The sequence below is a fragment of the Kytococcus sedentarius DSM 20547 genome (genome assembly GCF_000023925.1).
In the GTDB taxonomy this organism is placed as follows: domain Bacteria; phylum Actinomycetota; class Actinomycetes; order Actinomycetales; family Dermatophilaceae; genus Kytococcus; species Kytococcus sedentarius.
This window is the reverse complement of sequence record NC_013169.1, coordinates 2,101,364-2,153,624: the sequence shown is the minus strand read 5'-3', so window position 1 is coordinate 2,153,624 and position 52,261 is coordinate 2,101,364. Positions and strand designations below refer to the sequence as shown.

Sequence of the window (52,261 nt, the reverse complement as noted above, 5' to 3'; positions counted from 1 at the left end):
GCGTTCTGGGCACGAAGCTCGGCATGACCCAGGTCTGGGACGAGGACAACCGTCTCGTGCCCGTGACCGTCGTGCAGGTCGCCCCGAACGTGGTGACGCAGATTCGCACCCAGGACACCGACGGCTACGGCGCCGTCCAGATCGCCACCGGCGACATCGACCCCCGCAAGGTCAGCAACCCCCTGCGCGGTCACTTCGAGAAGGCCGGCGTCACGCCGCGTCGTCACGTGACCGAGCTGCGCACTGCTGACTCGGGTTCCTACGAGCTGGGCCAGGAGCTCACCGTGGAGACCTTCGAGAACGGTGCGACGGTCGACGTCACCGGCACCACCAAGGGCAAGGGTTTCGCCGGTGTCATGAAGCGCCACGGGTTCGCTGGTGTCAGCGCCTCCCACGGTGCGCACCGCAACCACCGCAAGCCCGGTTCCATCGGTGGCTGCGCCACCCCCGGTCGCGTCTTCCGCGGCACCCGCATGGCGGGTCGCATGGGCGGCGAGCGTCAGACCACCCAGAACCTCACGATCCACGCCGTGGACGCCGACAAGGGCCTCCTGCTGATCAAGGGTGCCGTCCCCGGCGCCCGTGGCGGCCTGGTCCTCGTGCGCTCCGCCGCGAAGGGAGCCTGACATGCCGACGATCGACATCATCAGCCCCGCTGGCAAGGCCACCGGTTCGGTTGAGCTGCCCGCCGAGATCTTCGACGTGGCTGCCAACGTGCCGCTGATCCACCAGGTCGTCGTGGCCCAGCTGGCCGCTGCACGCCAGGGCACGCACTCCACCAAGACCCGCGCCGAGGTGCGGGGCGGTGGCCGCAAGCCCTACCGCCAGAAGGGCACTGGTCGCGCCCGCCAGGGTTCGACGCGCGCACCGCAGTTCGCAGGCGGTGGCATCGTCCACGGCCCGCAGCCCCGCGACTACGCCCAGCGGACCCCCAAGAAGATGAAGGCCGCCGCGCTGCGTGGCGCGCTGTCCGACCGTGCCCGTCACGGCCGCATCCACGTGCTGAGCGCCGTCCTCGAGGGCGACGCGCCCTCGAGCAAGGCGGTCAACGCCCTGCTGCGTGGTCAGACCGAGCGTCGCAACCTGCTGGTCGTGCTGGAGCGTGGTGACGAGCTGTCGCTGATGAGCCTGCGCAACCTGCAGAACGTGCACGCCCTGTTCGCCGACCAGCTGAACACCTACGACGTCATGTGCGCCGATGACGTGTTCTTCACGGCCGGTGCGCTGGACGCCTTCATCGCCGGTGGCCAGAAGGCCGCTGCCGACACGAACGCTGCGACGCAGGAGGTTGCCCAGTGAGCACCCCGAACACCGAGTCGAGCACCCAGGTCAACAAGGACCCGCGCGACATCCTCTTCGCGCCGGTCGTCTCCGAGAAGTCCTATGCCCTGCTGGACGAGGGCAAGTACACCTTCCTGGTTGACCCGCGTGCCAACAAGACCGAGATCAAGCTGGCCGTCGAGAAGGTCTTCGACGTCAAGGTCGACTCGGTCCACACGATGAATCGCCAGGGCAAGGCCCGCCGTACTCGCTTCGGCATGGGCCGTCGCAAGGACACCAAGCGCGCCATCGTCACGCTCAAGGAAGGCTCGATCGACATCTTCGGCGCCGGCAACTGAGCCGCCCGAAACGTCGATACGAGACACGAGTACGGAGCTAGGACCTAAATCATGGCAATCCGCAAGCACAAGCCCACGACCCCGGGCCGCCGCGGCTCGAGCGCCGCGGACTTCGTCGAGGTCACGCGCAGCACCCCCGAGAAGTCGCTGGTGCGTCCGCTGACCAAGTCCGGTGGCCGCAACGCCTCCGGCCGCATCACCACCCGGCACATCGGTGGTGGTCACAAGCGCGCTTACCGTCTGATCGACTTTCGTCGGGCAGACAAGGACGGCGTGCCGGCGAAGGTCGCCCACATCGAGTACGACCCCAACCGCACGGCGCGCATCGCGCTGCTGCACTACGCAGACGGCGAGAAGCGCTACATCATCGCGCCGCGCAACCTCGCGCAGGGCGCCCAGGTGGAGTCCGGCCCTACGGCCGACATCAAGCCGGGCAACAACCTGCCGCTGCGCAACATCCCCGTCGGCACGGTGATCCACGCGATCGAGCTCCGCCCCGGTGGCGGCGCCAAGATCGCCCGGTCGGCCGGTACCCGCGTGCAGCTCGTCGCCAAGGACGGCCCCTACGCCCAGCTGCGTATGCCGTCCGGCGAGATCCGCAACGTGGACGCCCGCTGCCGCGCCAGCATCGGCGAGGTCGGCAACGCCGAGCAGTCGAACATCAACTGGGGCAAGGCCGGCCGCATGCGCTGGAAGGGCAAGCGCCCGTCCGTGCGTGGTGTCGTGATGAACCCGGTCGACCACCCGCACGGTGGTGGCGAGGGTCGTACCTCGGGTGGCCGTCACCCGGTGAGCCCCTGGGGCAAGCCGGAGGGCCGCACCCGCAAGAAGGGCAAGGGCAGCGACAAGATGATCGTTCGCCGCCGCCGCACCGGCAAGAAGCGCTGATAGGAGCACCTGAGATGCCTCGTAGCCTCAAGAAGGGCCCCTTCGTCGACGACCACCTTGCCAAGAAGGTGGACGCCCAGAACGAAGCCGGCACCAAGAACGTGATCAAGACCTGGTCCCGCCGGTCGATGATCACCCCGGACATGCTCGGCCACACCCTGGCCGTGCACGACGGCCGCAAGCACGTCCCGGTCTTCGTGACCGAGTCGATGGTTGGCCACAAGCTCGGCGAGTTCGCCCCGACGAAGACCTTCCGTGGTCACGTCAAGGACGACCGCAAGGGCCGTCGCTGATCTCAGCACCGTGATCGCATCCGCGATCACATTCACTCACCACCAGAACGATTGAAGAGGGACTGACATGGAAGCCAAGGCGCAGGCGCGGTACGTCCGCGTGACGCCCATGAAGGCTCGCCGCGTCGTGGACCTGATCCGTGGCAAGCAGGCCTCTGAGGCCCTGGCCGTGCTGCAGTTCGCCCCGCAGGGTGCGAGCGAGCCGGTGATGAAGGTGCTGCAGAGCGCTATTGCGAACGCCCGGTTCATGGCCGACCGTGACGCCACGGCCTTCGACGAGAGCTCGCTGGTCATCAGCGAGGCCTACGTCGACGAGGGCCCGAGCATGAAGCGGTTCCGCCCCCGTGCGCAGGGGCGGGCCAGCAAGATCCTGAAGCGCACGAGCCACATCACCGTGCTCGTGTCGCAGGAGACCGACGAGAATGCCAAGGGAGGGACCCGCTGATGGGTCAGAAGATCAACCCGCACGGCTTCCGTCTGGGCATCACCACCGACCACAAGAGCCGCTGGTTCGCCGACTCCTCTGCCGAGGGTCAGCGTTACGCCGACTTCGTGGGCGAGGACGTCGCCATCCGCAAGCTGCTGTCCAGCGGCATGGAGCGCGCCGGCATCGCCAAGGTCGAGATCGAGCGCACCCGTGACCGCGTGCGTGTGGACATCCACACCGCTCGCCCGGGCATCGTCATCGGTCGCCGTGGCGCCGAGGCGGACCGTCTGCGTGGCCAGCTCGAGAAGCTGACCGGCAAGCAGGTCCAGCTCAACATCCTCGAGGTGAAGAACCCCGAGGCCGTCGCCCAGCTCGTGGCCCAGGGCATCGCCGAGCAGCTGTCTGCTCGTGTGTCGACCCGTCGCGCCATGAAGAAGGGCATCCAGTCCGCGCAGCGCGCCGGTGCCAAGGGCATCCGGGTGCAGTGCTCGGGTCGCCTCGGTGGCGCCGAGATGAGCCGCACGGAGTTCTACCGCGAGGGTCGTGTGCCGCTGCACACCCTGCGCGCCAACATCGACTACGGCTTCTACGAGGCACGTACGACGTTCGGCCGCATCGGTGTCAAGGTCTGGATCTACCAGGGCGACATGACCGACAAGGAGCTCGCTCGCGAGCAGGCGAACGCGCCGCAGCAGCGTCGTGGCCGGGGCGACCGTCCCGGTGGCGGTCCCCGTGGCCGCGGTGGCGACGCCCCGCGTGGCCGCGGTCGTGGCCCGCGTCGTGACGCTCCGGACGCCGCACCGGCCGGTGCCGGTGAGGCCAAGGCCGCCGAGGGAGGCGAGAACTGATGCTGATCCCGCGTCGTGTGAAGCACCGCAAGCAGCACCACCCCAAGCGTGGTGGCGCCTCGAAGGGCGGCACGCAGCTGGCCTTCGGTGACTACGGCATCCAGGCCCTGGGCCCCGCCTACGTCACCAACCGTCAGATCGAGTCCGCTCGTATCGCGATGACCCGCTACATCAAGCGAGGCGGAAAGGTGTGGATCAACATCTACCCCGACCGTCCGCTGACCAAGAAGCCTGCCGAGGTCCGCATGGGTTCCGGTAAGGGTTCGCCGGAGTGGTGGGTCGCCAACGTCAAGCCGGGCCGCATCATGTTCGAGCTCTCGGGTGTGACCGACGACGTCGCCCGCGAGGCGCTCCGACTGGCCATGCACAAGCTTCCGATGAAGTGCCGCATCGTGGCACGTGAGGGTGGTGACGCCTGATGGCGCTCGGCTCCGACGACAAGACGATGACCGACCTGCGCGGCCTGGACGACCAGGGCCTGCGTGACGCCCTGGCCGAGGCGAAGCAGGAGCTGTTCAACCTGCGTTTCCAGTCCGCCACGGGCCAGCTGTCCAACAGCAGCCGCCTCCGCGCGGTCCGCAAGGACATCGCCCGTATCTACACCGAGATGCGCGAGCGCGAGCTCAACATCGGCCGCGCCGCCCAGGAGGCCTGATGTCCGAGCAGACCACGCCCGAGGTGTCCGAGTCCGGCAAGCTGCTGGCTCCCGGTGGCCGTCAGTTCCGCAAGGAGCGCCGCGGCTACGTCGTGTCCGACAAGATGGAGAAGACCATCACCGTCGCACTCGAGGAGCACGTGAAGCACGCTCTGTACGGCAAGGTCATCCGCAAGACCAAGAAGGTCAAGGCGCACGACGAGGAGAACACCGCCGGTGTCGGCGACCTCGTCCGCATCGCCGAGACCCGCCCGACCTCTGCGACCAAGCGCTGGCGCCTGGTCGAGGTCGTGGAGAAGGCCAAGTAAGACCCATCGATGGTGGGGGCCCGCACTGTGGTCCCGCCCGGCCCCGCGCCCGCGGGACCCCGGTGCCCGCCCCCACCTTCAGCCCATCCGGTTCGGCAAGGCTCACCCCCGTACGGCGGGGTGAGAACCTGCTCGACGACAGGAGTTTGCAGTGATCCAGCAGGAGTCGCGACTGCGCGTCGCCGACAACACCGGTGCCAAGGAGATCCTTTGCATCCGTGTTCTCGGTGGTTCGGGCCGTCGTTACGCCGGCATCGGCGACACGATCGTCGCGTCGGTGAAGGACGCCATCCCCGGCGGCAACGTGAAGAAGGGTGACGTCGTCAAGGCGGTCATCGTTCGCACGACGAAGGAGCGGCGCCGTCCCGACGGCAGCTACATCCGCTTCGACGAGAACGCCGCCGTCATCCTCAAGGCCGACGGGGAGCCCCGTGGCACCCGCATCTTCGGCCCGGTCGGCCGCGAGCTGCGTGACAACCAGTTCATGCGCATCGTGTCGCTGGCCCCGGAGGTGATCTGAGCCATGGCGAAGATGAAGATCAAGAAGAACGACCTGGTCCAGGTGGTGACCGGCCGCAAGCAGGAGAACGGCGGTGACCGCGGCAAGACCGGTCGTGTGATCGAGGTCTACCCCGAGCGCAACCGCGTGCTCGTGGAGGGCATCAACCGCGTGACCAAGCACACCAAGGCTGGTGTGGGCGGTGGCGCCGGCGGCATCCAGACCGTCGAGGCCCCCATCCACGTGTCCAACGTGGCGCTGGTGGACCCGGAGACCAACACGCCGACCCGCGTTCGCACGCGTGTCGAGAACGTCGAGCGCAACGGCCGCACCAAGGCCACCCGGACCCGCGTGTCCGTGCGCTCGGGCAAGGACCTGGCATGAGTGAGACCACTGAGATGACCGAGCAGACCGCTGCTCCGGCCGAGCGTCCGGTGCCGCGTCTGAAGGAGCGTTACCGCTCTGAGATCCGCGAGGCGCTGAAGTCCGAGTTCGGCTACGCCAACGTGATGCAGATCCCCGGCGTCACCAAGGTCGTCGTGAACATGGGTGTGGGCGACGCCGCCCGCGACTCCAAGCTCATCGACGGCGCGATCCGCGACCTGACCACCATCACCGGCCAGAAGCCGCGGGTGAACCGGGCCACGAAGTCCATCGCGCAGTTCAAGCTGCGTGAGGGCATGCCCATCGGTGCGAACGTCACCCTGCGTGGCGACCGCATGTGGGAGTTCCTGGACCGCCTGGTGTCGGTGGCGCTGCCCCGTATCCGCGACTTCCGCGGCCTGTCGCCGAAGCAGTTCGACGGCAAGGGCAACTACACCTTCGGTCTCACGGAGCAGTCCATGTTCCACGAGATCGACCAGGACAAGATCGACCGCGTCCGCGGGATGGACATCACGGTCGTGACCACCGCCGAGACCGACGACGAGGGCCGTGCGCTGCTTCGCGCGCTGGGCTTCCCGTTCAAGGAGAACTGATCGTGGCGAAGACCGCTCTGAAGAACAAGGCTGCCAAGAAGCAGAAGTTCGCCGTGCGCGCCTACACGCGGTGCCAGCGGTGCGGACGCCCGCACTCGGTGTACCGCAAGTTCGGCCTGTGCCGCATCTGCCTGCGCGAGATGGCCCACGCCGGCCAGCTCCCGGGCGTCACCAAGTCCTCTTGGTGACCCACGTTCTCCATCCACTCCACTCCATCACAGGTCCCCGGGTGCGCTGCGGCGCGAGGGGAGCGGACCACCGCTCCACCCGGCGAAACCAGGATGAGGAAGGGCGCGACTGCCCATGACCATGACTGATCCGATCGCGGACATGCTGACCCGCGTGCGCAACGCCAACTCGGCGCAGCACGACGAGGTCCGCATGCCGTTCTCGAAGCTGAAGGCCCACATCGCTGACATCCTCAAGGCCGAGGGTTACATCGGTGAGTGGACCGAGGAGGAGGCGGAGGTCGGCAAGACCCTCGTCATCTCCCTGAAGTACGGCCCGAACCGGGAGCGTTCCATCGCAGGTGTTCGTCGGGTGTCCAAGCCCGGCCTGCGTGTGTACGCGAAGTCGACCAACCTGCCCAAGGTCCTTGGTGGCCTGGGTATCGCGATCCTGTCGACCTCGTCGGGCCTTCTGACCGACAAGCAGGCTGCAGCCAAGGGCGTGGGTGGGGAAGTCCTCGCCTACGTCTGGTGAGCCCAGGACGAGGAAGGAACTAGAGAATGTCTCGTATTGGACGTCTTCCCGTCACTGTGCCCAGTGGTGTCGACGTGACCATCGATGGCCAGGACGTGAAGGTCAAGGGCCCCAAGGGTGAGCTCTCCGTCACGATCCCCGGACCGATCACGGCCGCGAAGAACGACGAGGGTGCCGTGGAGCTGTCCCGCCCGGACGACGAGCGCGACTCCCGCGCCCGTCACGGTCTGAGCCGCAGTCTGGTGCAGAACATGGTGGTCGGTGTGACCGAGGGGTACTCCAAGACCCTCGAGATCAACGGCACCGGTTACCGCGTGGTGGCCAAGGGCTCGGACCTCGAGTTCGCCCTGGGCTACTCGCACCCGATCCTGGTGAAGGCCCCCGAGGGCATCACCTTCGCCGTCGAGAGCCCGACCCGGTTCTCCGTGAGCGGCATCGACAAGCAGCTCGTGGGCGAGGTCGCGGCCAACATCCGCAAGCTGCGCAAGCCCGACCCGTACAAGGCCAAGGGTGTGCGCTACGAAGGCGAGCACATCCGCCGCAAGGTCGGAAAGGCTGGTAAGTAAGCCATGGCAAAGATCGTGAAGCGCGCCAAGGGCAACGTCGCCGCGCGCGACCGTCGCCACGCCCGTCTGCGCAAGAAGGTCTCCGGCACGGCCGAGCGTCCCCGTCTGGCCGTGCACCGGTCGAGCCGTCACATGTTCGTCCAGGTGATCGACGACGTGCAGGGCAAGACCCTCGCGTCGGCGTCCACCATGGAGACCGAGCTGCGTGGCGCCGAGGGTGACAAGTCCGCCAAGGCCCGCAAGGTCGGCGAGCTCGTCGCCGAGCGCGCCAAGGCCGCTGGTGTCGAGGCCGTCGTCCTGGACCGTGGGGGCAACCGGTACGCCGGTCGCGTCGCCGCGGTGGCCGACGGTGCCCGTGAGGGCGGTCTGGCGCTGTGATGACTGACATGACCCATGCAACTCAGGGAAAGGACCTCTGATGGCTGAGACTCAGCAGGGAGGCGAGCTCACCGGCGCAGAGGCTCAGAAGACCAGCGCTGGTGACCGCACCAACGAGCGGTCCGGCAACGACCGCAACGACCGCGGTGGCCGCGGCGGCAACGACCGTGGTGGCCGTGGTGGCCGCGGTGGCCGTGACGGCGGTCGCGACGAGGGCAACCAGTACCTCGAGCGCGTCGTCACCATCAACCGCGTCGCCAAGGTCGTGAAGGGTGGTCGTCGCTTCAGCTTCACCGCCCTGGTCGTGGTGGGCGACGGTGACGGCAACGTCGGCGTCGGCTACGGCAAGGCCAAGGAGGTGCCGCTGGCGATCTCCAAGGGTGTCGAGGAGGCGAAGAAGAACTTCTTCCGCGTCGCCCGCATCGGCGGCACCATCCCGCACCCCACTCAGGGTGAGGATGCTGCCGGCATCGTCATGCTCCGTCCGGCCTCGCCGGGTACCGGTGTGATCGCCGGTGGTCCGGTCCGCGCCGTCCTGGAGTGCGCCGGCATCCACGACGTGCTCACCAAGTCGTTGGGTTCGGACAACCAGATCAACATCGTGCACGCCACGGTGAAGGCACTGAAGCAGCTCGAGCAGCCGGAGGCCGTGGCCGCGCGCCGTGGTCTGCCGCTCGAGGACGTGGCCCCGGCCGCGATGCTGCGCGCCCGTGCCGCGGCTGCCGGAGAGGGGGCCTGATGGCCACGCTCAAGGTGACCCAGGTCCGTTCCGCGATCGGCTCGAAGCCGCAGCACCGTGAGACGCTGCGCAGCCTCGGCCTGAAGCGGATCGGCCACACGGTCGAGAAGCCGGACCGCCCGGAGATCCGGGGCATGGTCAAGAGCGTCACCCACCTGGTGACGATGGAGGAGGTGAACTGAGGATGGCAACCAAGGAGACGAACGCGGCTCAGGCCGCGGCGGCCGAGTCGCCGCTGAAGGTCCACGACCTCCGTCCCGCCCCCGGTGCCAAGAAAGCCAAGACCCGTGTGGGTCGTGGTGAGGCGTCGAAGGGCAAGACCGCCGGTCGCGGTACCAAGGGAACGAAGGCTCGTTACCAGGTGCCCGAGCGGTTCGAGGGTGGCCAGACGCCGCTGCACATGCGTCTGCCGAAGCTGCGTGGCTTCAAGAACCCGTTCAAGGTGACCTACCAGGTCGTGAACGTGGACCAGATCGCCACGCACTTCCCGCAGGGCGGCGAGGTGAACGCCGCGACCCTGGTCGAGGCCGGCCTCATCCGCAAGAACCAGCCCGTCAAGGTGCTGGGTTCCGGTGAGATCTCGGTCGCGGTCAACGTGACCGCCGACAAGTTCTCGGCTTCGGCCGAGCAGAAGATCTCCGCTGCGGGTGGCTCCACCACCACCACGCTCTGAGGTCCTCGGACCACAACCTTGCAGGGTCCCACCCGTCACTGACGGAGTGGGGCCCTGCTGGTGTTAGGGTCACCTAGCGCCACATGCGCCATCGTGGGTCGACCGGTAGAGGTCGCACCGCCCACCCACCCGTAGGACGTGCCCCCCGGCACGATCGACTGGACGGCCGCCGCAGGTCGGTCCACATGGAGGTTTCGTGCTCAGCTCATTCGGTCGGGCGTTCCTGACTCCCGACCTGCGTGGCAAGTTGCTGTTCACGCTCGCGATCATGGCGCTCTTCCGCCTCGGGTCGCACGTGCCCACACCCGGCATCGACTACAGCCTCGTGCAGACCTGCCAGGCCAACGGCGCGGGGACGAACTCCCTGCTGGGCCTGACGAACATGTTCTCCGGGGGAGCGCTGCTCCAGCTGTCGATCTTCGCGCTGGGGATCATGCCCTACATCACCGCGAGCATCATCGTGCAGCTGCTCACCGTGGTGATCCCGCACTTCGAGCGCCTCAAGCAGGAGGGCTCCGCGGGCCAGGCGAAGATGACGCAGTACACGCGCTACCTGACCATCGGTCTGGCCGTGCTGCAGTCGACCACGCTCATCAGCTTCGCGCGCAACCCCCACCAGCTCTTCGGTGGCACCCCTGCCCAGTGCCCGACGGTCATGACCAGCGAGTCGCTGGGCACCGTGGCCCTGATGGTGCTGACCCTCACCGCCGGCACCGGCCTGGTGATGTGGCTCGGTGAGACCATCACCGAGAAGGGCATCGGCAACGGCATGTCGCTGCTGATCTTCACGGCCATCGCCGCCGGCTTCCCCGGCTCGTTGTGGGCCATCAAGGACCGTGGCTGGGACAAGTTCGCGATGGTGCTGCTGCTCGGCCTGGTGATCCTCACCATCGTCGTGTTCGTGGAGCAGTGCCAGCGCCGGGTCCCGGTGCAGTACGCAAAGCGCATGGTCGGTCGCCGCATGTACGGCGGCACCTCGACCTACATCCCGCTCAAGCTCAACATGGCGAACGTGATCCCGATCATCTTCGCCAGTTCCATCCTGATGCTGCCGATGATGGTGGCGCAGTTCCAGACGCCCAACGACGGCTCGCGTCCGCCGGCCTGGGTGGAGTGGGTCTCGCGGCACCTGCAGATGAGCACCGACCCGGTCTACGTGATCGTGTACTTCGCGCTCATCGTCTTCTTCGCCTTCTTCTACACGTCGATCACCTTCGACCCGGACGACGTCGCGGACTCCATGAAACGCTATGGCGGTTTCGTGCCGGGCGTGCGTGCCGGCCGCCCGACGGCCCAGTACCTGCGCTACGTCCTGAACCGCATCACGGCCCCCGGTGCCCTGTACCTGGGCATCCTGGCCCTGATCCCGCTCTACGCGTTCGACCGCCTCGGCGCGATCGGTGACTTCCCCTTCGGCGGTGCCTCGCTGCTCATCGTCGTGGGTGTCGGACTGCAGACCGTGAAGCAGATCGAGTCCAAGTTGCAGCAGCACGAGTACGAAGGATTCCTCCGATGACCCGCATGATCATCCTCGGCCCCCCCGGGGCCGGCAAGGGCACCCAGGCCGCGCTCATCGCCGAGCGCTACGGCATTCCGGCCATCTCCACCGGCGACATCTTCCGCGCCAACATCAAGGCGGAGACCGAGCTGGGCAAGCAGGTCAAGGAGATCACCGCATCGGGTGCCCTGGTGCCCGACGAGCTGACCAACCGCATCGTGGAGGACCGGCTCGCGCAGACCGACGCCCAGGAGGGCTTCCTGCTGGACGGCTACCCGCGCAATCTCGGCCAGGTCGAGGCGCTGGACACGATGCTGCGGGCCACCGGTCAGTCGCTCGACGTCGTGATCGAGCTCGTGGTGGACACCGAGGAGGTCGTCCAGCGCCTGCTCAAGCGCGCCGAGGTCGAGGGCCGCGAGGACGACACCGAGGAGGTCGTCCGTCACCGCATGGACGTCTACACCGAGCAGACCGCGCCGCTCAGCGAGGCCTACGACAAGCGCGGCCTGCTCGAGCGCGTGGACGGGCTGGGCGAGGTCGATGAGGTGACCGCCCGCATCACCGAGGTGCTCGACCCCATCGCCGGCCCGGCCTGACGTGCTGGGGTGCGGCAAGCGGCTCACGGGGAAGAGCGACCAGCAGCTGGGGGCGATGCGGGTCGCCGGCCTGGTCGTCGCCCGCACCCTGGAGTTGGTGCGGGAGTCGCTCGAGCCGGGTCGCACCACCGGTGAGCTCGACGCCATCGCGGAGGGCTCCATCCGCGGCGACGGCGCGGTCCCGAGCTTCAAGGGCTACCACGGCTTCCCGGGCTCCCTCTGCGTGAGCGTCAACGACGAGGTCGTCCACGGCATCCCGGGGGAGCGGCGCCTGGCCGCCGGTGACCTGGTGAGCGTGGACTGCGGCGCGATCGTGGACGGGTGGCACGGCGACGCGGCGCGCTCCTGGGTGGTGCCCGGAGCCCCTGCCGACGAGGCGACCGACGCCCTGGTGGAGGACACGCGCCTCTCGATGTGGCACGGCATCGCGGCCCTGCGTACCGGGGGGCGGCTCTTCGCCATCGGGGACGCCATCCAGGAGCTGCTCGAGGAGCGCGAGGCACAGCGCGGCCTGACCTACGGCATCGTCGAGGAGTACGGCGGCCACGGGATCGGCCGGGAGATGCACATGGAGCCGTGGATCCCGAACTACGCGGCGCGGGGTTCCGGTGGCACGGTGCCGAAGGGGTTGACCGTCGCCATCGAGCCGATGGTGACCCTGGGGAGCCCCGACAACCGCACCCTCGCCGACGACTGGACGGTCGTCACGCAGGACGGGTCGCGCGCCTGCCACTGGGAGAACACGGTGGCCGTGACCGAGGGCGGGCTCTGGGTGCTCACCGAGCTGGATGGGGGAGCGGCCGGCCTGGCCGAGGTGGGTGCGACCTTCGCTCCGCTGGGCGACTGACCCGGATTCGTGCCCGGCGGCCTTCTGCGATAGGCTGACCAGTCGGGTATTCGTGTGTCCACCTCGCGCCCTCGGGCTGGAGGGGCGCCGAGCCCGCAGTCTATGGCCGAACCCATCCGGGGGGAGGCCGACCAAGTGAGTAGCGGAGGACATGGCCAAGAAGGACGGCGTCATTGAGGTCGAGGGCACGATCGTCGAGGCTCTGCCGAACGCAATGTTCCGCGTGGAGCTGACCAACGGCCACGTGGTTCTCGCCCACATCTCGGGCAAGATGCGACAGCACTACATCCGGATCCTCCCCGAGGACCGCGTGGTGGTGGAGCTCAGCCCGTACGACCTGTCCCGCGGTCGCATCGTCTTCCGCCACCGCTGAGGAGCCCCGCGCTCCCCAGCCTCACCCACCATCCGCACCGTTCACGCCTGTGGGGTCCGCCCCGCGGGCGTGTGCGCACGATCCGAAGGCACTGGCACATGAAGGTTCAGCCGAGCGTCAAGAAGATCTGTGACAAGTGCAAGGTGATTCGCCGCAACGGCCGAGTCATGGTGATCTGCGACAACCTGCGCCACAAGCAGCGCCAGGGCTGACGCACTCGCCGCACGCGACACGGATCGCACGTCCCCGCACCGTCGGGGGCGACTGCTTGACAACAGCATGATGACAATGCATCACCCGACCCCCGCAGAGCTGCGGGACGTCACCCCCGGCGTGGAGGCCGGGGACCGGACCCACTGGATCATCCAGAGGCAGTGGAACCCCGGGTTGGTGGTGCACCAGACCTCCACGACCACAGACAAGGAACACGATGGCACGTCTCATCGGTGTCGACCTCCCGCGTGACAAGCGCGTGGAGATCGGCCTCACGTACATCTTCGGTGTGGGTCGTACCCGCGCCCTGCAGGCCGTCGAGGCCTGCGGTATCGACCGCTCCACCCGGGTGAAGGACCTGAACGACGAGCAGCTCGTCGCTCTGCGTGACTTCCTCGAGGGCAACTTCCAGCTCGAGGGTGACCTCCGCCGTGAGGTGGCCGCCGACATCCGCCGCAAGGTCGAGATCGGTAGCTACCAGGGCCTGCGCCACCGCCGTGGCCTCCCGGTGCGCGGCCAGCGCACCAAGACCAACGCGCGTACGCGCAAGGGCCCCAAGAAGACGGTTTCCGGCAAGAAGAAGGCCTGAGCCCCCGCTCAGCCTCCTCACCCCCCAGCTCTAGTCAGGAGTAAGCATGCCCCCCAAGACTCGCGCCGCGGCCTCGCGCACGCGCCGTCGTGTCAAGAAGAACGTCGCGGCAGGCCACGCGCACATTCGCTCGACGTTCAACAACACCATCATCTCCATCACGGACCCCAGTGGCGCCGTGATCGCGTGGGCCTCCGCCGGCCAGGTCGGCTTCAAGGGCTCCCGCAAGTCGACCCCCTACGCCGCGCAGATGGCCGCCGAGGCCGCTGCCCGTCGTGCCATGGAGCACGGCATGAAGAAGGTCGACGTGTTCGTCAAGGGCCCGGGCCCCGGTCGTGAGACCGCCATCCGTTCCCTCACCGCCACCGGCCTGGAGGTCGGCTCCATCTCTGATGTGACGCCGGTCGCCCACAACGGTGTTCGTCCGCCCAAGCGTCGTCGGTTCTGAGAGGAAAGGACTGAATCATGGCTCGTTACACCGGCCCCATCACCAAGAAGTCCCGCCGTCTCAAGGTCGACCTCGTCGGCAGCGACAAGAGCTTCGACGCCCGCCCGTACCCGCCCGGCATGCACGGGCGTCGTCGGACGCAGGAGAAGGAGTACCTGGCCCAGCTGCAGGAGAAGCAGAAGGCCCGCTTCATGTACGGCGTCATGGAGAAGCAGTTCCGTCGCTACTACGCGGAGGCCGCTCGTCGTCCCGGCAAGACCGGTGACAACCTGCTGACCATCCTCGAGTCGCGTCTGGACAACGTCATCTACCGCGCCGGCATCGCGCCGACCCGCCGGGCCGCCCGTCAGTTGGTGACCCACGGTCACTTCCTGCTGAACGGCCAGCGCGTCGACGTGCCGTCGATCCAGGTGTCGAAGTTCGACATCATCGACGTCCGTCCGAAGTCGGCCGAGACCCAGCCGTTCGAGATCGCTCGCGAGACCTTTGGTGAGCGCCCGGTCCCGGCTTGGATGAAGGTCGTGCCCGGTTCGCTGCGCGTCCTCATCTTCGACCGCCCGGTGCGGGAGCAGATCGACACCGTTCTGGCCGAGCAGCTCATCGTGGAGCTCTACTCCAAGAACTGATCAGCGACTCCGGTCGCCACCGCACCCGGCCCACTGCCAGGTGCACCGGCTCCGGTGGTCGACAGATGCCACCGGAGCCCCTGGCCCGACGCGCGCGTCGGGTGTCACTGCCAGCAGCGTCATATAGCGGTCGCTGCGCGGAAAGGAAACGCACGTGCTGATTGCCCAGCGCCCCACCCTCTCCGAGGAGAAGGTCTCCGAGGCCCGTTCCCGGTTCACCATCGAGCCGCTGGAGCCCGGCTTCGGCTACACCCTCGGCAACTCGCTCCGCCGCACCCTGCTCTCGAGCATCCCGGGTGCCGCGGTCACCAGCATCCGCATCGACGGTGTGCTGCACGAGTTCTCCACCGTTCCCGGTGTGAAGGAGGACGTCACCGAGCTCATCCTCAACATCAAGTCCCTCGTCTTCTCCTCGGAGCACGACGAGCCCGTGGTGGCCTACCTGCGCAAGCAGGGTTCGGGTGAGATGACCGGTGCCGACATCAGCTGCCCGGCAGGTGTCGAGGTGCACAACCCCGACCTCTACCTGGGTGCGCTGAACGACGAGGGTGCGATCGACCTCGAGCTCACCATCGAGCGTGGCCGCGGCTACGTCTCGGCGCAGCAGAACAAGGGCGGCGAGCAGGAGATCGGCCGGATCCCGGTCGACTCCATCTACTCGCCGGTGCTGTCGGTCACCTACAAGGTGGAGGCCACCCGTGTCGAGCAGCGCACCGACTTCGACAAGCTGATCGTCGACGTCGAGACCAAGAACTCCATGTCCCCGGCCGATGCCATGGCCTCGGCCGGCAAGACGCTGGTGGAGCTCTTCGGTCTGGCGCGCGATCTCAACGTCGAGGCCGAGGGCATCGAGATGGGCACCGTGCAGACGGACGCCTCGCTGGCCGCCGACCTGGCGTTGCCGGTGGAGGAGCTCAACCTGTCCGTGCGTTCCTACAACTGCCTGAAGCGCGAGGGCATCCACACCGTGGGTGAGCTCGTGGCACGCAGCCAGGCGGACCTGCTGGACATCCGCAACTTCGGCAACAAGTCCATCGACGAGGTGCAGGTCGAGCTCCACAAGCTCGGTCTGGCCCTCAAGGACACGCCGGCCGACTTCGACCCGTCCACCATCGTGCTCGACCGCGACGAGGACGAGGCCGCCGACGACGAGGTCCTCGAGGACGAGCAGTACTGAGGGTCCGCCCGCAGTGACATCCGACGACCGCGCAGCGGGCGTCGCTGACACTTGGAAAGCACAGGAGAAATCACATGCCTACCCCGAAGAAGGGCCCGCGCCTGGGCAGTGGCCCGGCGCACGAGCGGCTGCTGCTGGCCAACCTGGCCACCTCGCTGTTCGAGCACGACCGCATCACGACCACGGAGGCCAAGGCCAAGCGCCTGCGCCCCCTGGCCGAGCGGATGATCACCTTCGCCAAGAAGGGTGACCTGCACAACCGTCGCAAGGTCATGACCGTGATCCGCGACAAGTCCGTCGTGCACAAGCTGTTCACCGAGATCGCCCCCGACGTGGCCGACCGCGAGGGTGGCTACACCCGCGTCGTGAAGATCGCGCCGCGCAACGGTGACAACGCGCCGATGGCCGTCATCGAGCTCGTCCGCGAGCCGGTGGCCCGCAAGGCCGTCGTGACCGAGGCCGAGCGCGCGAACCAGAACGCCGCCCGCGCCGCGGCTGCCCCCGCCGCGGAGGAGACCGCTGAGGTCGACGCCGCATCGGCCGCCGTGCCGGTGGAGGACACCGCTGCCGAGACCCCGGCCGACGCGACCACGGACACCGTGGACGCTGCCGACGCCGCTGTGGCTGCTGACGCCGCGGTCGCCGAGGGCGACGCGATCGAGGCCGGCAAGACCAAGTCCGGCAAGGACCTGCCGACCGGGGCCGCCAACGCCCTGGCCGACGGTGCCGCTCCCTCCGAGGAGTACACGGTCAAGGGCAACATGGACTCCGGCAAGTACCACCAGCCCGGTGGCCGCTGGTTCGAGTCGACCGTTGCCGAGGTCTGGTTCAAGAGCGAGGCCGACGCCGAGGCCGCTGGCTTCACGAAGGCCGGCAGCTGACCGCAGGCAGAACCACACGACGCAGCCCCCCACCTCCTGCGAGGTGGGGGGCTGCGTCGTGTTCGCAACCGTCCGGGCCGGGGCGGGCTCAGGTGGTGGTCGCGGCGCCCTCCTCGGGGGTGCTGGCCGTGATGACGGTCCCGTCGGCGCGGGCCCGGCCGACCTGGCACCCGGGCGAGAGCACCGCATCGAGACGCTCTCCCTGTCCGTCCAGGGCGACCGTGGTGGTCTCCGGGCCGACGGACACCGGCTCACCCCGCACGATGAGGGTGACCGGCTCCGCGCCGCTGGCCGGGCCGGTCTCGGCGGTGAGCTCCATGGACTCCTGCGCCACGCGGATGCGCAACCGGCTGCCCCGCCACTGCACCCGGAAGGTGATCTCGTCCCAGTCCTCGGGGAGGCGCGGGTCGAAGGTGAGCTGGCCAGCGACGGCGCGCATGCCGCCGAAGCCGGAGACCAGGGCGCTCCACACGCCGCCCGAGTTGGCGATGTGCATGCCGTCCTCGGTGTTGGAGTGGGCGTCGGCCAGGTCCACGTAGAGCGCCCGCAGGAAGTAGTCCAGCGCCATGCGGTGGTACCCGACCTCGGCGGCCATGATCGACTGCACGACGGCCGAGAGGGTGGAGTCCCCGGTGGTGATGGGGTCGTAGTACTCGAAGTTCGCCCGCTTCTGCTCGAGGGTGAACCGGTCGCCCTGCAGGAACAGTGCCAGCACCACGTCGGCCTGCTTGAGCACCTGGTAGCGGTAGATCACCAACGGGTGGTAGTGCAGCAGCAGCGGGTGCTTCTCCGGTGGGGTGGCCGCCAGGTCCCAGATCTCCCGGTCCAGGAAGTGCTCGTCCTGGGGGTGGATGCCGAGGGCCTCGTCGTAGGGGATGTGCACGGCAGCGGCGAGGCGCTCCCAGGTCTGTGCCTCGTCCTCGCGGAGGTCCAGCCGCTCGACGGCCTCGGAGTGGGCCTGCGGGTCCTCCTCCGCGAGCCGGGCGAGGGCGCTGGCGGCGCGCTCCAGGTTGTACCGGGCCATGACGTTGGTGAAGAGGTTGTTGTTCACCACCGCGGTGTACTCGTCCGGTCCGGTGACGCTGTGGATGTGGAAGCTCGGCTCGTCGCCGTGCCGCCAGAACCCGAGGTCGGCCCACATCCGTGCGGTGCCCACGAGGATGTCGACGGCGTCGCGCCGGGCGAGGTGCTCGTCACCGGTGGCGTCGAGGTACTTGGTCAGGGCGTAGGCCACGTCGGCGTCGATGTGGTACTGGGCGGTGCCGGCCGCGTAGTAGGCGCTGGCCTCCTCGCCGTTGATGGTGCGCCAGGGGAACAGCGCGCCCTCCAGGGCGAGGTCGGCGGCGCGCTCCCGGGCCTTGGGCAGCAACCGCGAGCGGAAGTGGAGGGCGTTGCGGGCCAGGTGCGGCATCGTGTAGGTCAGGAACGGCACCACGTAGGCCTCGGTGTCCCAGAAGTAGTGGCCCTCGTAGCCGCTGCCCGTGACGCCCTTGGCCGGGATGCCCTCGCGGTCCGCGCGGCCGGTGGCCTGCGCCAGCGAGAACAAGGCGTAGCGCACGGCCTGCTGGATGGCCGGGTCGGCGGGCACCTCCACGTCGGCGTTGGCCCAGAAGTCCGCGAGCCAGTCGGCCTGGGCGGCGTGCGCGGCGGCGACGCCCTCGGAGGCCAGTCGGTCCAGGGTGCGGTGGCAGCGGTCGAGCAGCTCCGGCACCGGCACCCCGGTGGAGGAGTGGTAGCTGACCCACTTGTCCAGGCGGAAGCTCTGCCCCTCCTGCAGGCGGAAGGCGTAGACCTGCTTGGCCTGGTCCTCGGTGACCACCTGGCTGGGGCGCACCTCCGCATCGGTCGTCACCTGGTGCTCCACGCCCACGCCGAGCGTCATGCGCGAGTTGGTGGTGCGCCACCCCATCGCCAGGCGCCGGTCGGTGGTCTCCTGGGCCTGCGACTGCAGCACGCGGTGCCCGAAGGTGGCGGCCTTGCGCGGGTCGAAACCGGCGCCCAGGGACTTGGAGTCGACGGCGTACTCGTCGCTGCCGTCCTGGCGGTTGAGGATCTGGCTCGACACGGTCAGCGCCGCGTCACCACTCAGCATCTGGACCTCCAGGGAGAGCAGCGCGAGGTGCCGTTCCGCGAACGAGACGAGGCGCTCGGAGTGCACGCGCACCCGCTTGCCCGCGGGAGTGCGCCACACGACGTCGCGGGTGAGGGTGCCCGCCCGCATGTCCAGGGAGCGCTCGTAGGACTCGATGTCCGCCGTGGCCAGGATGAAGGGCTCGTCGTCCACGTACAGCTTCATCAGCTTGGCGTCGGGGGCGTTGACGATCGTCTGGCCCACCTTGGCGAAGCCATAGGCCTCCTCGGCGTGCTTGATGCGCCAGGTCTCGTGGACGCCGTTGACGAAGGTGCCGTGGGTGTGGGCCTCGCGGCCCTCCTCGGGGTTGCCCCGCAGGCCCAGGTAGCCGTTGGCCACGGCGAAGAGGGTCTCGGTGTGGCCGAGGTCCTCGCTGCGGCAAGCGGTCTCCACGAGCCGCCAGGGGTCGATGGGGAAGCGCGTGCGGTCCATCGGGTCGGTGCGGGGTGCGCCGTCGGCGTGGGCGGTGACGTGGTTCGCGGCGGTCACGGGACGAGCTCCTGGAGGTCGGTGATCACGAGGGTGGCCCCGGCATCGGTCAGGGCGGTGGCCCCGGCGCCGCGGTCCACGCCGATGACCTGGGTGAAACCGCCGTCGGCTGCCGCCTTCACGCCCGAGGTCGCGTCCTCGAACACGGCGGTCGATGCGGGGGAGACGCCGAGCTGCTCGGCGGCGGCCAGGAAGGTGTCGGGGGCGGGCTTGCCCGGCAGATCGCGCTCGGCGGCGACGCGGCCGTCGACGACCACCGGGAAGTGGTGGTCCAGGCCGGCGGCGCGCAGGACGGCGGTGGCGTTGGTTGACGAGGAGACGATGGCCATCGGCGTGCCGACGGCGGCGAGGTGCTCCACCAGGGCGACGGACCCGGCGTAGGGGGCCACCCCATCGCGGGCGAGGATGGCGGTGAAGGTGGCGTTCTTGCGGTTGCCCAGCCCGCGGACGGTCGGGGCGTCCGGGGCGTCGTCGGCGGTGCCCTCGGGCAGGGTGATGCCGCGCGAGGCGAGCAGGTCGCGGACGCCGTCGTAGCGGGGCTTGCCGTCGACGTGGTCGTAGTAGTCCTGCGCGGTGTACGGCGCGATGGCCTCGCCGGTGTGGGCGGCGTGCTCGGCCAGGAAGGCGGTGAAGAGGTCCGCCCAAGCCTGCTGGTGCACGTCGGCGGTGGGGGTGAGGACGCCGTCGAGGTCGAACAGGACCGCGCCCAGGCGCGTGAGATCGGGGTGCTCGGGCATGGGTTCGAGCCTAGGTGAGGCCTGAGCGGTGGCTCGTGTCCTGACCCTGTGTGGGTCATCACGGTGGCGCACGCGGCCGTCTCGTGCGCCGGTACCCTCGCGCCCATGCCGCGCCTTCGCCTCGACTTCGCCTACGACGGCCGTGACTTCCACGGGTGGGCCACCCAACCGGGGCTGCGGACGGTGCAGGAGACGCTCGAGCGTGGCCTCGCCACCGTCCTGCGCGCGCAGGATGTCTCGCTCACCGTGGCCGGGCGGACCGATGCGGGCGTGCACGCCACCGGTGCCGTGTGCCACCTGGACGTGGCCCACGCGGCGTGGGCTGCGGTGCCCGGGCGTTCCGACCGGGCCCCGGCCGAGGCGCTCGTGACCCGCTTGGCCGGAGTGCTTCCTGCGGACCTGGTCGTCCACCGCGCCACCGAGGTCCCCGACGCCTTCGACGCGCGCTTCTCCGCCCTGCGGCGTCACTACCGCTACCTGCTGTGCGACCGGCGAGAGACCCTCGATCCCCGGCGGCGCGGAATGGTCGTGGCGTGGCGCAAGCCCCTGGACGCCGAGGCCATGCACGCCGCCGCACAGCAGCTCGTGGGGTTGGGGGACTTCGCCGCGTTCTGCAAGCCGCGCGAGGGGGCCACCACCGTGCGCACCCTGGAGCGCTTCACCTGGCACCGGGATGAGCAGGGCTGGGTGGTGGGGGAGGTCTCGGCCGACGCCTTCTGCCACTCGATGGTGCGGGCTCTCGTGGGGGCAGTCGTGCCCGTGGGCGAGGGGCGGCAGCCCGTCGACTGGCCCCGGCAGGTGCAGGAGGGTCGTGAACGGCTCGGGGCGGTGCAGGTGATGCCGGCGCACGGCCTCACCCTGGTGGCGGTGGACTACCCGCCGGACGAGGAGCTCGCCGCCCGTTCGGCCGAGAGCCGCGCGATGCGGGCGCCGCTCGCCTGACTCGCCTGCGCCCTTCGCGCTGTTCGCCCCGTTCGGCAGGCCGCCCCGCCGGACGGGGGACCTGCCCGCCCCGTCCGGCGGGGCGGCCTGACGCACCCGTTCACTCCACCGGCAGCAGGGCCGTCCAGGCCACCACGCGCCGGGCGCCGGGCGTGCCCTGGCCGATGCGGCGGTAGCGAGCCACCACCGCATCGAGCTCGGCCCGCAGGGCCACCGCCTGGTCGGCGCTCACCAGCACCGCCCCGTCCTGCAGTCCGGTCGCCGCAGCCCAGGCGGGGTCCTCGGTCGCGGTGTCGATGTGGGTGTGCGCCCGCCGGGTGAAGAGGTCCACCAGGTCGTGGTCGAGCCAGGTCGACAGTGCTGCCTCCGTCTCGTCAGCCTCCCCCGCCTCTCCCGGCTCCCCGGCCGGGGTCCAGGAGTCCTGGACCGCGGACCAGAAGCGCCGGCGGCCGGGGCCGTCCTCGGCGGTGACGAACCCGGCGGCCTCGAGTGCGCGCAGGTGGTAACTGGTCACCCCGGTGTTCGTGTCCAGTCGCCGCGCGAGGTCGGCGGACGTGGCGGTGCCGTGCAGCCGCAGCTCGGTGACGAGGCGGGTCCGCATCGGGTGGGCGAGCGCGCGGGGGTCGGCGCGGCCGGTCCCAGCGGGAGGATGAGGAGGAGCCATACTGTGCACAATACCTGTGCACAGTATGTGTGCACAGCCCAGTGCGGGACCCGTCGAAGGGGCCGTACGCCGCATCGTTCCAACGATTCGAGCCCCGGCGGCAGCGACTTGGGCACTGGCGGCGGGGCCCGTAAACTAGGGGGTCGGCGCTGCGCCGGGAGCATCACCACGACGCTGTCCGTCACCTCACCAGGTGGACGAGACCCACTGTGGCCGGCACCCGTCAGCGCGCGACCCCCTGTACGACCCTCGAGAAAGTGCGATTCATGCGTACCCACACCCCGAAGCAGGCGGAGATCCTGGACGGCCGCGTCTGGCACGTCATCGACGCCACCGACGTGGTGCTCGGCCGCCTCGCGAGCCACACCGCAGCGCTGCTGCGCGGCAAGCACAAGGCGAACTTCGCGCCCCACGTCGACACCGGCGACTACGTCATCATCATCAACGCCGAGAAGGTGGCCCTGACCGGCGCCAAGCTCGCCCAGAAGCGTGCCTACCGCCACTCCGGCTTCCCGGGCGGCCTGCGCTCGGAGAACTACGCCGAGATGCTGGAGAAGCACCCCACCCGTGCGGTGGAGAAGGCCGTCCGCGGCATGCTCCCCAAGAACCGTCTGGGCCGTCAGCAGATCACCAAGCTGAAGGTCTACGCCGGCGCCGAGCACCCGCACGCCGCGCAGCAGCCCCAGCCCTTCGAGATCACCCAGGTTGCGCAGTAAGGCCACGGGCCCCGCGCAGAACAGACACCAAGGAGAAACCCGTGGCTGAGAACACCACCGAGATCACCGACGTCGAGGGTGACGAGATCCCGATGACGTCCTACACCTCCGAGTCCGCCCCGGCAGGCGAGGCGCAGGCCGCCGGCGGCGAGCGTCGCCCGATGGCTTCCGGCCCCGGTGCCGGTCTGGGCCGTCGCAAGCAGGCCGTGGCCCGCGTGCGCCTCGTGCCGGGCTCCGGCACCTGGACCATCAACGGTCTGTCGCTGGAGGAGTACTTCCCCAACAAGCTGCACCAGCAGGAGGTCAACGACCCGCTGACGCTGCTGGAGCTCAAGGACCAGTTCGACGTGATGGTCCGCGTCCACGGCGGTGGCAAGTCCGGCCAGGCCGGCGCCGTCCGTCTGGGTGTGGCCCGTGCGCTGAACGGGATCGACTCCGAGCTCAACCGCCCGGCCCTGAAGAAGGCCGGCTTCCTGACGCGTGACCCGCGTGCGACCGAGCGCAAGAAGGCCGGTCTCAAGAAGGCCCGCAAGGCCTCGCAGTTCAGCAAGCGCTGACCGACCTCGTTGTCCCCGACAAGCGCTGACCGACCTCGTTGTCCCCGAAGGGCCTCCGCCAGCTGGCGGAGGCCCTTCGGCCGTCTGGGGGCGGTCACCGCAGGGCTCCTGCCGGGGGGCGCAGGTGCGGCGCTCGGCACGCTGTCCCCCGGTGCCGTGTGAAGGTCGCCACGTCCGAAAGCGGGGGCGCGGGCCGGAGCCGTCGGTACAGTGCCCGGTATGCCACGACTTTTCGGAACCGACGGCGCCCGCGGCCTGGCCAACGCGGACATCACCCCCGAGCTCGCCCTGGGCCTGTCGCTGTCCGCGGCGCGCGAGGTGCTGAGCGCTGAGGAGGTGAGCCCCCGGGCCCTGACGACCCACTCCTCGGAGGACCCGGAGCGCAACACGCGCCCCCACGCCATCGTGGGCCGCGACCCGCGGGCCAGCGGCGAGTTCCTCAGCGCCGCCACCGTGGCCGGGCTCGCCTCGGCCGGCCTGGACGTCTACGACGCCGGTGTGCTGCCGACGCCCGCCATCGCCTTCCTCACCAAGACCACGCACGCCTGCCTGGGCGCCATGCTCTCGGCCTCCCACAACCCGATGCCGGACAACGGCATCAAGTTCTTCGCCGACGGCGGGTTCAAGCTCCCCGACGAGCTGGAGGACCGCATCGAGGCCGGCATGGGCGCGGACTGGGAGCGCCCCACCGGCGCCGAGGTCGGCCGGGTCTTCACCTACGAGCGCGGTGCCGACGCCTACGTCGAGCACCTGCTGGATGCCCTGCCCAACCGCCTCGACGGGCTGCACGTCGTCATCGACGCCGCCAACGGTGCGGCCAGCGAGGTGGGCTCGCGCGCCTTCCGCGAGGCCGGTGCCAAGGTGACCGTCATCGGCAACGACCCCGACGGCCTCAACATCAACGACGGCTGTGGTTCCACCCACCTGGGTCCGCTGCAGGCCGCCGTGCCCTCCTACGGGGCGGACTTCGGCGTGGCCTTCGACGGCGACGCCGACCGCTGCCTGGCCGTGGACGCCGAGGGCAACGAGATCACCGGCGACCAGGTGATGGCGCTGCTCGCCCTGGCCCTCAAGGACCGCGGGGACCTGGCCAACGACACGCTCGTGGCCACCGTCATGTCCAACCAGGGCCTGGTGCAGGCCATGGAGACCGCGGGCATCACCGTGCTGCGCTCCAAGGTGGGCGATCGCTACGTGCTGGAGGACATGCGCGCGGGTGGCCACACCCTCGGCGGTGAGCAGTCCGGTCACGTGATCATGCTCGAGCACGGGACCACCGGCGACGGGGTCCTCACGGGCCTGATGCTGGCCGCGCGCGTCGCGGAGACCGGCAAGACCCTGGCGGAGCTCGCCAGCTGCATGGAGCTGCTGCCGCAGCAGCTGATCAACGTCAAGGACGTGGACAAGGAGCGTCTCGAGGGCGACGCCGCCGTCGCGCAGGCCGTGGCCGAGGTGGAGGCCGAGCTGGGCACGGGCGGTCGTGTCCTGCTGCGCAAGTCCGGCACCGAGCCGGTGGTCCGCGTGATGGTGGAGGCGCCGACGGCCGACCTCGCCGCGGCCAAGGCCGAGCAGCTCGCCGACGTGGTGCGGCAGTCGCTGGCGCTGTGATCCGATGCGGTGCGCCGCCCTTCCCGGGCGGCGCACCGGGGGTGGGTCGGCGGCCCGCCGGTCAGTCTCCGGGCGGGCGCCACGAGGGTCAGAGCCCCTGGCGGGCCACCTCGCGGATGGTGCCGTTCGCGAGGTCGTAGGCCGCCCCGACGATGCCGAGCGTGCCGTCCTCCAGGCGCTCGCCGATGAGGCGGGAGCGCTCCGGCAGCAGGTCCACCGTGGCGGCCACGTGATGCTCCATCACGCCCCGGGCGTCGGTCACCCCGGCGCGGTGCGCCATCAGCACGCTGGGGGTCACCTTCTGCACGACGTCCGACAGGTGGCCCGGGGGCAGGGTGCCGGTGGCGTGGGCGTCCAGGGCGGAGCTCACGGCGCCGCACGAGTCGTGGCCCAGCACCACGATGAGGGGGATCCCCAGCACGTGGCTGCCGAACTCGAGCGTGCCGAGCACCGCGGAGTCCATCACCTGGCCGGCGGTGCGGGTGACGAACAGGTCGCCGATGCCGCGGTCGAAGATCATCTCGGCCGCCACCCGGGAGTCCGCGCAGCCGAAGACGGTGGCGAAGGGGGCTTGGCCGGCGGTGAGGGTGGCGCGCCGGGCCGCGTCCTGGTTGGGGTGCTGGGGGGCGTCGGCCACGAAGCGGGCGTTGCCCTCCAGCATCGTGGCCCAGGCCTCCGCGGGGGTGGGGGAGTCGTCCTGCATGGGGTCATTTCACCACGGGGGGCGCCGGGTCAGGGGGGCGAGCCGAGCCCAGGTCTCAATTCGGTAAACGTCCGGTCCCGCCCCCCGGGGGGTCGCCCGGCGTGCATAGGGTGGCCCGAGGAGCACGTGAACATCGGGTGAACCAGCGTGTTCTGCCCTGCGGCAGGGGTGACCCATGGTCCGGTGGGAGCACAGGATCAGCCCAGAGCCTGCATCGAGAGGAGAGTCGCATGGGACGGCGCAGCACACAGGCGCGATGGGCCACCGGCGTGGCACTCGGCGCCCTGGTCGTCACGGGGTGCGGGGGTTCTGAGGAACCCGCCGGCGGGTCGAAGGAGCTGACCTGGTACATCAACCCCGACGGCGGGGGCAACAACCCCAACGGTGGCGGGCAGGCCCAGATCGCACGCCAGTGCTCCGAGGCGTCCAACGGGGCCTACACGATCCGTACAGAGCTGCTCCCCCGCAGCGCCAGCGACCAGCGCGTGCAGCTCCTGCGCCGCGTCGCCGCCGGTGACCCGGGCGTCGACATCATGAGCATGGACCCGGTCTTCGTGGCCGAGCTCGCGAACGCCGGGTTCCTCGCGGACGTGCCGGAGGAGCTCGAGGACGAGTTCACCGAGGACCGTGTGGAGTCGGCCATCGAGGCCTCCACCTGGCAGGGCGAACTGGTGGCCGTGCCGTTCTGGGCCAACACGCAGGTGCTCTGGTACCGCAAGTCCGTGGCCGAGGCCGCGGGTCTGGACATGAGCAAGCCCGTCACCTGGGACCAGATCACCGAGGCCGCCGCCAGCCAGGACAAGACCGTGGGCGTGCAGGCGATGCCCTACGAGGGCTACGCGGTCTGGATCAACGCCCTGATCGCCGGCGCCGGAGGCGAGATCGTGAAGAACCCCGGTGCGAAGGCGGACGAGACCGAGCTCGGCATCGACAGCGAGGCCGGGCGCAAGGCCGCCGCCATCATCGAGAAGATCTCCTCCACCGGCGTCGGCGGACCGGCCCTGGGCACCACGGACGAGACGGTGGCCCTCAACAGCTTCTCCTCGCCGGCCAGCTCCGGGTTCATGGTCAACTGGCCGTACGTGTGGGCTGCCTTCCCGGCGAACGGGGTGAAGTTCATCGACGACATCGGGTGGGCGCGCTTCCCGGCCACCGTCGAGGGCGAGGACAGCGCCCCGCCGTTCGGTGGCATCGAGCTGGGCGTGAACGCCGGCAGCGACGCCCCGCAGGAGTCCTACGATGCCATCCGGTGCATCGCCAACCACGAGCACCAGACGATGTACATGAAGAACATCGGCAACCCGGCCTCGCGCCAGAAGGTGTTCGACGAGCCGGAGATCAAGGAGCAGTTCCCGATGGCGGAGTTGCTGCGCGAGTCGCTGGACGAAGCGGTCCCGCGTCCCCAGAGCCAGTTCTACAGCGACATCTCCACCGGGCTGCAGCGTTCGTTCAGCCCGCCCGACGAGGTCGGCCCTGACAGCACGCCGAAGCAGGCGCAGGAGTTCATCCTGGCCGTGATCCGAGGGGAGAAGCTGCTGTGAGCACCGCCGTCGACCACGCACCGGAGGCCGGGGGCACCCCCCGGGCCGGCAAGCGCAGGATGAGCGACCGGGCCCGGGGGGAACGCAACCTCGGCTGGATGCTGAGCGCTCCGGCCTTCCTCATCATGATCGGGGTCACGCTCTTCCCGATCCTGTACGCCCTGTACAACTCGCTGTTCCGCTTCCGGCTCACCGACCCCGACAGCAAGGCCTTCGTCGGGCTCAACAACTACGTCACGGCCCTCTCGGACGGCTACTGGTGGCAGGCCACGGGCGTCACGGCCCTCATCACCGTCATCACCGTGGTGGTCGAGCTCGTGCTGGGCTTCGGCATCGCCCTGCTGATGCACCGGGTGGTGCTGCCGCGGCGGACGCTGCGCACCATCGTGCTGATCCCGTACTCGATCATCACCGTGGTCTCGGCCTACGCCTGGCTGTACGCCTTCCGCGTGGACACCGGCTTCGTGAACCACTGGGCCAACACGCTGACCTTCGGAGCCTTCGGCGCCGACTTCAACTGGTTCGGCTCGTTCTGGCCGGCCGTCACGGTCATCTCGATGTCCGAGATCTGGAAGACCACCCCGTTCATGTCGCTGCTGCTGCTCGCCGGTCTGGCGCAGATCGACGGCGCGATGGAGGAGGCCGCCAAGGTGGACGGCGCCAGCTTCTGGCAGCGCCTGACCAAGGTGGTCCTGCCCAACATGAAGGCCGCCGTGATGGTGGCGCTGCTGTTCCGCACCCTGGATGCCTTCCGCATCTTCGACAACCCGTTCATCATGACCGGCGGTGCGAACGACACCTCGACACTCTCGATGGTGGTCTACCGCCAGACCATCGAACGCATGGACATCGGGCTCGGCTCGGCACTGTCGGTGCTGCTGTTCCTCTACGTGGTGATCATCGCGTTCATCTTCGTCAAGGTGTTCAACGTCAACCTGACGGAAGGGAAGTGAGCGGCCATGGCTGACCAGCCGACCTCCACCAAGGGCAAGTGGCCCCTGTTCCTCATCTCGCTGCTGGTGATCGCCTACACGATGATCCCGCTGCTGTGGATGTTCGCCCTGTCCGTCAAGAGCGACGCGGCCCAGTCGAACACCGAGCTCAACACCTTCGGCAACTTCTGGCCCACCGGCGAGGGGTTCACCTGGGACAACTACACGCTGATCCTCACCGGCGACGCGCAGCCGCTGTTCGTCCCGGCGCTGATCAACTCGATCGTGATCTGCCTTCTGGCCACCGTGATCTCGGTGGCGCTCGCCACGCTGTGTGCGTACGCGATCAGCCGGCTGAAGTTCCCCGGCAAGGGCATGATCCTGTTCACCGCGCTGACGGTCAGCTTCTTCCCCGTGGTCTCGCTGGTGACGCCGATCTTCAACGTGTGGCGCACCATCGGCCTGTTCGACACCATCCCCGGCCTGGTCATCCCCTACCTGTCGCTCACGCTCCCGCTGGCCATCTGGACGCTGACGGCGTTCTTCCAGCAGATCCCGTGGGAGATGGAGCAGGCGGCCCAGGTGGACGGTGCCACCAGCTGGCAGGCCTTCCGCAAGGTGATCGTGCCGCTGGCCCTGCCGGGTGTGTTCACCACGGCCATCATCGTGTTCTTCACCGCATGGAACGACTTCGTGTTCGCGGTGTCGTTGTCCAGTGAGCAGGCACGCACCGTGCCGGCCGCGCTGGCCTTCTTCACCGGCGCGAGCCAGTTCCAGCAGCCGACCGGCGCCATCGCAGCGGCCTCGGTCATCGTCACCATCCCGGTGGTCATCCTGGTGCTGCTCTTCCAGCGCCAGATTGTCGCCGGCCTCACCTCGGGAGCCGTCAAGGGCTGACGCCCGCGACGTCCCACGACTGCTTCCGACGCAAGGAGAGTTCTCATGGCTCGCATCACCCTCAAGGACATCGAGAAGACCTACCCCGACGGCTTCCATGCGGTGAAGGGCGTCGACCTGGACATCGCGGACGGGGAGTTCGTGATCCTGGTGGGCCCGTCCGGTTCCGGTAAGTCCACGCTGCTGCGCATGATCGTCGGGTTGGAGGACATCACCAGCGGGGAGCTCACCATCGGCGAGAAGGTCGTGAACGACCTGGCGCCGAAAGACCGCAACCTGGCGATGGTGTTCCAGAACTACGCGCTGTACCCGCACATGTCGGTCTTCGAGAACATCGCCTTCCCGCTGCGGCTGGCGAAGGGCTCGATGTCCAACGACGAGATCACCCGGCGTGTGAACGCGGCCGCGGAGATGCTGGAGCTCGGCGACCACCTCCACCGCAAGCCCGGCAACCTCTCCGGGGGCCAGCGCCAGCGCGTCGCGATGGGGCGCGCGATCGTCCGCAACGCCGAGGCCTTCCTGTTCGACGAGCCGCTGTCCAACCTGGACGCCAAGCTCCGTGGGCAGATGCGTACCGAGATCGCGCGCATGCAGCGCCGGCTGGGCATCACCACCGTGTACGTGACGCACGACCAGACCGAGGCCATGACCCTCGGCGACCGCGTGGCGGTCCTGAAGAAGGGTGAGCTGCAGCAGGTGGCCTCGCCGCGGGAACTCTACGAGCAGCCGATCAACCTGTTCGTGGCCGGCTTCATCGGCTCCCCGCCCATGAACTTCGTGCCCGCGCGCGTGAAGGGCGACCAGCTCGAACTGCCCTTCACGACGGTGCCGATGGCGCCGGTGCTGGCCAAGCGCGTGGCCCACAAGGACATCGTGATCTGCGGCATCCGCCCCGAGCACTTCAAGGACACCGCCGCCCCGGACGCCCCGCGTGAGGGCGCTCGCTTCACCGCCCCCATCGACCAGACGGAGTGGCTGGGCAACGAGCAGTACGCCTACATTCCCTTCGAGGCCGAGCCGAGCGTGCTGGAGCACCTGGACGAGCTGGAGAAGGAGCTGGACGGCGAGGGTGCACGCACCCAGCTGGTCGTGAACCTCTCGACCCAGAGCCGCATCGTGGAGGGTGACGACGCCGAGCTGATCTTCGACCCGCGCCAGATGCACGTCTTCGACCCCGAGAGCGGGGAGAACTTCACCCGCGACGACCGCGCGGCCCAGCAGATCGCGAAGGAGCAGGAGGAGCTGCGCAAGCGGGCGCTCGAGCGGGCCCGGGAGCGCGACGGCGCCGAGCAGGAAAGCGCTGACCGTGACGGTGCCGCGCGTGAGGGGGCCGAGCAGGAGCGCGCCCAGCGCTGAGGCTGGATCGGCCGGGTGCGTCAGGCCCCGGGGAGTTCCGCGCGGCTCGGGCCGCCGGCCCCGGGGCGCTGCACCGTCCAGGCCGCGGTCGCCACGCCACGCTCCACGGCTGCCTGAACCGCCTCGGTGCTCCACACCCCACAAGGCCGATGGGGTGACCCCTCATCGGTGTCCGTCGCGCCCCGCGCGCCCAGGATGCCGGCCTCGAGCAGCCCGGAGAGCAGCCCCGCCATGAACGAGTCCCCGGCGCCCACCGTGTCGGCCACCCTCACGCTCGGCGCAGGGACGTCCACCCGCGCCACCTCACCGACCGTCGACGCCTCGCCCGTGCGCAGCAGTGCCGTGGCGCCCTCACCGCCCCGGGTCACGACCGCCAGGTGCGGTCCGAGTTCCAGGAGGTGGCCTGCGGCCTCCTCCCAGGAGCTGTCGGGCTGGAACCAGGCGAGGTCCTCGTCGCTGCACTTCACGACGTCCGCCAGGGCCACGAACTGCTCGCTCGCGGCGCGCGCATGACGCGCCGCCCCCATCACCCCGGGGCGCGCGTTGGGGTCGTAGGAGAGGGTGTGCGTCGCCCGCAGCTGCTGCAGGTGCTCTCGGAGTGCCTCGGCGCCCGGGGCGAGGACCGCGGCCAGGCTGCCGGTGTGCACGTGCCCCACCCCGCCGGTGGCGTCCAGGTGCCTTTGCACCGCAGCGGCGTCGTACTGCCAGGTCAGGTCGAAGGTGTACTGCGCCGCGCCGGCGGCGTCCAAGCGCGCCACGGCCGTGGGTGTGCGCTCGGCGGCGCGGCTGCCCGGGGCGAGGCCGGTGCCGGCCTCGTGCACGGTCGCGGCGATGCGGTCGCCCCGCTCGTCGGTGCCGACGTGCGTCGCCAGCCAGGCGGGGTGGCCGAGCCGAGCCAGGCCCATGGCGACGTTCGCGGGGGAGCCGCCGACGTGCTCGGCGGGCGGCCCCCCATCGGCGGGGTGGACGACGTCGACGAGGGCCTCACCGACGACCAGGACGCCGCCGGTGCCGGTCACGGGACTTCGGTGACCTTCTGCAGCTGGTGGCGGCCGATGACCTCGCGGATGGTGCCGGAGGCCGAGCGCATGACCAGGGAGTGGGTCTCGGCGCCGCCGCCGTGGTAGCGCACGCCGTCCAGCAGCTCGCCGTCGGTGATGCCCGTCGCCACGAAGTAGCAGTCGCCGGTGACGAGCTCGTCGGTGGTCAGGACGCGGCTCAGGTCGTGCCCGGCCTCCTCGGCCTTGGCGCGCTCGGCGTCGTCCTGCGGCCACAGACGGCCCTGGATGGCGCCGCCCATGCACTTCATGGCGCAGGCCGCGATGATCCCCTCGGGGGTGCCACCGATGCCCATGAGCATGTCGATGCCGGAGGTCGGGCGGGCGGCCATGATGGCGCCGGCGACGTCGCCGTCGGAGATGAAGCGGATGCGGGCGCCGGCCTCACGGATCTCGGACACGAGCTGGTCGTGGCGGGGGCGGTCCAGGACGACGACCGTGAGGTCCTCGACGTCCTTGCCCAGCGCCTTGGCCACGTTGCGGACGTTGTCGCCGGTGCTGGCCGCGATGTCGATGGCGTCCTTGGCCTGCGGGCCGACGGCGATCTTCTCCATGTAGAACACGGCGCTGGGGTCGTACATCGAACCGCGCTGGGCGACCGCCATCACCGAGACGGCGTTCGGCATGCCCTTGGCGGTCAGCGTCGTGCCGTCGATGGGGTCCACAGCCACGTCCACCTCGGCTCCGGCCCCGTCACCCACGCGCTCGCCGTTGTACAACATCGGGGCGTTGTCCTTCTCGCCCTCGCCGATGACGACGACGCCGTTCATGGCGACCGTCGAGATCATCTCGCGCATGGCGGCCACCGCAGCGCCGTCGGCGGTGTTCTTGTCGCCGCGGCCCACCCAGCGTCCGGCGGCGATGGAGGCCGACTCGGTGACGCGCACCAGCTCCATGGCCAGGTTGCGATCAGCGCGCAGGGGGGACGTGGACGTGGTGGTCATGAACTCTCCTGGGACGTCGGCGACCGCGAGTCGGCGGTGACCCGGGGCACCGGTGAGCCTAGCGCGTCGACGATGGGAGAATGCGCGGTATGACCGACCGGACCCCGCAGCCGCCTGCCCCCCAGCGACGCCGTGGGATGGGGTCGTGGCGCAGCATGATCTGGTCCTCCCTCATCGTCGTGGGCATCGTGCTGGTGTGGGTGGCGATGGTGGCCCGCCCCGACCAGCTGCCCGAGCGGACCGTGGACGCCCGGCAGCAGACCATGACCACCCAGCGCGAGCTCGGCCGTGACGTCGTCGAGGCCGTCGACCTGCCGCAGGAGTGGAACGCCACCCACGCCCAGCTGCGTGACGAGGGCAAGGACCGGGTCTGGCACGTCACCTACAGCACCCCGCAGGGCAAGCACCTGAGCCTCGACCAGCGGATCGTGGCCGCCGAGGGGGAGCGCGCCGGCATCGAGCCGTGGATCGACCTGAAGACGGGGGAGGCGCAGGAGGAGGGGACCCTGGAGGCCGACGGGCGCACCTGGCAGCTGACGCTGCGGCCTGACCCGGAGCGCCGCTCGGCGGTGCTGGCCGACGCGCCGGACGACACGGCCGTGGTCGTCAGCGGCGATGCCCCCGAGGAGGAGCTGCGCACCCTGGTGGAGGCGCTGCGCTTCGAGGGCAGCAGCGCCCCGGCCCCGGCGGGCGAGGGGTCGCCCTCAGCCGGCTGACGGACCGCCCTCGGCGCTCGACACGGTGCCTGCGGTGCCTGCGGTGCCCTGCCGTGACTCGACGCGCTCGGTGATGCGCTGCTGGGCGGCGTCCAGCCAGGAGGCGCAGTGGTCGGCCAAGGCCTCGCCGCGCTCCCACAGCTCCATGGACTCCTCCAGCGGGCGCTCGCCGCGCTCCAGGGTGGCCACGATGCCGACCAGCTCCTCGCGGGCCTGCTCGTAGCTCAGGCCCGCGACGTCGGTGTGGGCCGCCTTTGGGGCCTTCGCCGACTCGCCGGTGGTGTTTTGGTCCCCGGTGGCGGCCTGGCCCTCTGCGGCGTCCTCGGTCCCGGCGCTGTCAGGGGCCTCCTGCGTGTCGTCGGCCTCGGCCTCCGGGGTCTGCGGCTCGGTGGTCTCTGGGGCCTCGGTGGTCTCGTCACCGATGGGCTGCTCGGTCATGGGTGTCCTCTCTCGGGAGTCGGGGAGTCGGGGAGTCGGGGAATTCGGGGGAGTGGGGAGTCGGGTGGTTCGGGGAGTGGAAACAGGGCGCGGGGGTCTGGATGGATGGGGGCGCGCAGGAGGTGTCAGCCGCCCAGGACCCGGGTGGCGAAGTCGCCATCGGCCACGGTGACGCGGAGCAACTGGTCGGCCTCGACCTCGTCGCGGGAGGTCACCACGTGCCCGTCGGGGGTGCGCAGCACCGAGTACCCGCGCTCCAGGGTGCCCAGGGGGCTGAGGGCGCGCAGGTGGCCGCGGGTGGCGGTCACCCGTTGCTGCTCGCCGGTGAGTCGCCGGGCCTGCGCCCGCTCGCCGGCCTGGCGGGCCCGCTCGAGCTCGGCCCGGGGCCGGGTCACCATCACCGTCGGGTCGGCCATCACCGGCCGCTGCCGCACCGCCGTGAGGCCCTGCCGCTCCGCCGCCAGCCGGCCGGTCAGGGCGCGGCGCAGGCGCTCCCGGCCCTGGGTGATCCCCCGCTCCTCCGCGGCGGCGTCGGGCACCACCAGCTTGGCGGCGTCGGTGGGCGTGGAGGCACGGACGTCGGCCACGAGGTCCAGCAGCGGGGTGTCCACGTCGTGGCCGATGGCGCTCACGGTGGGCACCGGGCACGCCGCCACCGCCCGGATCATGGCCTCGTTGCTGAAGGGCAGCAGGTCCTCGAAGCTCCCCCCGCCGCGCGAGATGATGATGACGTCCACCTGCGGGGTGCGTTGCAGCTCCTCGACGGCGGCGATCACGGCCGTCACGGCTCCCGGACCCTGCACCACGACGTTCTGGATGACGAACTCGGTGGCCGGCCACCGCCGCCGGGCGTTCTCGACCACGTCCTTCTCCGCGGCCGAGTTGCGGCCGCACACCAGACCCACGCGGCGGGGGAGGAAGGGCAGGGCGCGCTTGCGCCCCGCATCGAACACGCCCTCGGCGGCCAGCTGCTTCTTGAGCTGCTCCACGCGGGCGAGCAGCTCGCCCACCCCCACGTGGCGGATGGCACGGCAGGACAGGCTGAGCGACCCGTTCTTGGTGTAGAAGCGCGGCTTGGCCTGCATGACCACGCGGGCGCCCTGCTGCAGCGGGGGCTGGACCCCGTCGACGACGCCCAGGGGCGCCATCACCCGCATCGAGAAGTCGGCGTCGGTGTCGCGCAGGGTCATCCAGACCCACCGTGCGCCCTCACGGCGGGAGATCTCGACCAGCTGGCCCTCCACCCACAGGGCGGACATGCGGTCCACGTACTCGTCGATCTTGCGGGCCAGGGTGCGCAGCGGCCACGGTGCCTCAGCGGTGGTCTGCGCTGCCTTCTGGGGCAGGGAGGTGCTGGGCTGGCTCATGCCGGAACTCTAGGCGCCCGGGGCCGCCCGGCCGGGGAGGGTCGCCCGAGGTGGTGGATGGGCGCCCGTTCAGGTTGGGCACCTAGAATCGAGGTGTGGATACCCAGACGACCCAAGAGACCAAGCGCGTCCTGCTGGCCGCCCCCCGCGGCTACTGCGCCGGCGTCGACCGGGCCGTCGTCACGGTCGAGAAGGCCCTCGAGCTGTACGGCGCACCGGTCTACGTCCGCAAGGAGATCGTGCATAACAAGCACGTGGTGGACACCCTGCGCCGCCGGGGTGCGGTGTTCGTGGAGGAGACCGACGAAGTGCCCGAGGGCGCCACGGTCATCTTCTCCGCCCACGGCGTGGCCCCGATCGTGCACGAGGAGGCCAAGGCTCGCAGCCTGAAGTCCATCGACGCGACCTGCCCGCTGGTCACCAAGGTGCACCGCGAGGCCGTGCGCTTCGCCGACGACGACTACGACATCCTGCTGATCGGCCACGAGGGGCACGAGGAAGTCGTCGGCACCGCCGGTGAGGCTCCCGAGCACGTGATCCTCGTGGACGGCCCCGAGGGTGTGAAGGACGTGGAGGTGCGCGACCCGGAGAAGGTCGTGTGGCTCTCGCAGACCACCCTGAGCGTGGACGAGACGATGGAGACCGTGCGTCTGCTGCGCGAGAAGTTCCCCTCCCTGCAGGACCCGCCGAGCGACGACATCTGCTACGCCACGCAGAACCGCCAGCTGGCCGTGAAGCAGATGGCCCCCGAGCTGGACCTGATGCTCGTGGTGGGCTCGCGCAACTCCTCGAACTCGGTCCGCCTCGTGGAGGTGGCGCTGGAGCACGGGGCACGGGACGGGTACCTGGTCGACTACGCCGCCGAGCTGCAGGACGAGTGGTTCGAGGGCGTGGAGACCGTCGGTGTCTCCTCGGGTGCCTCGGTGCCGGAGATCCTGGTGCGTGATGTGCTGGACGACCTCGCCGCCCGCGGCTACCTCGACGTGGACGTGTTCACCGCGGCCGAGGAGAAGATGCTCTTCCAGCTGCCCGGTGAGCTGCGCCGCGACCTGCGCGCCTCGGGGATGGACGACACCTCCACCGAGATCCGGCACGATGCGGGGGCTCTTCCATGAGCCTTTGAGCACCACGAGGGCCGGTAGCGGATATGTCCGCTGCCGGCCCTCTGGCGTGGTGGTCTACGGTAGTTGCCAAGCGCCACCGGGGGCGGCCTCAGGACACCGGGTCGCCCTGCACGGGACCCTCGGTGTTGGGCTTCCAGCCCAGGGCCGGGGCCACGTGCTGGGCGAAACTCTCCAGGATGTGCAGGTTGAGGTCCACCCCGGCCTGTGAGGGGATGGTCAACATGAGCGTGTCCGCTGCCTGCACCGCCGCATCGGCCTGGAGCTGCTCGATGAGCTCGTCCGGCTCCCCGGCGTAGGTCCGCCCGAAGGTCGACCGGTGGCCGTCGATGATGCCGATCTGGTCCCCGTCCTGGCCGCCGCGCACCCCGAACAGCATCTTGTCCTGCTGCGTGACGATGGGGAAGACGCTCCGGGAAACCGAGACCCGCGGGGTGTGCGTGTGCCCGGCCTCGCGGAACGCAGCGCGGTAGCGCTCGATCTGCTCGGCCTGCAGGTCACCGAAGGACGCGCCCGTGGCCTCGGTGAGCAGGGTGGAGCTCATGAGGTTCAGCCCCTGGCGGCCGGTGCTCTCCGCGGTCTCGCGGGAACCGGCGCCCCACCAGATGCGGCGCACGAGGTCCTCGGAGTGCGGCTCGACCCGCAGGCCCTGGCCCGGGCGCACCGGGGCGCCGTAGGGCTGCTCGGCTGCACGGGCCATGGGCTCGCCGGAGATGGCCTTGCGGAACAGCTCGAACTTGGCGCGAGCGATGTCTGCCCCGCGCGGGTCGGTGGACCCGGTGTACCCGAAGGCTTCCCATCCGCGGTCCGCCGGCTCGGGGCTGCCTCGGGAGACGCCCAGGGCCACGCGGCCGTCGGCCAAGAGGTCCAGCGCGGCTGCTTCCTCGGCGAGGTAGAGCGGGTTCTCGTAGCGCATGTCGCGGTTGTAACACTCGAGTGCCCAGTCCCCGGGCTGGCGATCTGTGATGCATCGGAGCAGCCTCCGGTAGCATCGGATGCATGATCACTTCAATAGCCTCAGCCGTGCTCTACGTCAGCGATCAGGACTCCACTCTGGAGTTCTACCGGGACATTCTCGGCTTCGATGTCGTCATGGATGCAGATATGGACGAAGGTTCGCGTTGGTTGGAGGTCAAGCCTTCCGATGCCCAAACATCCATCGTCCTCGCCTCGGCTGAGTCGTTCGGAAAACAGCCCGGTGAAGGCGCGTTCCTGACGTTCGCCGCCGACGATGTTGTGGCCACCGTTGAAGAACTGCGTGCTCGCGGCGCGACGACCTCCGACGTTACCCGCGAGCCCTGGGGCACATACGCAACGGTCGACGCTCCCGATGGCCACAAGCTCCAGTTCAACGAGCGCCCCCAGAACTAACTGTCCTTCCAGGTACCCACCAGGCCGGCGACCCACCGGACAGACACGAAGAGGGCGTAGCCAACTCCTGCAGTGCCGAGGATCACGACCAGGCTCCGGCCGATGTGATGCCATGGTCCGATGCCGTTCTCCAGGACCCAGCCCCAGCCCGAGACGAGCCCGGCGACGGACATCCACATGCCGAGGATCACGGCGGCGACCGGCAGGAGGACTAGGCACATCGAAGCGGCTGCCGACCAGAGCTGACGGGCCTCCAGCTTCGCCGTCGCCTGCATGATCCGCTCAGCGCGCTCGTTCGAGGCGTCGAGGTTCGCCGTCATCGTCGCCGAGGCCTGCCCGGCGACCTTCTCGACGGCCTTCTCGACCCGCTCGTCGGTGCGCTTCTCGATCCGCTGCACGGCACCGCCGACCCTGCTCACCAGCGCCCTGTTCTCGTCGGCCTGCGCCTTCAGCTTCTCAACCGCCGAGGCCGTAGCCGCGTGACTCTTCTGCGTCTCGTTGATCAAGCTCTGCGAGGCGCTCTGCAGCCGCTTCCCGTCGAGACACTGCACGAACTCGCCGAGCGTGCTCTCGATCTCGCTCAGCCTGCTGGCGACGCTCTCGATCTGCGACGACGTGCTGACGGACGGCTGCGAGGTCGACGCCCGGTCGTTGCGCTTGCTCATCTCCTCGTCCATGACCTTCACGAACCCCGCGAGCTTCTTCTGCTGCTCGGCCAGCCGGTCGAGCCGCGCGTTCTGCGCCTCGACGGCGGCGAGGATCGAGGTCAACGCCTCCATCGTCTCCGGACTGCCGAGCTGCTGCGGCGATCCGCTCTGCACGTTCTGCTGCTTCAGCCTGTCGAGCGCTGCGCTCATGGTCCTGCTCCTTCTGCTGCTGGTGGTAGTCGAAGAACGCCTGCGCGCCCTCCGGTGTGAAGTCCGCCGAGAGGGCGCTCGTGCGCTTGCGGCGCTCGGCGCGACCGGACTCGCCACGGCGGTCCTCGATGTAGAGCGTCCACGTCTCCTTGCCGACGTTCTTTCCCTTCTTGCTGACGGCGGCGTGCAGCCGCATTCGCGGCACCCGCTCCCCGTCGTGGTGCTGCTGGTTCTGCTCCTCGATCACCGATTCCAGACCGGCCTTGTCCACCGCGCGGGAATCGGCCAGTGCGGCGCTCATCCGGTCGCCCATCTCGCGGTCCAGCGACCCTTCGGCGAAGTCCTCGCGGCGCAGCTCCCAGTCCTGCGGCGCGCGTTCCAGCTGCTTCACGACCGAGAGCCCGTGCTCGCGCATCAGCTCGTCGTTCGCCGACTGCACGCCGCGCTGATTCCCGGCCTTGCGGTCGTGGAACGTGCGGTAGTCGCTGAGTGCTTTCTCCGTCTCGTTGTCGTGGTTGATGACCAAGACATGGTTGTGTGCCTTGCCGCCCCGCCCATCGGTGTGAGTGACAACGAGGCAGTCGGATCGAGGGTGCATCTTCTTCGCAAGCATGTAGCCCAAGTCATTGACCCGCTGCACGTCTTCCGGGTTCTTCGGGTCGAACTCCTCATCGCTGAACGACTGGCGGTAGTGCAGGGCCTCGACGTCGCGCTTCATGTTCTGCGTGAGCGCGCGAGCACGCGCCGAGAACGCGCCGGGGCCTCCCGGAACATCGCACGTGATCGCGACCCCGCGCTCGTCCTCCTTGCCCCGGATGTAGCGCTCGGTGTCTGCGGCGCTCGTGCTCGGGCTGTAGTGCGTGGTGCTCATGACGCCGCCCGATCACCGAGCAGCGCCCGGACCTCGCGCAGCAGCTCGATCAGCTCGGGCACCTCCGCCGACAGCGCCACGGCCTCCCCGGCCCGCGCGCGGCGGTCCAGGTCGTTGACGTTGATCGCCAGCGGGCGCACCTGCCCGGCCAGCTCGCGGGCGTCCGCCGAGGCCTGGACGCGGGACTCGACGCCGAGCAGGTGCGCGGCCACGGCGGCATCCAACTCCTCGCTCCGGGAGGCGTGCAGGGCATCGCGCACGACGGCCCGCACCCACGTGCTCGGAGCCAGCCCGAGCCGCTCCGCACGAGTGCGAAGCGCCCCGAGCGTGGCGTCATCGAAGCGGGTATCGAGCCGCCCGCCGCTGCCACGACGACGCTTCGCGCCGCCGTGACTCTGCCGCACAGCCTCCGCATCAGCCCGACCGGTGTTCACCTGGGAGTCGGCCTGCTGCTCCACCTGTACGCCAGAGTGGCAAGCAGTAGCCGTGTCGGACATTTCGCTGACGCTCATGTCCTCCCCGGCTGCTTGCGAGGGGCCTCCGGCCCCCTCGACCCCCTGGGAGAGCGGATACTGATGGGTGCTCATGCGGCACCTCCCGCGACCAGTGCCAGCGGCACATCGGGGCTGCGCACCGCGAGCCCGCTCAACAGCTCGACGACGGCGCTGTCGGCGTCGTGCTCCACGGAGCTCTCCGGGCCGTAGGTGAGCTCGCGCGACGGAGCCACCTGCTGGTGGTAGGCGTTGCCGTTGACGCCCGGGGTGTGCGCGGAAGCCGGGAGGCTGCACTGATGCCACTCGTAGGGCTCGATCTTCCCGATGTGCTGCACGAGGTAGCGGTTGATGTCGTCGGCCCGGAATACCTTCACCACCGACGCCAGGCGACGGATGAACTGGTCCAGTGCCTCGTCCACATTGCCCTTCTGGCGTGCGTAGAAGAAGAATTCGACCGGCTCGATGGTGGCCGTGATGACGATCAGCCGCGGAGCCACCTCGCCCTTGTTCTTGTAGCGCGCCTTCGCGGGCGAGGCGTTGTACGGATCGAGCAGCAGCAACCAGTCGTTCGCGTCCATTGCCGAAGCCCGCAGATCGTCCAGCAGCAGCACCTCCTCGCCCCGCCAGTCATCGAGAGGGTTCCCCGTCGCGGCCCGGTAGACCTGCCACCGCTCGCCGTGGGTGTTCGTCGCGTCGATCGCCGACGTGATGAAGTCCGTGGCGAACCGCGTCTTGCCGATCCCGGCGTCCCCGTGGACGAACACGACATGCGTCGAGAAGGCACCGGCGCGGAGCTTCGCCGCCGCCCGGTACGCGCGGCGCTGGCCGTAGGCCGAAAGGGCGTCGTCGATCTCCCGCTGGTGTCGCGAGTAGATGTCGAACAGCTCGTCGGTGAGCATGATCTGGTCGCGAGTGATCTCGCCCTGGAGCACCCGCTCGCGCATGTCCTCGAAGTTCTCGGCGACGACCTTCTTCTTCACGTGGGCGCGGCCCTTGAGCCACGTCTCGCGGCGCTGCGCGTCGATGCCGAGGTAGTCCGGCCCGCGCACCGTGGCGACCTCAGACGGCGCGTACTGGTGCTTGTCGGCGTACTTCACGTGCGTCAGATACGACAGCATGTTGTCGAAGGCGTACCGTCCGCGACCCGGCTTCTCGACGTACTGGGGCTCGACGCCGATGCCGAACGCGAGCCGATCCAGCGGAGCGCTCTTCGCACGACTTGCGAACTTGATCACCGCGTGCAAGTGATCCGGCTTCGGCTCGACCACGAGGGCTTTCTCCGTGTCGCTCCAGACCTCGCGCTCGTCCTTGTCGTGCACGATGCCGTAGGCCTCGGTGACCTCGCAGCCGATAGCCTCGAGCCGCTGCACCACGTAAGCGAGGATCGGTCCGGCCCCCTGCTGGAGCAGCGCAGCCCCGTTCGGATCCTCGGCGGCCCAGGTCCAGTACGACGGATCGAGGTACTGCGTGAGCCCGATGCTGGTCGGGTTGTTCTCCTGCTTAGCCACGGCGACCACCCTCGTCGCGGGCGGCGCGGAGGCCCCCAGAGGAAGTGCGGCGCCTAAATGACCCCCTATTGACCCCCAAATGAGGCACCAAATGATCCCGTGGGGCGACGCGACGGAGCGGGGGTGGAACCGGCTGCTGACCAGGCATGCTGTCGCAAGGCGCGGCAATCGACAAGCCCTTGCCGCGCCCGTAGGAACGAATGAGGCTCCCGAAACTCTTGGAGTGCGAAGCACGGCTGCGGACCGTCATCACGACGACGGGCAGCCCGCCTTCGGCGGGTGCCAGGCCAGGCCCTCCGGGCGGGGTCAGGTCGGCGGGGACGATGGTGATGGTGCGGTCGGCGGTGCTCATCGGGCACCGCCCTTGCGGTAGCGCTTGATCGCGGCCTGGTGCGTGACGCCGAGGGCATCGCCGATCTTGGCCCAGGTCACCCCATCGGCGCGGGCATCGGCGACGGCGATCTCGACGGCCTCCTCCAGCACGGAGCGGAGCACTCCAAGGTCGTAGACACGGGCCTCGGAGTCGGTGAGGGAGGGGTCGCCCAGACGCCAGCGGAACGCGTTGACGTGATCGAAAGCAGCGGAGTTGGCGCTCATCAGCGATCACCGCCCATCACGGCGGCGACGGCGGCGCGCTGGCGCGGGGTCAGTGGCGTGAGTGCCAGGCGCTCACCGGCCCGGCGACCGGCGGCACGGGCGGCGGCGATGACGGGATCGAACCCATCAGCCTGCGAAACGGGGGTCGGGTCCTGGTCGAGCCCAGGATGGTCCAGCGCAAATGCGCGGGGAGCGTCGATAACGACAGACATCGGAAGTCCTCAAACATGAGTGTGCTTCCGGTTCCCCGCCACGGTAGTTGGGCTGTTTGACCGGCTACTCATCCGGGAGCAGAACCCCGCGCTTCGAAGTCGCGGCCCCGGTGGGATCTTCTTGTCTGCAACCATTCTCTCATGACTCGACTCACCATTGCAATGTCGAGTCGACTCATGAGTCAGTTGCGACGAGGCTCTATCCGAATGAGATCGGGGTCGAACTTCACGTGACCAGGAACGATGGGCTCGATGGTCACCGTCACCAGCTCGTCCACGAGCATCCGGCGACGGTCCACGTCCAACTCCTTCCACTTCGACTCGACCACCTCGCGGCGCTCCGCGGTGCCGACCGACTCGTCAATGTCCTCGAGCAGCTTCGCCGCCACCGACACCGAGCGGTCGAGCAGCTCCGCGTCGATCTCGTCGATGCGAGCTTTCACGTCGTTGATTGCCGCGGTGATCTCCAGCACGGGCTGGTGAATGTCGCGCAGCAGCGGGCTCAGCTCCTTGACGCGCTCGACCAGGGCGTTCCGCTCAGTCAGCAGCTCTTCGCGGTCCGGCCCAGCGTCTTCCTGCGGCATCACAAGGTCGTGCACGTCCACCGAGGACAGGCGAGTGAGCACCGCCTCGGTGACCATCGCATCGAGGGGCTCCCGTTGGCGGGTGAGGTGGAAATGCTCGCCGCAACGGTACGTCGGCTGCTTGCGGCTGTTCGTCCCCGAGACAAGCGTCGCGCCGCACTTCCCGCACAGCCCGATCGTGGAGAGGAGGTACTTCGGCTGGTTGCCCTGCCTCGCCGACCTCCGCACGTTGTCCTCCAGCTTCGCCACCGCGGCCCGCCATGTCTGCTCGCCGACGATGGGCGGGAACGCCTCGCCCTGGACCGGGTACAGCTCGCCTGACGCGTAGTGCTTGATGTAGCCGGCGTAGAGCGGGTTGGCCAGGAGGTAGCGCACCGCGTCAACGGAGAATTCGGAGCCGCGGGCCGTGAGATGGCCGGCTGCGTTCAAGTCCTCGCGGATGCGTCGGATCGACAGCGACGGCTCGCCAAGGAACGCATCGAACGCCCGCTGGATGGCCTCGGCCTCCTCGGGGATCAACTCGCCATCTCGCGTCCAGCCGAACGCTTTCCAGGCCGACGTGGGAATGCCTTCTGCGCGGCGGCGCTCATTCGACCTGATCTGGCGCTCGGCCTTGCGCCGGGCCTCGAACCGTGCGAGGGCGGCGAGCATCGTCGCCCGGAACTCGCCGTCCGCCGTCGAGAGGTCGATCTCGCCGTCCACCGTGACGACCCGCAGGCCGAGGTCGATCAACGTGTTGAGGTCCTTGGTGCTGCGCAGGAGGCGGTCCATGTCCACGGCGACGACCATTGAGAACCGGCCCGCTCGGGCGTCCTCCAGCATCTCGGCCCACCGGGTACCAGCGCGGCGCTTCTTCGTCGCCGACACGGCGTTGTCCTCGTAGACCTCGACCACGTTCCAGTCCTTGGCCTCGGCCAGAGCCCTGATCTTGCGCAGCTGGGTATCGACGGTCCACCGATCGCCCTTGCGGTCCATTGAGGCGCGAACGTATGCCGCGACCTCATTCGTCTTCCTCAGCGATACCAGTTGAACCATGCAACCAAGCTTACGCGAACGGGTGTTGTAACCGCGACATGCGCTAAGCGCACTCGCTGAGATACGTTCGGACCTCCCTAATCTTGGCAGCCTTCGACGTGCTCGCGAACTTGAACACGTGACTGAAGTGCATTCGGACTGACTCAGAATCTACGAAGCCATCACAGGAAGCGAGTCGGCCGTGCGTGATGATCGTATTGACTTCGAGGTAGTTGGGCATGCTGCCCGGGCACGCGAAGTCGGCCGGGACAACGTCACTGGCGGCCTCTCGACCGGCGACTGTCCAGGTCACGTCATCGGTCAACCATGCGGTCATGGCCTCGGCGTCGCTCTTCGCCCAGTTAGTGACGAACTCTCCGACTATGGCGATTCTCGGCGCATTCCCGCAGTCCGTGGGAAGAACGATTTTCATATGCTCAACTGTCCTTCATTTGTGGTGACCGGCAATGCAACCTCACATCGCGGCACCGAGTCTTGACTATCTGGCGTGTAGATTTCTCGCGGCGGTCCCGCATGGGCGAAACCGAGTTGACGAGCACGCATCTGGACCGCTTCGAACGCCGCGAGAATCCTGGGGAACTGCACATCCTCGGAAACGACGCGAGTGAACAGCTGCAAATGCTTGCGTTCCACTCGATGGGCACGCTCCGCGTCGCGGAGCGGCACACAGACCTCGATGGGCCCGTCGGACTCCCAGCCGACTTGGCCGTGGTAGATCACGACGAGCCCACCGATTGCACCGCCGCGTCCGTCCGCGAGCTGCAGGAGTTTCGCTGCACTGGAGCGAATGACATCAGGCAGCTCGCGAGCGGACGTGTGCCGGGTCGATGTCAGAACCGCGCTGTCTGGAACGGTTCGCAGCGATACCTCAAACCGGGAGGATCCAGGCTGGCCGTGTCCGTCCAACGAGCCCTCTGCGACCGCGTGCTCGATGAAGCGAGCCAGGGATTGGCGACGTGCGTGCCGCTCCGCTTCGGCTTCCCGATAACGCGTTACGAAGGCTGATCTTTCATCTTCAGGCAGTCCCAGCAGCTCCCTGATCTGGTCAAGGGGCATGTCGATGCGCCGGAGCATGGTGACGAGACGGGCGACTTCGATCTGAGAGTGGCTGTACTTCCGATAGCCATTGAACGGATCGACCGCATCGGGCGAGAGAAGACCGTTCCGGTCGTAGAGCCGGAGCGCCTTCGGCGACAGCCATGTGGCCGCCGCGAACTCCCCAATCGTCATCAGATCAGCCATGCCCCTCCTCAAGAGCCCAGTCTATCGAAGGCTCTGCGCGCTCAGACGGTCTTGAACAGCAGATCGGTGGCCCACTTGGAGCGGTCCGGCTCTTCTGCGGGATCGGTGAGGAAGTGCTCCGCGTGGCCGGTCCACAGTCCACCGTTGTCGTCTTCGAGGACGTCGAGGCGATGCCCGTTGGCCTCGGCCCATTTCTTGACCTCGCTGTGCGCCGCCGGGATGGCATCGGGCGCGCCGACATGACGGCCGACGACGTAGGTGCCTGCCGGGAGGGCACCGAGAACGAGACCGTCTGTCGGCTTGACCGGTCCGGCGATCGGCACCGCGACGGTGAGGTCAACCGTGTCATCACTGTTTCCGATGTGACGGTAGACGTAGAGAGGCCCGCCAAGCGGCGCAACCTGGTGCTCGCCCAGCCACTGATAGATCCGCGGGATCGCCTCGTTCGGCCCGCCGGGCGCGCCGAATTCCGAGAATCGGGCGCTGATGGGAACGCCGATGTAGTGAACAGTCTGCCGCTCTTCGGCTGCGATGTTGAGTGCCATTTCAGATCACGTCCTCTTTCCGTATTGCCGGTGGCGTTGTGACCACCTGCAAACCACTTGACGCCTTCCCCCAGGGGCAAGGTCAAGCGTCCTCGGTCTGAGGCTTCACCGGACCAGCTACCACGATGGCAGGGTCGAGTCGTCCGCGGCAGCGCCTGCCTTCGAGCATTACAACCCCCATATGCGCTAGCGCATGTCGATCACGCCGGTGCCCACCTCGATCCGCCGCGTGCGCGCTGCGGCCGCGGCCAGCAGGGGGAAGGGAGCGGCGGACTGGGGGGCGAAGTGGTGTACGCGGAAGGAGGCGTTGTTCACGCCCAGCTCATCCGCGCCGACGGCGATGTCGACCGCGTCGTGCAACATCTGCCGGGCACTCAGTCCGCCGCGTGAGGGGTCGCCGCCGTAGTGGCCAAAACTCAGGAATCCGAATGCCTTCATGCCCCCCAGCCTAAACATGTGACGCATCACCCAGTCCCGATGGGGGGTGGGATCTCGCGGCCGGAGGGGTTGTGCGGTGGAGAGGTCCGGGTGGCCGTGACGTCGGTCGTCTTATTCGTTCGGGCGGTCAGTTCGGGCGGTCAATTCGGGCGCCGTCAGCGGGCGCGCTGCGGCGGTGACCCCCGGCGCGTGCGGCAGCTCCTCACCCGGGAGCCCGAGGTCGGTGAACCGCCGGGCGCTGACCAGGACCCGCGACTCGAGGCCGCCCACCAGCTGGTTGTAGCTCTCGACGGTGCGGGTGAGCTGGCGGCCCATCTGGTCCAGGTGCCCGGCGGTGGTGGCCAGCCGTTCGTGGAGCTGGCGGCCGAGCAGCAGCACCTCCTCGGCGTTGCGCTCGACGGTGTCGTGCTGCCAGGTGAGCGCCACGGTGCGCAGCAGCGCCATCGTGGTGGCCGGCGAGGCGAGCACAACCTCCTTGGCCAGGGCGTCGTCGTAGAGCGCCGGGTCGGCCTGCAGCGCGGCGGCCAGGGTGGCGTCGGTGGGGACGAAGCAGACCACGAACTGGGGGGTGCGGCGGAACGCGCTCCAGTAGGCCTTCCCGGACAGGGTGTCGACGTGCTGGCGCAGGGCCTTGGCGTGCTGGGTGAGCAGCCCGGGCCGGTCGGCCTCGTCGACCTCCTGGGCGGTGAGGAAGGCGGTCATCGGGGCCTTGGCGTCCAGCACCACGACCCGGTCGTCAGGGAGGTTCACCACCATGTCGGGGCGCACCTCGCGGTCGTGGTCGCTCACCGCGCGGACCTGCTCGTCGAAGTCCACCCGGGCGAGCATCCCCGCGTGCTCGACCAGCCGCCGCAGCTGGGTCTCCCCCCAGGTGCCGCGCACCCCGCTGGAGGCCAGCGACCCGGCCAGGGAGGTGGTCGCTGCGTCGAGGCGTTCGGTGGAGGCGGCCACGTGTCGCAGCCGCTCGCCGACCTCCCCGAACTGCTCCACCCGGTCGCGCTCCAGGGCGGTGACCTGCCGCTCCATCCGTTCCAGGCTGCGCTGCACCGGCGTGACGGCCTCCAGGACGCGGGCGCTGGAGGCGGCCTCGGCCTCGCGCTCCTGCAGGCTCGTCTCCGCCCGCTCGGCCCGCTCCTGCAGGGACCGCGAACGCTCCCGCAGGACAGCCAGCTGGGTGGATCCTCGCGCGCCCCGGGCCCACCAGCCGAGCAGCGTCCCGAGGGCCAGCAGGGCCAGGGCGCAGACGAGCAGCACGGGCAGGAGGGTGGTGGGGTCCTCTGACATGCGCGCAGCATCGCAGCCACTACCGACAGCCACGGCCCCGGCTCCGGGCCGGGAGGAGGGAGCAGCCCCGGGACGAGTGCCGGAGGTGTCACGTGCCCTCGGCTCCCCACCGGGGGCGAGGCCCCGCTAGCGTTTGACCTGTCAGTGCAGCAGCTCACCCGGCAGGAGAGGTATCGCGCATGAGCACGGAACGGTTCGGACCTTGGGCGGCGGTGTTCCGCGGCAGGGGGGCGGTGCCCGGGTGTGCCGAGACAGTCGCGGCCATCCTGGAGCCGCTGGGCGTGTGGTGCCACTACGTCGGGCCCGGCGAGGAGATGAGCCTGGGGGAGGCACTGGCCAAGGGTCCGCTGGTGCTGGCCCACCCCGGCGGGGGCACGGTCCAGGACGAGTGGGAGCGGATCGGCCCCGATGTCGACCTCGTCGCCCCCTACGTGGCCGGCGGGGGCGGGTACCTCGGCTTCTGCCTCGGCGCCTACCTCGCCGGGCAGGGGCCGGGCTACGGGATCATCCGTGGCGGTGGCGACACCGACCAGTGGTTCCGGCGGCCCGGGGCCGACGTGACGCACGGTGACCCTGCCACGACGACGATCCAGTGGCGGGGCCAGTGGCGCGAGGTGTTCGTCCAGGACGCGCCGGTCCTGCTCGTCGACGAGCAGGACCCCTGGATCCGGGTCCTCGCCCGCTACGTCAACGGCGACGTGGCGGCGACCCTCTCCCGGTGGGAACGGGGGTGGGTCGGTCTGACGGGCCCGCACCCGGAGGCGACCGTCGACTGGTACACCGACGCCGGTCTCGAGCCCCCGCAGAACTCCACCCGGGACCTGGCCATGGACCTGGCCACCGCGGTGACGGGTCTCGTCGGACGGTGACCCGACGCCTCCGCGTGGAGGTGCTCTGGACACCGGTGGGGGCCGACCCCCATGCCCGACGGGAGGCCGGCTGGAGGCTGCGTGACCTCCTGCTGGCCCGTCGCCTGGGGGTGCCGCAGGCCCGGCTCCCGGCGCCGGTGCGCTCCTGCGAGTGGTGCGGTGGTCCCCACGGGCGCCCTCGCCTCCCCGGTGGCGCCGTCCAGTTCAGCACCTCCCGCGCCCCGGACGGTCAGGGTGGCTGGGTCGTCGCGGTGGCCGCGACCGACGCGAGGTGGTGGGGTCGGGTGCCGGCCATCGGCCTGGACCTCGTCGGACCGTGCGGGGACGTGCCCCGGCCGGCGGACGTGTTCAGCCCACGTGAGCTGGAGTCAGGCCCGGCAACGGGGCTCGCCGGGGTGCGGAGGGCGTTCGCCCGCAAGGAGTCGGTGCTCAAGGCGGCCGGCTGCGGGCTGGCGGTCCCCCTGTCCGCGGTGACCGTGACCGGTGCCCGTGGCGGGTCGGGCGAGTGGGTGGCACGCCTGCCGCGGGTGCCCTCCCTGCGGGGGCAGGACGTCGCCGTGGGCTCCTGTGTCGGTGCGGTGGCCGTGCTGGGCAGCCGGTGGGGCCGCCGCCCGCGGGTGGCGGCCGAGGTCCGGCGGCACGACCTCTGCTGAGGTCACCGGTCTGCGGTCACGGGGCCGGTCGTCGCCGGGTCACAGCACCGGCTGCCGGTTCTCCGGGGAGGGGCGATGCGCAGCTCGCCGTCGAAGTCCTCCACCACCCAGCGGTCCCCGTCGGGGACCACGCGCAGCTTGAGGCGTCGGTTGATGTCTCGCTCCACGAGGGACTTCTCCCAGGTGAGGCCGGCCCGGGTCACGAGGGTGAACCTCAGCTCGTAGGCCTCCCCGTCCACGGGGCGCACCGTGCCCGCGGTGATCCACGAGCGGTGGTGGACGGGCTCCATGCGGCGGGCGTGGAACTTCGCCGGCCACTCGTGGAAGCGCAGGAGGTTCACCGTGTCGCGGGCCTCCCGGTCGCCGGCCAGGTCGGCGTCGACGAACTCCTGCCAGGCCTCGGCGGTCTCAGGGGTCATCCGCTCGGTCACCGGTGTGGTGAGGGCCTCCTCCCGGGAGGGGCGGTCGGGGTCGAGGAGGTCCTCCTCGGTGGCGTTGTCCAGGGCCCAGCCGGTGATCTGGTCCCAGGCCTCCTCCGCCTCCTCGGTCTCGCTGTCGTCCAGGGACTCGGCGATCCGCGGCGGATCGACGTAGCGCTCGGGCAGCACCTCCGAGCGCGACTGCGGGGTGCAGGCGGACAGCCCCAGGCTGGCTGCGAGCAGGACCCCCGTCAGTCGCGTCGCCGAGGATCGGCCCGATCGTCCTGCGAGTGCGTTCAGCGGCACGTGCATTTCCCCCCTCATGCCACGGCGCCCGCCCGGTCCGACAGGGCGCCTCGGGGGCATGATGCCGGGCAGCGAGAAGCGCTGCACCGGATGCCGTCTCCGCCGCGACCTCGTGGCCGGACGGCAGACTGTGCCCTCGTGACCGCACCCTCCTCCGCGCCGACCCCGGGGCCTTCCGCCGCCTCGGCCCCGGCCGGGCGCGACTACCTCCAGCTGGTCCTCGTCCTCGGCGCGCTCACCGCGCTGGGGCCGCTGACGATCGACACCTACCTGCCGGCGCTCCCGGCCATCCAGGACGAGCTGCTCACCACGCAGGCGGCGGTCCAGCTGACCCTCTCGGGCACCCTGCTGGGGATGGGACTGGGCCAGCTCGTGAACGGCCCGGCCTCCGACGCCTTCGGTCGGCGGCGACCGCTGCTGGTGGGGCTGGCCCTCCACGTGGTGGCCTCCCTGCTCTGTGCCACGGCCACCTCGGTGACGGTGCTCGCCGCGGCCCGGTTGCTCCAGGGGCTGGCGACCTCCGCGGTGTCGGTGACCGCGATGGCGATGGTGCGGGACCACTTCGCCGGCCGGGCGGCGGCGCGCACGATGAGCCACCTGGCCCTGGTCAACGGTGCGGCACCGGTCCTGGCCCCGACCCTGGGCGGGCTGATCCTCACCCGCACCGACTGGCGCGGGGTGTTCCTCGTGCTCGGCGGGATCGCCCTGGTGCAGCTCCTGCTGGCCGCCCTCTTCCTCCGCGAGAGCCTGCCCCCGCAGCGGCGTCGCTCGCTGCGCCCCGCGGCGCTCCTGGGCACCTACCGGGGGATCCTCTCCGACCCGGACTTCCTCCTCCTGGCCGCCACCGCGGGGCTGATGTTCGCCGCCATGTTCAGCTACATCTCGGGGGCGAGCTTCGTGCTGCAGGGTGGCTTCGGCCTCAGCGAGCAGCAGTTCGGGCTGGCCTTCGGCGCCAACGCGGTGGGGCTGGTGGTCCTGGCGCAGGTCAACGGGCGGGCCGTGCAGCGCTGGCACCCGCTGCGGCTCCTCACCACCGGCATCACGATGGGCGTGACCGGGGCGCTGGGGGTCGTGCTCTGCGCGCTGCTCGGCATCGGTGGTCTGTGGGGCGTGGTCGTGCCGCTCTTCGTGGCGGTCTCGGCCGGCGGGCTGAGTTTCCCCAACGGGCCGGCGCTGGCCCTGACCCGGCACGGGGAGGCGGCCGGCTCGGCTACGGCGGTGCTCGGGGCGCTGCAGTTCAGCATCAGCGGGGTGACCACCCCGCTGGCCGGGCTTCTGCCGGGGGAGGGGGCGCTCCCGATGGGGCTGGCGATGCTGGCGTGCACCTCGGCGGCCGCGGTGTGCGTGACCGTCCTCTGGCGGCGCGGGCGCGTGCTGGCGGACTGAGGGCTCGTCCGGCCACGTAGACTCCGCGCTCGTGGCACTCACCATCGGAATCGTCGGTCTCCCCAACGTCGGCAAGTCGACCATGTTCAACGCGCTGACCAAGAACAACGTGCTCGCCGCGAACTACCCGTTCGCGACGATCGAGCCGAACGTGGGCGTGGTCCCGCTGCCGGACGAGCGGCTGGCGCGGCTGGCCGAGATCTTCGGTTCGGAGAAGATCCTGCCGGCGACGGTGAGCTTCGTGGACATCGCCGGCATCGTGCGCGGCGCCTCCGAGGGGGAGGGGCTGGGCAACAAGTTCCTCGCCAACATCCGCGAGGCCGACGCGATCTGCCAGGTGGTCCGCGCCTTCGTGGACACCGACGTGCACCACGTCGACGGTCGCGTCGACCCGGCGGGTGACCTCGAGACGATCAACACCGAGCTGGTGCTCGCCGACCTGCAGACCCTCGAGAACGCGATCCCGCGCCTCGAGAAGGAGGTCAAGGGCAAGAAGATCGAGAAGTCGGTGCTCGACACCGCCGTCAAGGCCCGCGGTGTGCTGGAGGAGGGCCATACGCTCTTCGCCCGTGGTGAGGCCGCCGGAGTCGACATGGAGGAGGCCGCGCAGCTGGGTCTGCTCACCACCAAGCCGTTCATCTACGTGATCAACGTGGACGAGGACCAGGTGACCGACGACGCGTTCAAGGCGCGCATGAGCGAGCTGGTGGCCCCGGCGGACGCGATCTTCCTCAACGCGCAGCTGGAGTCCGAGCTGGCCGAGCTGGACGAGGCCGAGGCCGCGGAGCTGCTGGAGAGCGTCGGCATCGACGAGCCGGGGCTGCACCAGCTGGCGCGCAAGGGATTCCACACCCTGGGGCTGCAGACCTACCTGACGGCCGGGCCCAAGGAGACGCGCGCCTGGACGATCCACAAGGGCTGGACCGCCCCGAAGGCTGCCGGCGTGATCCACACGGACTTCGAGAAGGGCTTCATCAAGGCTGAGGTGGTGAGCTTCGAGGACCTGGACGAGCTGGGCTCGATGAACGCCGCCAAGGAGGCCGGCAAGGTCCGCATGGAGGGCAAGGAGTACGTCATGGCCGACGGCGACGTGGTGGAGTTCCGGTTCAACGTCTAGTTGTGATGTCCAGCCAGGTTGTTGAGCCTGGTGACGGGTGGGGCTCCGATCGCGGAGTGGACCCGGTGGTGATTGTAGAAGTGGATCCACCCTGGTAGGGCGTCGCGTCGTTCGGTCTCACTGGTGTAGAGCCGGGCGTAGGCCCAGCCGTCGGCCAGGGTGCGGTGGAAGCGTTCGATGCTCCTATGTTTGTCAAGCGGCCGTTGTCAGGGGTACTGGCGAAGGGGGTTCGGATGCCTGACGGGGCAGGTTGGCGTAGATCTCTCGGGCGATGTAGCGCTTGAGGCATCGGATGATCTCTCGCTTGCTGAGGCCCTCGGCTGTCCGTCGTTGGACGTAGTCGATGGTGGGTTGGTGTCGCCGCATCCTGACCAGGGCGACGATGTAAAGGGCGCTGTTTGCAGCGCGGTCACCTCCTCGGCTGAGGCGGTGCCTGCCTGTGGTGCGGCCGCTGCTTGCCGGCTGTGGAGCGACACCGCAGAGCTTGGCGAACGCGGCCTCGCTGTGGATGCGGTTGTTGTTGTCGCCGACGGTGACCAGGAACTGGCCGGCGACCTCGGCCCCGACACCGTGTAAGGCCACCAGCTCGGGCGCTGCTTGACGGACCAGGCCATCGATCTGGCGGTTCAGGGCTGCGATCTCCTCGTCCAGGCTCCTCCACCGCCGGGCTAAGTCACGCAGGGCTGTCTTGGTGCCCGCGAGCAGGAGACGGTCCGGGCGGCTTGCCAGGCTCAAC

The 52,261-nt window shown here is 69.5% G+C and carries 68 protein-coding genes and 1 pseudogene (2 of these 69 cut by a window edge); 45 read left to right on the top strand and 24 right to left on the bottom strand.

Going from position 1 to position 52,261, the window contains the following annotated elements; translation table 11 throughout:
- The 30 genes from rplC to rplQ form a co-directional block, all read left to right on the top strand.
- Positions 1 to 626 carry the 3' portion of a 50S ribosomal protein L3 gene (rplC, locus tag KSED_RS10225; protein ID WP_015780019.1) on the top strand. Its footprint begins 34 nt before the window's first position, so only the last 626 of its 660 coding nucleotides appear in the window; its start codon lies beyond the left edge, outside the window; its stop codon occupies positions 624 to 626.
- A 1-nt stretch (position 627) separates the two neighbouring features.
- Positions 628 to 1,299 carry a 50S ribosomal protein L4 gene (gene rplD / locus KSED_RS10220; RefSeq protein WP_015780018.1) on the top strand — a complete coding sequence of 224 codons (672 nt, stop codon included), beginning with the start codon at positions 628 to 630 and terminating at the stop codon, positions 1,297 to 1,299.
- Positions 1,296 to 1,619: a 50S ribosomal protein L23 gene (gene rplW, locus KSED_RS10215; protein WP_015780017.1), complete on the top strand. Its 324-nt coding sequence runs from the start codon at positions 1,296 to 1,298 to the stop codon at positions 1,617 to 1,619. The genes rplD and rplW overlap by 4 nt, the downstream gene beginning before the upstream one ends.
- Positions 1,620 to 1,670: 51 nt before the next feature.
- Complete coding sequence (gene rplB, locus KSED_RS10210) at positions 1,671 to 2,507, top strand: 50S ribosomal protein L2 (protein ID WP_015780016.1); 837 nt, start codon at positions 1,671 to 1,673, stop codon at positions 2,505 to 2,507.
- A 14-nt stretch (positions 2,508 to 2,521) separates the two neighbouring features.
- Positions 2,522 to 2,800: a 30S ribosomal protein S19 gene (gene rpsS, locus KSED_RS10205; RefSeq protein ID WP_015780015.1), complete on the top strand. Its 279-nt coding sequence runs from the start codon at positions 2,522 to 2,524 to the stop codon at positions 2,798 to 2,800.
- A 67-nt stretch (positions 2,801 to 2,867) separates the two neighbouring features.
- The gene (rplV, locus tag KSED_RS10200; RefSeq protein ID WP_015780014.1) at positions 2,868 to 3,245 is read left to right on the top strand and encodes a 50S ribosomal protein L22; all 378 of its coding nucleotides are present in this window, start codon (positions 2,868 to 2,870) and stop codon (positions 3,243 to 3,245) included.
- Entirely contained in the window at positions 3,245 to 4,075 is an 831-nt protein-coding gene (rpsC, locus tag KSED_RS10195) for a 30S ribosomal protein S3 (protein WP_015780013.1), read from the top strand. The genes rplV and rpsC overlap by 1 nt, the downstream gene beginning before the upstream one ends.
- Positions 4,075 to 4,494, top strand: a complete 420-nt coding sequence (rplP, locus tag KSED_RS10190; protein WP_015780012.1) for a 50S ribosomal protein L16 — start codon at positions 4,075 to 4,077, stop codon at positions 4,492 to 4,494. The genes rpsC and rplP overlap by 1 nt, the downstream gene beginning before the upstream one ends.
- Entirely contained in the window at positions 4,494 to 4,730 is a 237-nt protein-coding gene (rpmC, locus tag KSED_RS10185; RefSeq protein WP_015780011.1) for a 50S ribosomal protein L29, read from the top strand. Before rplP ends, rpmC begins: the two co-directional genes overlap by 1 nt.
- Positions 4,730 to 5,038 (top strand): 30S ribosomal protein S17, encoded by a 309-nt coding sequence (rpsQ, locus tag KSED_RS10180; RefSeq protein WP_015780010.1) that lies wholly within the window; start codon positions 4,730 to 4,732, stop codon positions 5,036 to 5,038. The genes rpmC and rpsQ overlap by 1 nt, the downstream gene beginning before the upstream one ends.
- 151 nt (positions 5,039 to 5,189) lie before the next feature.
- Positions 5,190 to 5,558, top strand: coding sequence for a 50S ribosomal protein L14 (rplN, locus tag KSED_RS10175; RefSeq protein WP_015780009.1), 369 nt, complete (start codon positions 5,190 to 5,192; stop codon positions 5,556 to 5,558).
- A 3-nt stretch (positions 5,559 to 5,561) separates the two neighbouring features.
- Complete coding sequence (gene rplX, locus KSED_RS10170; RefSeq protein ID WP_015780008.1) at positions 5,562 to 5,921, top strand: 50S ribosomal protein L24; 360 nt, start codon at positions 5,562 to 5,564, stop codon at positions 5,919 to 5,921.
- A complete protein-coding gene (rplE, locus tag KSED_RS10165; RefSeq protein ID WP_041290930.1) occupies positions 5,918 to 6,514 on the top strand; it encodes a 50S ribosomal protein L5 in 597 nt (198 codons plus the stop codon). Before rplX ends, rplE begins: the two co-directional genes overlap by 4 nt.
- Before the next feature lie 2 nt (positions 6,515 to 6,516).
- A complete protein-coding gene (locus KSED_RS10160) occupies positions 6,517 to 6,702 on the top strand; it encodes a type Z 30S ribosomal protein S14 (RefSeq protein ID WP_015780006.1) in 186 nt (61 codons plus the stop codon).
- Positions 6,703 to 6,817: 115 nt separating this feature from the next.
- Positions 6,818 to 7,216: a 30S ribosomal protein S8 gene (rpsH, locus tag KSED_RS10155; protein ID WP_015780005.1), complete on the top strand. Its 399-nt coding sequence runs from the start codon at positions 6,818 to 6,820 to the stop codon at positions 7,214 to 7,216.
- A 26-nt stretch (positions 7,217 to 7,242) separates the two neighbouring features.
- Positions 7,243 to 7,782 (top strand): 50S ribosomal protein L6, encoded by a 540-nt coding sequence (gene rplF / locus KSED_RS10150; RefSeq protein WP_015780004.1) that lies wholly within the window; start codon positions 7,243 to 7,245, stop codon positions 7,780 to 7,782.
- Positions 7,783 to 7,785: 3 nt separating this feature from the next.
- Positions 7,786 to 8,160, top strand: a complete 375-nt coding sequence (gene rplR / locus KSED_RS10145) for a 50S ribosomal protein L18 (protein ID WP_015780003.1) — start codon at positions 7,786 to 7,788, stop codon at positions 8,158 to 8,160.
- A 40-nt stretch (positions 8,161 to 8,200) separates the two neighbouring features.
- Positions 8,201 to 8,899 (top strand): 30S ribosomal protein S5, encoded by a 699-nt coding sequence (gene rpsE, locus KSED_RS10140; protein WP_015780002.1) that lies wholly within the window; start codon positions 8,201 to 8,203, stop codon positions 8,897 to 8,899.
- Positions 8,899 to 9,081, top strand: a complete 183-nt coding sequence (gene rpmD, locus KSED_RS10135) for a 50S ribosomal protein L30 (protein WP_015780001.1) — start codon at positions 8,899 to 8,901, stop codon at positions 9,079 to 9,081. The genes rpsE and rpmD overlap by 1 nt, the downstream gene beginning before the upstream one ends.
- A 2-nt stretch (positions 9,082 to 9,083) precedes the next feature.
- Positions 9,084 to 9,572: a 50S ribosomal protein L15 gene (gene rplO / locus KSED_RS10130; RefSeq protein ID WP_015780000.1), complete on the top strand. Its 489-nt coding sequence runs from the start codon at positions 9,084 to 9,086 to the stop codon at positions 9,570 to 9,572.
- Between the two features lie 196 nt (positions 9,573 to 9,768).
- On the top strand, positions 9,769 to 11,088 hold the full coding sequence (gene secY, locus KSED_RS10125) for a preprotein translocase subunit SecY (protein ID WP_015779999.1): 1,320 nt from the start codon (positions 9,769 to 9,771) through the stop codon (positions 11,086 to 11,088).
- Positions 11,085 to 11,666: an adenylate kinase gene (locus KSED_RS10120; RefSeq protein WP_015779998.1), complete on the top strand. Its 582-nt coding sequence runs from the start codon at positions 11,085 to 11,087 to the stop codon at positions 11,664 to 11,666. The genes secY and KSED_RS10120 overlap by 4 nt, the downstream gene beginning before the upstream one ends.
- A 1-nt stretch (position 11,667) precedes the next feature.
- Positions 11,668 to 12,513, top strand: a complete 846-nt coding sequence (gene map, locus KSED_RS10115; protein ID WP_015779997.1) for a type I methionyl aminopeptidase — start codon at positions 11,668 to 11,670, stop codon at positions 12,511 to 12,513.
- A 151-nt stretch (positions 12,514 to 12,664) separates the two neighbouring features.
- The gene (infA, locus tag KSED_RS10110; protein WP_015779996.1) at positions 12,665 to 12,886 is read left to right on the top strand and encodes a translation initiation factor IF-1; all 222 of its coding nucleotides are present in this window, start codon (positions 12,665 to 12,667) and stop codon (positions 12,884 to 12,886) included.
- Positions 12,887 to 12,984: 98 nt separating this feature from the next.
- Positions 12,985 to 13,098, top strand: a complete 114-nt coding sequence (gene rpmJ, locus KSED_RS10105; RefSeq protein WP_007928044.1) for a 50S ribosomal protein L36 — start codon at positions 12,985 to 12,987, stop codon at positions 13,096 to 13,098.
- 218 nt (positions 13,099 to 13,316) lie between these two features.
- Positions 13,317 to 13,688, top strand: coding sequence for a 30S ribosomal protein S13 (gene rpsM, locus KSED_RS10100; RefSeq protein ID WP_015779995.1), 372 nt, complete (start codon positions 13,317 to 13,319; stop codon positions 13,686 to 13,688).
- Between the two features lie 46 nt (positions 13,689 to 13,734).
- Positions 13,735 to 14,136, top strand: a complete 402-nt coding sequence (gene rpsK, locus KSED_RS10095) for a 30S ribosomal protein S11 (RefSeq protein ID WP_015779994.1) — start codon at positions 13,735 to 13,737, stop codon at positions 14,134 to 14,136.
- Between the two features lie 17 nt (positions 14,137 to 14,153).
- Entirely contained in the window at positions 14,154 to 14,762 is a 609-nt protein-coding gene (gene rpsD / locus KSED_RS10090; RefSeq protein ID WP_015779993.1) for a 30S ribosomal protein S4, read from the top strand.
- 154 nt (positions 14,763 to 14,916) lie between these two features.
- Positions 14,917 to 15,939: a DNA-directed RNA polymerase subunit alpha gene (locus tag KSED_RS10085; RefSeq protein ID WP_015779992.1), complete on the top strand. Its 1,023-nt coding sequence runs from the start codon at positions 14,917 to 14,919 to the stop codon at positions 15,937 to 15,939.
- A gap of 74 nt (positions 15,940 to 16,013) precedes the next feature.
- Complete coding sequence (rplQ, locus tag KSED_RS10080; RefSeq protein ID WP_015779991.1) at positions 16,014 to 16,820, top strand: 50S ribosomal protein L17, sunset domain variant; 807 nt, start codon at positions 16,014 to 16,016, stop codon at positions 16,818 to 16,820.
- An 88-nt stretch (positions 16,821 to 16,908) separates the two neighbouring features.
- On the opposite strand, the gene KSED_RS10075 is transcribed toward rplQ, so the two are convergent.
- On the bottom strand, positions 16,909 to 19,440 hold the full coding sequence (locus KSED_RS10075; protein ID WP_015779990.1) for a glycoside hydrolase family 65 protein: 2,532 nt from the start codon (positions 19,438 to 19,440) through the stop codon (positions 16,909 to 16,911).
- On the bottom strand, positions 19,437 to 20,177 hold the full coding sequence (locus KSED_RS10070) for an HAD family hydrolase (RefSeq protein WP_015779989.1): 741 nt from the start codon (positions 20,175 to 20,177) through the stop codon (positions 19,437 to 19,439). Before KSED_RS10070 ends, KSED_RS10075 begins: the two co-directional genes overlap by 4 nt.
- Before the next feature lie 105 nt (positions 20,178 to 20,282).
- Between KSED_RS10070 and truA the strand changes: the two genes are divergently transcribed.
- Positions 20,283 to 21,119 (top strand): tRNA pseudouridine(38-40) synthase TruA, encoded by an 837-nt coding sequence (gene truA, locus KSED_RS10065; RefSeq protein ID WP_041291572.1) that lies wholly within the window; start codon positions 20,283 to 20,285, stop codon positions 21,117 to 21,119.
- 100 nt (positions 21,120 to 21,219) lie between these two features.
- On the opposite strand, the gene KSED_RS10060 is transcribed toward truA, so the two are convergent.
- Positions 21,220 to 21,783 carry a helix-turn-helix domain-containing protein gene (locus tag KSED_RS10060; protein WP_015779987.1) on the bottom strand — a complete coding sequence of 188 codons (564 nt, stop codon included), beginning with the start codon at positions 21,781 to 21,783 and terminating at the stop codon, positions 21,220 to 21,222.
- 266 nt (positions 21,784 to 22,049) lie between these two features.
- Between KSED_RS10060 and rplM the strand changes: the two genes are divergently transcribed.
- The 3 genes from rplM to glmM all read left to right on the top strand — a co-directional run bounded on the left by rplM (position 22,050) and on the right by glmM (position 24,664).
- Positions 22,050 to 22,499 (top strand): 50S ribosomal protein L13, encoded by a 450-nt coding sequence (rplM, locus tag KSED_RS10055; protein WP_015779986.1) that lies wholly within the window; start codon positions 22,050 to 22,052, stop codon positions 22,497 to 22,499.
- 92 nt (positions 22,500 to 22,591) lie between these two features.
- Positions 22,592 to 23,056: a 30S ribosomal protein S9 gene (gene rpsI, locus KSED_RS10050; protein WP_169307818.1), complete on the top strand. Its 465-nt coding sequence runs from the start codon at positions 22,592 to 22,594 to the stop codon at positions 23,054 to 23,056.
- A gap of 219 nt (positions 23,057 to 23,275) precedes the next feature.
- Complete coding sequence (glmM, locus tag KSED_RS10045) at positions 23,276 to 24,664, top strand: phosphoglucosamine mutase (RefSeq protein WP_015779984.1); 1,389 nt, start codon at positions 23,276 to 23,278, stop codon at positions 24,662 to 24,664.
- Positions 24,665 to 24,752: 88 nt separating this feature from the next.
- Here glmM and KSED_RS10040 read toward each other — a convergent pair whose 3' ends face one another.
- Positions 24,753 to 25,367, bottom strand: coding sequence for a carbonic anhydrase (locus KSED_RS10040; RefSeq protein WP_015779983.1), 615 nt, complete (start codon positions 25,365 to 25,367; stop codon positions 24,753 to 24,755).
- Between the two features lie 230 nt (positions 25,368 to 25,597).
- Between KSED_RS10040 and KSED_RS10035 the strand changes: the two genes are divergently transcribed.
- The 4 genes from KSED_RS10035 to KSED_RS10020 are packed head-to-tail and all read left to right on the top strand — an operon-like array spanning position 25,598 to position 30,093.
- Positions 25,598 to 26,908 (top strand): extracellular solute-binding protein, encoded by a 1,311-nt coding sequence (locus KSED_RS10035; RefSeq protein ID WP_015779982.1) that lies wholly within the window; start codon positions 25,598 to 25,600, stop codon positions 26,906 to 26,908.
- On the top strand, positions 26,905 to 27,861 hold the full coding sequence (locus KSED_RS10030) for a carbohydrate ABC transporter permease (protein ID WP_015779981.1): 957 nt from the start codon (positions 26,905 to 26,907) through the stop codon (positions 27,859 to 27,861). Before KSED_RS10035 ends, KSED_RS10030 begins: the two co-directional genes overlap by 4 nt.
- Positions 27,862 to 27,867: 6 nt before the next feature.
- On the top strand, positions 27,868 to 28,737 hold the full coding sequence (locus KSED_RS10025; RefSeq protein ID WP_015779980.1) for a carbohydrate ABC transporter permease: 870 nt from the start codon (positions 27,868 to 27,870) through the stop codon (positions 28,735 to 28,737).
- A 45-nt stretch (positions 28,738 to 28,782) separates the two neighbouring features.
- Positions 28,783 to 30,093: an ABC transporter ATP-binding protein gene (locus KSED_RS10020; protein ID WP_015779979.1), complete on the top strand. Its 1,311-nt coding sequence runs from the start codon at positions 28,783 to 28,785 to the stop codon at positions 30,091 to 30,093.
- A 20-nt stretch (positions 30,094 to 30,113) separates the two neighbouring features.
- Here KSED_RS10020 and KSED_RS10015 read toward each other — a convergent pair whose 3' ends face one another.
- Entirely contained in the window at positions 30,114 to 31,112 is a 999-nt protein-coding gene (locus tag KSED_RS10015; protein WP_015779978.1) for a carbohydrate kinase family protein, read from the bottom strand.
- Positions 31,109 to 32,095, bottom strand: coding sequence for a class II fructose-bisphosphatase (gene glpX / locus KSED_RS10010; RefSeq protein WP_015779977.1), 987 nt, complete (start codon positions 32,093 to 32,095; stop codon positions 31,109 to 31,111). The genes KSED_RS10015 and glpX overlap by 4 nt, the downstream gene beginning before the upstream one ends.
- Before the next feature lie 89 nt (positions 32,096 to 32,184).
- Here glpX and KSED_RS10005 point away from each other — a divergent pair, with 89 nt between their 5' ends.
- Positions 32,185 to 32,811 (top strand): DUF4245 domain-containing protein, encoded by a 627-nt coding sequence (locus KSED_RS10005; protein ID WP_015779976.1) that lies wholly within the window; start codon positions 32,185 to 32,187, stop codon positions 32,809 to 32,811.
- Here the strand turns inward: KSED_RS10005 and KSED_RS15675 are convergent.
- Both KSED_RS15675 and xseA read right to left on the bottom strand, forming a co-directional pair.
- Complete coding sequence (locus KSED_RS15675; protein WP_015779975.1) at positions 32,800 to 33,249, bottom strand: exodeoxyribonuclease VII small subunit; 450 nt, start codon at positions 33,247 to 33,249, stop codon at positions 32,800 to 32,802. The genes KSED_RS10005 and KSED_RS15675 overlap by 12 nt on opposite strands.
- 125 nt (positions 33,250 to 33,374) lie before the next feature.
- Entirely contained in the window at positions 33,375 to 34,616 is a 1,242-nt protein-coding gene (gene xseA, locus KSED_RS09995; RefSeq protein ID WP_015779974.1) for an exodeoxyribonuclease VII large subunit, read from the bottom strand.
- Positions 34,617 to 34,711: 95 nt separating this feature from the next.
- Between xseA and KSED_RS09990 the strand changes: the two genes are divergently transcribed.
- A complete protein-coding gene (locus KSED_RS09990; RefSeq protein ID WP_015779973.1) occupies positions 34,712 to 35,731 on the top strand; it encodes a 4-hydroxy-3-methylbut-2-enyl diphosphate reductase in 1,020 nt (339 codons plus the stop codon).
- Between the two features lie 97 nt (positions 35,732 to 35,828).
- On the opposite strand, the gene KSED_RS09985 is transcribed toward KSED_RS09990, so the two are convergent.
- Positions 35,829 to 36,653: an LLM class flavin-dependent oxidoreductase gene (locus KSED_RS09985; RefSeq protein WP_015779972.1), complete on the bottom strand. Its 825-nt coding sequence runs from the start codon at positions 36,651 to 36,653 to the stop codon at positions 35,829 to 35,831.
- A 107-nt stretch (positions 36,654 to 36,760) separates the two neighbouring features.
- Between KSED_RS09985 and KSED_RS09980 the strand changes: the two genes are divergently transcribed.
- Positions 36,761 to 37,108, top strand: a complete 348-nt coding sequence (locus tag KSED_RS09980) for a VOC family protein (protein WP_237699526.1) — start codon at positions 36,761 to 36,763, stop codon at positions 37,106 to 37,108.
- Here KSED_RS09980 and KSED_RS14245 read toward each other — a convergent pair.
- The 12 genes from KSED_RS14245 to KSED_RS09925 all read right to left on the bottom strand — a co-directional run bounded on the left by KSED_RS14245 (position 37,105) and on the right by KSED_RS09925 (position 46,775).
- Complete coding sequence (locus KSED_RS14245; RefSeq protein WP_172465376.1) at positions 37,105 to 37,614, bottom strand: hypothetical protein; 510 nt, start codon at positions 37,612 to 37,614, stop codon at positions 37,105 to 37,107. The genes KSED_RS09980 and KSED_RS14245 overlap by 4 nt on opposite strands.
- Positions 37,565 to 38,836, bottom strand: coding sequence for a relaxase/mobilization nuclease domain-containing protein (locus KSED_RS14240; RefSeq protein WP_081439834.1), 1,272 nt, complete (start codon positions 38,834 to 38,836; stop codon positions 37,565 to 37,567). Before KSED_RS14240 ends, KSED_RS14245 begins: the two co-directional genes overlap by 50 nt.
- Positions 38,833 to 39,423, bottom strand: coding sequence for a hypothetical protein (locus tag KSED_RS09970; protein ID WP_041290928.1), 591 nt, complete (start codon positions 39,421 to 39,423; stop codon positions 38,833 to 38,835). The genes KSED_RS14240 and KSED_RS09970 overlap by 4 nt, the downstream gene beginning before the upstream one ends.
- Positions 39,420 to 40,847 carry a Rep family protein gene (locus tag KSED_RS09965; RefSeq protein ID WP_041290927.1) on the bottom strand — a complete coding sequence of 476 codons (1,428 nt, stop codon included), beginning with the start codon at positions 40,845 to 40,847 and terminating at the stop codon, positions 39,420 to 39,422. Before KSED_RS09965 ends, KSED_RS09970 begins: the two co-directional genes overlap by 4 nt.
- A 339-nt stretch (positions 40,848 to 41,186) precedes the next feature.
- A complete protein-coding gene (locus KSED_RS09960; RefSeq protein WP_015779967.1) occupies positions 41,187 to 41,435 on the bottom strand; it encodes a hypothetical protein in 249 nt (82 codons plus the stop codon).
- Positions 41,435 to 41,647 (bottom strand): hypothetical protein, encoded by a 213-nt coding sequence (locus KSED_RS09955; RefSeq protein ID WP_015779966.1) that lies wholly within the window; start codon positions 41,645 to 41,647, stop codon positions 41,435 to 41,437. Before KSED_RS09955 ends, KSED_RS09960 begins: the two co-directional genes overlap by 1 nt.
- Positions 41,648 to 41,829: 182 nt before the next feature.
- Positions 41,830 to 43,266, bottom strand: coding sequence for a recombinase family protein (locus KSED_RS09950; RefSeq protein WP_041290926.1), 1,437 nt, complete (start codon positions 43,264 to 43,266; stop codon positions 41,830 to 41,832).
- A gap of 43 nt (positions 43,267 to 43,309) precedes the next feature.
- On the bottom strand, positions 43,310 to 43,678 hold the full coding sequence (locus KSED_RS09945) for a nuclear transport factor 2 family protein (protein WP_015779964.1): 369 nt from the start codon (positions 43,676 to 43,678) through the stop codon (positions 43,310 to 43,312).
- Positions 43,675 to 44,508: a MerR family transcriptional regulator gene (locus tag KSED_RS09940; RefSeq protein WP_015779963.1), complete on the bottom strand. Its 834-nt coding sequence runs from the start codon at positions 44,506 to 44,508 to the stop codon at positions 43,675 to 43,677. The genes KSED_RS09945 and KSED_RS09940 overlap by 4 nt, the downstream gene beginning before the upstream one ends.
- Positions 44,509 to 44,549: 41 nt before the next feature.
- A complete protein-coding gene (locus tag KSED_RS09935; RefSeq protein ID WP_015779962.1) occupies positions 44,550 to 45,053 on the bottom strand; it encodes a GyrI-like domain-containing protein in 504 nt (167 codons plus the stop codon).
- 186 nt (positions 45,054 to 45,239) lie between these two features.
- Positions 45,240 to 45,491, bottom strand: coding sequence for an LLM class flavin-dependent oxidoreductase (locus tag KSED_RS09930; protein ID WP_081439832.1), 252 nt, complete (start codon positions 45,489 to 45,491; stop codon positions 45,240 to 45,242).
- Between the two features lie 111 nt (positions 45,492 to 45,602).
- On the bottom strand, positions 45,603 to 46,775 hold the full coding sequence (locus KSED_RS09925; protein WP_015779960.1) for a DNA recombination protein RmuC: 1,173 nt from the start codon (positions 46,773 to 46,775) through the stop codon (positions 45,603 to 45,605).
- Positions 46,776 to 46,954: 179 nt separating this feature from the next.
- Here KSED_RS09925 and KSED_RS14945 point away from each other — a divergent pair, with 179 nt between their 5' ends.
- Together KSED_RS14945 and KSED_RS13790 are read left to right on the top strand one after the other, a co-directional pair.
- The gene (locus tag KSED_RS14945; RefSeq protein WP_015779959.1) at positions 46,955 to 47,644 is read left to right on the top strand and encodes a hypothetical protein; all 690 of its coding nucleotides are present in this window, start codon (positions 46,955 to 46,957) and stop codon (positions 47,642 to 47,644) included.
- On the top strand, positions 47,641 to 48,297 hold the full coding sequence (locus KSED_RS13790; RefSeq protein ID WP_015779958.1) for a 4'-phosphopantetheinyl transferase family protein: 657 nt from the start codon (positions 47,641 to 47,643) through the stop codon (positions 48,295 to 48,297). The genes KSED_RS14945 and KSED_RS13790 overlap by 4 nt, the downstream gene beginning before the upstream one ends.
- A 2-nt stretch (positions 48,298 to 48,299) precedes the next feature.
- On the opposite strand, the gene KSED_RS09910 is transcribed toward KSED_RS13790, so the two are convergent.
- On the bottom strand, positions 48,300 to 49,028 hold the full coding sequence (locus KSED_RS09910; RefSeq protein ID WP_015779957.1) for a hypothetical protein: 729 nt from the start codon (positions 49,026 to 49,028) through the stop codon (positions 48,300 to 48,302).
- 132 nt (positions 49,029 to 49,160) lie between these two features.
- Between KSED_RS09910 and KSED_RS09905 the strand changes: the two genes are divergently transcribed.
- Both KSED_RS09905 and ychF read left to right on the top strand, forming a co-directional pair.
- On the top strand, positions 49,161 to 50,408 hold the full coding sequence (locus tag KSED_RS09905) for a multidrug effflux MFS transporter (RefSeq protein WP_015779956.1): 1,248 nt from the start codon (positions 49,161 to 49,163) through the stop codon (positions 50,406 to 50,408).
- Positions 50,409 to 50,439: 31 nt separating this feature from the next.
- The gene (gene ychF / locus KSED_RS09900) at positions 50,440 to 51,525 is read left to right on the top strand and encodes a redox-regulated ATPase YchF (RefSeq protein WP_015779955.1); all 1,086 of its coding nucleotides are present in this window, start codon (positions 50,440 to 50,442) and stop codon (positions 51,523 to 51,525) included.
- Here the strand turns inward: ychF and KSED_RS14230 are convergent.
- Together KSED_RS14230 and KSED_RS09895 are read right to left on the bottom strand one after the other, a co-directional pair.
- Positions 51,522 to 51,704, bottom strand: a pseudogene (locus KSED_RS14230) (integrase core domain-containing protein); the annotation flags it as partial. The gene ychF and the pseudogene KSED_RS14230 overlap by 4 nt on opposite strands.
- 13 nt (positions 51,705 to 51,717) lie before the next feature.
- On the bottom strand, positions 51,718 to 52,261 hold the final stretch of the coding sequence (locus KSED_RS09895; protein WP_015779954.1) for an IS110 family RNA-guided transposase. 593 nt of this gene lie beyond the right edge of the window; 544 of the gene's 1,137 nt are visible here — the last part of the coding sequence; the start codon falls outside the window, past its right edge; its stop codon occupies positions 51,718 to 51,720.

What these genes read in the sequence shown, in the direction of transcription:
- rplD (WP_015780018.1), top strand. Translation starts at nt 628, where the DNA reads ATGCCGACGATCGACATCATCAGCCCCGCTGGCAAGGCCACCGGTTCG.
- rplB (WP_015780016.1), top strand. Translation starts at nt 1,671, where the DNA reads ATGGCAATCCGCAAGCACAAGCCCACGACCCCGGGCCGCCGCGGCTCG.
- rpsS (WP_015780015.1), top strand. Translation starts at nt 2,522, where the DNA reads ATGCCTCGTAGCCTCAAGAAGGGCCCCTTCGTCGACGACCACCTTGCC.
- rplV (WP_015780014.1), top strand. Translation starts at nt 2,868, where the DNA reads ATGGAAGCCAAGGCGCAGGCGCGGTACGTCCGCGTGACGCCCATGAAG.
- rpsC (WP_015780013.1), top strand. Translation starts at nt 3,245, where the DNA reads ATGGGTCAGAAGATCAACCCGCACGGCTTCCGTCTGGGCATCACCACC.
- rplP (WP_015780012.1), top strand. Translation starts at nt 4,075, where the DNA reads ATGCTGATCCCGCGTCGTGTGAAGCACCGCAAGCAGCACCACCCCAAG.
- rpmC (WP_015780011.1), top strand. Translation starts at nt 4,494, where the DNA reads ATGGCGCTCGGCTCCGACGACAAGACGATGACCGACCTGCGCGGCCTG.
- rpsQ (WP_015780010.1), top strand. Translation starts at nt 4,730, where the DNA reads ATGTCCGAGCAGACCACGCCCGAGGTGTCCGAGTCCGGCAAGCTGCTG.
- rplX (WP_015780008.1), top strand. Translation starts at nt 5,562, where the DNA reads ATGGCGAAGATGAAGATCAAGAAGAACGACCTGGTCCAGGTGGTGACC.
- rplE (WP_041290930.1), top strand. Translation starts at nt 5,918, where the DNA reads ATGAGTGAGACCACTGAGATGACCGAGCAGACCGCTGCTCCGGCCGAG.
- rpsH (WP_015780005.1), top strand. Translation starts at nt 6,818, where the DNA reads ATGACCATGACTGATCCGATCGCGGACATGCTGACCCGCGTGCGCAAC.
- rplF (WP_015780004.1), top strand. Translation starts at nt 7,243, where the DNA reads ATGTCTCGTATTGGACGTCTTCCCGTCACTGTGCCCAGTGGTGTCGAC.
- rplR (WP_015780003.1), top strand. Translation starts at nt 7,786, where the DNA reads ATGGCAAAGATCGTGAAGCGCGCCAAGGGCAACGTCGCCGCGCGCGAC.
- rpsE (WP_015780002.1), top strand. Translation starts at nt 8,201, where the DNA reads ATGGCTGAGACTCAGCAGGGAGGCGAGCTCACCGGCGCAGAGGCTCAG.
- rpmD (WP_015780001.1), top strand. Translation starts at nt 8,899, where the DNA reads ATGGCCACGCTCAAGGTGACCCAGGTCCGTTCCGCGATCGGCTCGAAG.
- rplO (WP_015780000.1), top strand. Translation starts at nt 9,084, where the DNA reads ATGGCAACCAAGGAGACGAACGCGGCTCAGGCCGCGGCGGCCGAGTCG.
- KSED_RS10120 (WP_015779998.1), top strand. Translation starts at nt 11,085, where the DNA reads ATGACCCGCATGATCATCCTCGGCCCCCCCGGGGCCGGCAAGGGCACC.
- infA (WP_015779996.1), top strand. Translation starts at nt 12,665, where the DNA reads ATGGCCAAGAAGGACGGCGTCATTGAGGTCGAGGGCACGATCGTCGAG.
- rpmJ (WP_007928044.1), top strand. Translation starts at nt 12,985, where the DNA reads ATGAAGGTTCAGCCGAGCGTCAAGAAGATCTGTGACAAGTGCAAGGTG.
- rpsM (WP_015779995.1), top strand. Translation starts at nt 13,317, where the DNA reads ATGGCACGTCTCATCGGTGTCGACCTCCCGCGTGACAAGCGCGTGGAG.
- rpsK (WP_015779994.1), top strand. Translation starts at nt 13,735, where the DNA reads ATGCCCCCCAAGACTCGCGCCGCGGCCTCGCGCACGCGCCGTCGTGTC.
- rpsD (WP_015779993.1), top strand. Translation starts at nt 14,154, where the DNA reads ATGGCTCGTTACACCGGCCCCATCACCAAGAAGTCCCGCCGTCTCAAG.
- rplQ (WP_015779991.1), top strand. Translation starts at nt 16,014, where the DNA reads ATGCCTACCCCGAAGAAGGGCCCGCGCCTGGGCAGTGGCCCGGCGCAC.
- KSED_RS10070 (WP_015779989.1), bottom strand. Translation starts at nt 20,177, where the DNA reads ATGCCCGAGCACCCCGATCTCACGCGCCTGGGCGCGGTCCTGTTCGAC.
- truA (WP_041291572.1), top strand. Translation starts at nt 20,283, where the DNA reads ATGCCGCGCCTTCGCCTCGACTTCGCCTACGACGGCCGTGACTTCCAC.
- KSED_RS10060 (WP_015779987.1), bottom strand. Translation starts at nt 21,783, where the DNA reads ATGGCTCCTCCTCATCCTCCCGCTGGGACCGGCCGCGCCGACCCCCGC.
- rplM (WP_015779986.1), top strand. Translation starts at nt 22,050, where the DNA reads ATGCGTACCCACACCCCGAAGCAGGCGGAGATCCTGGACGGCCGCGTC.
- rpsI (WP_169307818.1), top strand. Translation starts at nt 22,592, where the DNA reads ATGACGTCCTACACCTCCGAGTCCGCCCCGGCAGGCGAGGCGCAGGCC.
- glmM (WP_015779984.1), top strand. Translation starts at nt 23,276, where the DNA reads ATGCCACGACTTTTCGGAACCGACGGCGCCCGCGGCCTGGCCAACGCG.
- KSED_RS10040 (WP_015779983.1), bottom strand. Translation starts at nt 25,367, where the DNA reads ATGCAGGACGACTCCCCCACCCCCGCGGAGGCCTGGGCCACGATGCTG.
- KSED_RS10035 (WP_015779982.1), top strand. Translation starts at nt 25,598, where the DNA reads ATGGGACGGCGCAGCACACAGGCGCGATGGGCCACCGGCGTGGCACTC.
- KSED_RS10025 (WP_015779980.1), top strand. Translation starts at nt 27,868, where the DNA reads ATGGCTGACCAGCCGACCTCCACCAAGGGCAAGTGGCCCCTGTTCCTC.
- KSED_RS10020 (WP_015779979.1), top strand. Translation starts at nt 28,783, where the DNA reads ATGGCTCGCATCACCCTCAAGGACATCGAGAAGACCTACCCCGACGGC.
- glpX (WP_015779977.1), bottom strand. Translation starts at nt 32,095, where the DNA reads ATGACCACCACGTCCACGTCCCCCCTGCGCGCTGATCGCAACCTGGCC.
- KSED_RS10005 (WP_015779976.1), top strand. Translation starts at nt 32,185, where the DNA reads ATGACCGACCGGACCCCGCAGCCGCCTGCCCCCCAGCGACGCCGTGGG.
- KSED_RS15675 (WP_015779975.1), bottom strand. Translation starts at nt 33,249, where the DNA reads ATGACCGAGCAGCCCATCGGTGACGAGACCACCGAGGCCCCAGAGACC.
- xseA (WP_015779974.1), bottom strand. Translation starts at nt 34,616, where the DNA reads ATGAGCCAGCCCAGCACCTCCCTGCCCCAGAAGGCAGCGCAGACCACC.
- KSED_RS09985 (WP_015779972.1), bottom strand. Translation starts at nt 36,653, where the DNA reads ATGCGCTACGAGAACCCGCTCTACCTCGCCGAGGAAGCAGCCGCGCTG.
- KSED_RS14240 (WP_081439834.1), bottom strand. Translation starts at nt 38,836, where the DNA reads ATGAGCACCACGCACTACAGCCCGAGCACGAGCGCCGCAGACACCGAG.
- KSED_RS09970 (WP_041290928.1), bottom strand. Translation starts at nt 39,423, where the DNA reads ATGAGCACCCATCAGTATCCGCTCTCCCAGGGGGTCGAGGGGGCCGGA.
- KSED_RS09960 (WP_015779967.1), bottom strand. Translation starts at nt 41,435, where the DNA reads ATGAGCGCCAACTCCGCTGCTTTCGATCACGTCAACGCGTTCCGCTGG.
- KSED_RS09955 (WP_015779966.1), bottom strand. Translation starts at nt 41,647, where the DNA reads ATGTCTGTCGTTATCGACGCTCCCCGCGCATTTGCGCTGGACCATCCT.
- KSED_RS09950 (WP_041290926.1), bottom strand. Translation starts at nt 43,266, where the DNA reads ATGGTTCAACTGGTATCGCTGAGGAAGACGAATGAGGTCGCGGCATAC.
- KSED_RS09945 (WP_015779964.1), bottom strand. Translation starts at nt 43,678, where the DNA reads ATGAAAATCGTTCTTCCCACGGACTGCGGGAATGCGCCGAGAATCGCC.
- KSED_RS09940 (WP_015779963.1), bottom strand. Translation starts at nt 44,508, where the DNA reads ATGGCTGATCTGATGACGATTGGGGAGTTCGCGGCGGCCACATGGCTG.
- KSED_RS09935 (WP_015779962.1), bottom strand. Translation starts at nt 45,053, where the DNA reads ATGGCACTCAACATCGCAGCCGAAGAGCGGCAGACTGTTCACTACATC.
- KSED_RS09930 (WP_081439832.1), bottom strand. Translation starts at nt 45,491, where the DNA reads ATGAAGGCATTCGGATTCCTGAGTTTTGGCCACTACGGCGGCGACCCC.
- KSED_RS09925 (WP_015779960.1), bottom strand. Translation starts at nt 46,775, where the DNA reads ATGTCAGAGGACCCCACCACCCTCCTGCCCGTGCTGCTCGTCTGCGCC.
- KSED_RS14945 (WP_015779959.1), top strand. Translation starts at nt 46,955, where the DNA reads ATGAGCACGGAACGGTTCGGACCTTGGGCGGCGGTGTTCCGCGGCAGG.
- KSED_RS09910 (WP_015779957.1), bottom strand. Translation starts at nt 49,028, where the DNA reads ATGCACGTGCCGCTGAACGCACTCGCAGGACGATCGGGCCGATCCTCG.